We start from the raw sequence: 57,297 nt of genomic DNA on the forward strand, positions 1-57,297 counted from the left end.
ATGGTGCCGGCACACGGATTCGAACTGTGGACCTACTGATTACAAGTCAGTTGCTCTACCAACTGAGCTATGCCGGCAACGTGGTGAGAATAATAGCGGATTTTATTGAAAACGCAAGCCAAAAAGTGAGCGATTGAAATGCATGTGATTTTTTGTGCAAATTTCACCCACCAAAGGGTGGGTGAAAACTAAGAATAAAATTTGGGGGCTGTGATGAAACTGTCTTTAAATAGGGTGAAGTGAAAACATGGAACTTATTTGCTCCTTAAAATTTGATCGAGGTCTTGGGCACATTCTTCCAACGTAAAAGCCATGTCGAGTTGCATTTGAGGTTTGAGTTCATTGGCCAGCGTTCTCCATTGTTCAATCAGACGAATTGCTTTTTGAATTTTATGTTTGTTGACATCCTTTGCAAGGGTTGGGGTATAACCGCCTCGTTTAGCGTTTTTAATTTGTTTGACATAATTGGTGCTGTTATTCATTCTGACTCCCGAATAGCAGTTTTATTGGTCAATTTAGTGTTTCGCTAGTTATATACCGCAAATGAATTATGCTTCATAAACATTGCATCTAGATGATCATTGATGATTTATTTTAACCTCCCTTAGAAATTGTTTTAGCTCAAGTTTGAGTCAGGTTCAAGCGTTTATTTTTGAATAAATATTTCACTTTGTGGTGCGAATTATCCTATTGGGTGAAGAGTCGTTTTTATGAAGCAGACTTTGTGCCAAGTCTAAATAAGAATGTTCAGCATAAAAAAAGACCTTAATCTTTCGATTAAGGTCTTTAAAATTTTGGCGGTGAAAGAGGGATTCATATTTTTAAATTAAGTATTTAATATATATTATTTTATTTTTATTTATCTACTCTTTATCCCCCAATTGTCCCCCAGTCTGTCTTAGGGTAGGTAATTGTTACATAGCAAATCTACAACAGGTAGATCTGCTTCAGCCCAATCTAAGCTTTTTAATTCATTAGTTGAGAGCCAGAGAATTTTTCTATGGTCAGATAAAGTAATTTGCTTATTATCGATTAAACCTTCAAAAAAGGTGATATGAACACTAAAATCGGGATAGTGATGATAAACATCCAATAAAAAACTCAAAGAATGTATGGAGGTGTTAAGTTCTTCTTTTATTTCTCGGATCAAACATTCTTCTAAAGATTCATTAGGCTCGACTTTGCCTCCAGGAAATTCAAACTTGAATGCTAAGTAATCAAATTTATTGTCTTTACGTTGGGCGCATAAAAATTTATTATCGTCTTTTACAACGGCAGCTACAACTTCAATATATTTCAACTTAAACCTCAGTTCACGAGTGTTTTTCGACCGATATGATAATTTCATTTAGATCAAAAGAATTACGAGATAATGCAATCAATGAGTTTCTGGGAATGCAACACTACACTCCGAAATCATTAGCAATCTTAAAAACAATTTTAACATCATTCAGCGTTGCTACAAGTTTGAAGGATCTGCCATTTTTTTTAGTGAGTAAGGTAATTTACACTAAAGAAAACCATATCTTACTTAATATTGATAATTTTGTTTTACATTTTAGTATTGCCCATGAGAAGCCTCCAAAGACTCAAAGTGGTACAATCAATTGGGATGTGATTTCTCGTTTGCAATTAATAAATATAGGGGAAAAAAATGCTGATTAATGGTTTTCAGCCGAATTGGATTCAATCCCCTGGCAAAGTAATTAATCAATTTATTCTTTTATCCAATATTGACCTTAAATCAATTAGCAAGGATGACTTAGATTTATTGGAAAAAATTAAAACAGAAAAAGAAAAAATTAATATAAAAAATATTGATACTTTATCTAAAATTTTTGGTGGATCAGATGAGTTTTGGTTGAATTTACAATATCAATATGATGAACATGTTGAGCGGTTTTCACATAAAAAAATTGACCCAAATTTTAATGAATTTAAAAATATTATAAGTGAGTTAAAGTCTGAGAAGTGGCTACCATTGACTGATTTAAATTATTTGGATCAGATCAATTTAAAAGCTTTTTATGGAATTAGTGAGTTTCAGGCTTTAGAAAGCAAGACTATAGTATCCAATGTTTTGGGTTCTAAACTTAAAACTATTGGAAAATATTCAGTTTCTGATTTGAATTTAGCAACTTACATTAGGAAAGTTGAGCTTGAGGCGAGAAAACAGTTCGGTCTTAGTAATTTAAGTTGGAACAAAGATAAACTTTTATTAAAACTAGGTGAAATAAAAGAACTCACTAAAAGTCGTAATATATTGGATATTCTTCCCGAGCTAATTAATTTATTAAATCAATGCGGTGTGGCTTTGGTTTTTGCCCCAACACTTTCGAAAACACCTATTTGTGGATTGGCCAAATTTTTAGAAAATGGAAAGGCTATTATAGCATTAACACCTAAATACAATAGGGACTATGTATTTTGGCAAACACTATTTCATGAAATTGGTCATTTAATATTGCATGAAAATGAAATGATATTTTGTGATGAAGATGATACACAAGAAGGGAAAGCATCTATTGAGATAGAAGCAGATCATTTCATGTTTAATACGTTACTTTATCCAATTAATCATGAAGACTTAGAAAACTATGTTGATTTAAGACTAATAAGAAGAAGTAAATTAGAAGGCTGGAAGGAAATATGTAAAAAAGCTAGAGAGCTTAATATCTCTGCTAGCCTCTTAACAGGTATATTAAAAAAAATGGCACTGATCCCTTACTCTTACTATTCGGATAGGCATCAGAATATTTTATGATTAACCTGTATATGAAACATATTTATCAGGCGATTTTTGCCAATTACAGATAGCATCTTCGAATTCTTGATAGCCGACACCTAAGTGATCTGCCAATTGAATTGAAAGTTGATCTAGATCATGGTTGGAAAGTTGTCCAAAAAGCCTTTTAGCTCCAGCTTTGGGTCCTGTTGATCCTGCTATATGACAAGAATTAGCTTGTATAGGAGCTAGCTGAGTCTTGTAAATTAATGATAGATAATCAAACATACCTAATCTTGCGAATCTGTAAAATTTTAATTCTTTAGATAAGCGTTTGAATTGTTCCTTAGGTTGTTCATTTTGATTTGGCTGAAATAGCTGTTGGTGTCCACCGCTATTATTTACAATATCGATGTAGGTATCTATAACATCTCTTAATTGAGAGAATGACTCATATTTTCTGTGATTACCAAATTTTAGTTTAATGCCTGACGAGTTATAGCGAGACACCCAGTCGTCTACTAACGTTGGGTTATTACTGACATTAGCCCAGGTTAGACGAGGTGACTGACCTAAATTGTTATAAAAACTTTTAGTTAGACTCCAATTGGAATGGTAATTTTCTCCAAAATGAGTTGTTAAAAATGCCAACCAAAATGCTTCATCTAAGTTATTATTCTTGTAGTATAAAATCGCGCGAAGGGGATCGAATAGTGAGCAATTCGGATCTGTACGTTTTATATCTATTTGTCTAGATTGAATTAATTGAAAATAGTAAACACGATTGATACTATCCACTAATTGTCGACTTAAAACATCTATTTCGATCGGGAATGCAGCAGCTGGTATAGAGGTTATATTTTGACTAAAGTCATTAATTTGTATAGCAATTGCATTAGCCATTACATCTTTTTGATTAAAATTCATTTAAATAGCCTTACTTAACAAGTTTTGGATTCGCTTATTGATAAATGCTTTAATAGGGAGACTCGAGCATTTAGTCTCTAGAGCCTGTAAGCCTGAGATATTGGTTTCTTCAAATTTAATAAAAAAATAGGCAAATAGAATAATAGCCATTTCTTTAAATATTGGATCTGTTAAAAGATCTAACTGGCTAACATCACAATTTTTATTAACCCTAAGATCATATTCAATTTCTAATAATTTTTTTAAACTATCTTCTAACACTATAGGATTGATTGGTGTCATTGAAGCGTGATATTGCCAACCTTCTTTAGTCAAATAGTGATGTATTTGAGGTAAAGAATCATCGTAAATATGGAGACTACCAACTATATGAGTGTACTCTCCTAATTCTAGGTTAGGATACGTTGATATTAATCTAGCAAGCATCAGCTCTTGAAAAAGGGTAAAGCTAAAAATATCGTGTACTAATCCCAAAGCAGCATCATTTGAACGCATGTAGCAAGTTAAATGTAATTTATTATCTCTTATAAAAAATTGTAGGGTGCAGGTACATGGGATATCTCTAGTGTCGTTTCCCGTTAGATCAGTCTTAGAATAGAGAGCTATAACCGCACGGCGACTTGAATATGAGTTTTCTAGTAATTTTACAATATGTTCAAATTGGCTTGGTTGACCAAATATTCTTGGACCATAAGCACCAGGAACAGGATCTGTGGTTTCTTCATTGAAATTAATACGATCTCTGTAGTCTTTGATGTAATACTCAATAAAATCGATTGAGTCTGAGTTTGATAAATACCAAAGAAACTCTCCTACACAGCTAATTACTCTGCTTCTTACCTCAGATAAACTAACCCGAGATCTTGGATTCAATAGAGTCAGTACGCAATTGCGGACTTCCTGATTAGCTCCCCTCGTAGGAGTGACTTTTTCTCCGTGTTCTAAAATATATTGATAAGTGTTATGTAGTAAATCATCTATAGATTCTTCTTTAATATGCATATTTCATCATTAAAATAGTTCAATTTGCGACCTATTATAAGTTTTGTTTTTATACATATCTAACTGTATTTTTAGTTTTTTTCCACAAGCTATAATTGTTTTTCTATCTGCTAAGGATGCACCAAGTATTAATGCTAATTGTCTTTTTTCGATTGTAATATCATAGTGCGGATAGGATGCAGAACGATGAAACCAGCATTTTTTAACGCCGATATCAGCTGCAAAACTATGTAATTCTTCTAGATTATCAGCCATAAGATGGCACCAATATTTTCCTTTATAAGGGACATTGGAGTTGTCGACATAAATAGGCATGGGTGTCTCCGAAAAATTTTGTCGATTTTATATATATTTAGTTTGAGTTCCAACTCTACTTATAATATTTTATTGAGAATAATAAGTGTTTATCATATTTATCAAAGCTATGCCTTAAAAATTTTAAGATATAAAAAAGGGTTCATGCAGAACCCTTAGATGGGAATAAAAAAGACTATAGGTTAAACATTGCCTGTGTATTCTTTCCACGAATAAGTAATTCCATTGCCCTTATAACGATAAAAACCAAGTGGTTCATGTACTCGTTCAATGAGTTGTAACCATGCCTTTTGAACAATGCCTTGCCCATCATAGCAATGAATATATTTTGGCTCTGGAAAAATGCCTTGCAGCTGGTAATCCAAGCAGACTAACTCCCATTGTTCTTTGAGCAACGGTAAATAATTGATTTCATCGCCAAGTATGTATATAAAAGCCTGTGCTGTTAGCTTATGATCCAGCCCTTTGACGACTCGCCATTGAATATCAGAAAGAATACCACTGAGCTGTTTAGCTCCATGTAGCCACTGGAAGTATTTCTTCAGTACCTTTGTCGATTCTTTCTCTGCTTCTTCCTGTGTCTGGTAATGAGGTGGGTCAGTCTGCGTAATCAATGGTAATTCTAAAAAAATGCAGTTGGCTTGGTCTTGTGTTTGCATCACGCGTCTGAAGGCGGTTTTCTGTTCATTACGAAGTTTTTGAACTTGTGCTTCAAATTTATTGGCTTGAAGTTTAGCTTTAGCTGTATAAAGTTCCGCGCGTAAACGACGGAATAAATTTTCCCAAATATGATTAGGAACTGGCTGTAGAGGTCTCATGAGTTGTGAGTTTTCAACAGCAAATTTATGGAAAACATCGAGATAAGGATTTGTTTCAAATCCATTAAAAAGATCTACAAAGTGGGAAAACAGTGGCATTTGCTGGAGAGCAAAATAGCACAATGGATTCATTAAGGGATTCGGGTAAGCCGAGGTTGGTTTTGGGAAGACTTTGATCGTGTCTTGCTCTAACTTTTTTTGGAAATCAATTAACCCAAATACCGTTTGCTCAAAGTATGGATTGGCGTAGGGTGGACGCATTATTGTCATATTAGATGACAAGTTAACATGGTTATTGGGATAAACATTTGGTGGTGTTTGAGCTAGGTTAAACGATTGTGGATGATGTTGTGCTTGTAAATAGTTCATTTTGAAAATCTCTGTAATAGGGTTAAAAAAGATCAATAATGTTGAGTAAGGTTCGGACGACCCATTTGCTCACGTAGATGAGGCAAAATACCTGTATTAAGTGTTTTGACGCGTTCTAAGTTGCTATGTAAGACGTATTGTTCAAACTTGGAAAAATAACGAATAACTTTTGCGATGTTGTCGTACTTGGTTTGATCATCACGGTTGATGACACCTAGAGCATCGTATTTGTATTTCTTACGATTCTTGCTGGTATTGCAGTTAAAATAATTGTGTTTGCCATCAATTTCTTTATCCCACATTTCACCAATCATTCGACCTAAGCTAATGTCTTCACGGTGTTTACTACCGCAAAAAAAGAAAAAGCAATGAATATGTAACGCCTGATCTACGCCATGCTCAAGCTTCCAAACGTAGCCTTTTAAACGCAGAGACTTGCTACGACGTAATTTTTGTAAAATCGTATGAAAATGTTTTACGATTTCTTTAGGTGTGAAGTGTTTTTTGTCTGCTGGTAGATATAAGTCAACACGAACACCGATTAAACGTGAGTTTTGTTTACGAACCTGATCGATATACCGAAGTGTGTTTTTCTCACGTCTGCGACTCCTCTTACGGCGATCATTTACACGCTGTACATATTCAGGTGCTTGTAAACCTTTAAATATTTCCTTTATTAAGGTATTACATATTTCAGCTACAGAATCCTTATGGTCTGTAAGCATTCCATTAACATTAAAGGCTTTTAGTTGATCATTTGGATGTTTAATAAGATCAAACAGACAACTTTGATCGTATGGTAAGACTTGGTTTAACGTTAGTGTTACCAAAGAGTATTCTTCACACTTTAAAGGCATGGATGCTTTTAGTTTTTGATTAGCAACTAAAAATTCCCGAATCAATCTCATCAACTCAGGATAAATCAGCTCCCAATATGATGGGATTAAATCGCATGGCTTAGACTTTATCCATCTATAGAGGTAAGTCGCACGCTGTTTTTTCACCTCATTGCATATGAGAATCGCGTAAATGCAAGCAATAATGTTTGGATCAAATTGCTGTTTAAAGCATTTGCTAATATGAATAAAATTTTGAAGCTCATTGCTTTTATTTACATGAGGCGATATAGCTTGGTCTTGTTCAATATATATATTGACTTCATCAGGGTAATCAGATGAATGTTCTTCAATTTCATTTACTTCATTTTGTACGTCAATTGTGTCATCAGAGCGCGGTATTAACGGTCTAATTCTAGTGGCTAGATCTAAAGTCTTTCCGCTAAGGAATGTCATTTTTTCACTACTGTTCATAGATATAGATCCAATCGGTAATAAAATACGGATGGTTGCTCTCTAACTTATAGTGTGAGTAGTATCTAGATATAAAAAGCTCTTAAGATTTTGATATAAATACACTAATTTGATATTTAGATAATTTAATCAAAGTATTCTTATGTTATGTCTATTATTTATATTATGTATAAATATATAGATATATTAATCATATAGACTACAGATACCCAAATTAGAGGCAACAACGGTGTATCAGGGAACCTGAGATCAAGCCCCATCGGTAATGTCGATAAATTTCTGTTCTGCATGAATGAAAAGATAAGCACTTTAGGCTTATGCTTTTTTTGAGAATAACCATGCTTCAATTTCGTGTTGAAGCCATCCAATAGCGGATGTCCCAAGCCTGAGGGGCTTTGGGAAGGTGGGATCATGCCTTCTGCTACGAGGATTGAGTTTTTCATAGACCGTACTACGGGATAATCCGCATATTTCCACGACCTTCGGTAATCGGATGATTTGTATCGATTGACTTTGACTATTATCCATAATCGAACTCCATAGAATGAGTTGTTGTTGGTTCGATTGAATTTTGGTTTATGGCGGGTATATTTTTTAGTGAAAAGATAATATATTTTAATACATTGAAAAATATATAAAAATTTGGTGTGATGTGGATAGAGACTATTGCTCAGTACGCTTTATGCGGATGTTGAAAACGATAAATATTATTCATCAAATCCAAACATCACGGGAGTTTTCTGACTTTTATCATTGGCTGAATGATTTCTACCAAGTTGAGATTAGAGAGCTTATCGGAGATGTCTGTGGCGAATTTGTGCTTAAAGCAGAAAATTTCCAGAATGCTTTGGATTTTGAAAAGAAGGTAAGCAGTTATATTTTTGATTGTATTCAATATGGGCGCAATAAGATCAATCGAGGTAGTGAAGCTCTATTGATCAAACATCTAGGTAAAGACTTATTTGTCAAGGAAACCGATCAGCTTTGCTTGAAGTTTAAGAATCTTTTAGTTGTCAATGAGCATCTAAAAGAGGCGTATATCAAATTGACAGAACATATCGATATTCGATACTTAGTGACGTATCGCTTTGACCCTGAGCATTTGTTTCTAACATGGTGTAGCATCGAAAATCATTTTTCCAGACTGAAGCAGAGCAAAACACCGTTAACTCACGATCAATATTCAACAGTTAAAAAGTTCGAAGCTGAAATTTATCGATATTTACATGACTTTGAAATTTTGGCTAAAAATAAAGGATATGAGATAGGCCATGTAACACTTACTGATTCCGCTATGTTTAAAGATGACGCACATAGTGAGGATTACTTAACATTACGGTTAGCTGAAAATTTCAGAGTTCCAGTGGTAGATGCTTTGTTAGATTACTTGGAATTTGCAACATACAAATTGAATTATACATCCTCTTCAACAGGTGTTGATCGTCCAAAGACTTCACGTTTAAAGCAGTTAGAGCGAATTATCCAGATACTTAATGCTGAGAAATTGACAAAAACATCGAAAAAGGGCACTGGAGTTATCAACTTACTTTGTTATACGGTTTATAAATTAAAGGAACAACAGCTTGCCTCAAAAAGACCTGTGAAATACAAAAATGAGAATACTAAGCACCTATTTGATTATATTGCTAATTTACTTCAGTCAGTAGGCATAAAATATTCATATAATGCCGCTGCAAAAGATAAAGCTGACCTGAGACTGGTTGTACATTTTACAGAAACTGCGATTCGGAATGACCTATTTGCCCTGTATTTCGAATTTTTGGACAAAACTAGACCAGTCACTAAATCGCCCAATTATATGATCAGTAATGAAACTAATTTGTCTGCGCCCCATGTTTTAGATTCAACTCATAGTTTTGACCTTTACAGGAACGTTACTCAGAACGTATCGGTTAACCGCGAAAAAGAGTTATTTGATATAACAGCTAATAACCTAGGTACAAAGATGTATACCGAAAAAGTTAAACCTTTCAGTTTTTCAAGTTTGTATACGGATGAGTAAAAAAACTTTATTTTTCTAAGACAAGGACTCATCTTTACACTCGTCCAAACTGCCAAAATTACGATTTTTAACGCTAAATTGGCTACACTGCTGACTCGAATCGGTCAGCAGTTTCGTCCAGCATAACATCAAATTTTGAGTTAGCAAATGCATCAGAATTTGATATTTTGAATGTCTAAAAATTATAGGTATAGGTCAAACCGCTGTTGGTGGTGAGGGTCACCTCACGCACATTTTCAGCAGCGCAACCGAGATACACCTGCGCTACTGAGCCATAGCGCATATTTTGATAATCATAAAAGCCTTTGGTTCTACAATTGCCACGGTTGATTGATACGTTGGTCAGTGTAGTGGGATCGTTATTCAGGGACATGATATTGAGCTTATCAACATAGCCTGTCATGGAATATTGTGATTCATCACGGCGAACACGAACTTCGAACTCTTCCTGTAAAGGTGGTTCTTGTGACAGTTCTGTCATTTGCTCAGCATCAGTACCATTTTCTAAAAAGGATTTATCGGTAAAGGGCACATGCTCAGTACTATCCGTATTGCTTGTTTCAGGTGTTTGCGTATTTTGATCTGCTGTTGCTTTGGGTTCTACTGTGGCTTGAGATTCTGTGGCTGGACTACATGCGGTTAAGCACAGTATTAATACACTGGATAAAAGAATCGGGTGAATCAGGTTCATGGCTGAATTCCTAAAAAATTGCTTATTTCATCTATGAATAAAGTCGTTGTTCGTTCTTAGGTGTTATTTGCACTTACCTTTGTGAACCGATTGCACTAAACGCGGTTCAGTTTTGTCTGCATCCAGACGTAGGCAAATGGCTTTCTTACTTTTAATTGAACTGGAAATCAGTTCTTCACCCTGAATTGGGTTGGCTCCACCTGCGTTATAAACTTGATAGCGTTTACCAGTAGTGGTCTTAAAACTAAAGGCATCGCCTGATTCACTAAAGCCTACGATCTTTTTAACAATCACAGTTGCTGAATTGGATTGTGCAAACAGTGAAGCACAGATCAGACTTAGGCCACAGGCCAAGATGAGTTTTTTCATTTTGTTATTCCTCTGGATTAGTTCTTAAAAATCGTGACAGGCCAAACCACGGCTTTACCAAGGTTATAGGCATAACTGTAATGTGCGGTACTGCTGCAATTCTTGAAATATACTGAGCAAATCAGTGCGATCAGCACGTAGCCGATAATTAAATAGTTTTTCATATGTTTCCCCAGATTTTTGAATTTATGACTGACATTGCTGAACAGCGTTTGCCATCACCACATTAAAATCTTCAGGTGGCTGCATCGTTTCTCGAACCGTGACATCCGCCATTTTTTCCATAAATTCAGGTGAGTAATGCGCTTCGACTTTGTCGTAAATACAGCTACAAGTAGAGCGGTCTAAACCACCTGCCTGACAGCCTGCTTTAAAGTCACGTTTGACTTTGCTGTCACATGCAGTCAAAAGGATGCTACTGAGGACAATAGTTGTTACCCCAAACCAAGTTTGATGTTTCATTTCTGTTCCAAATCATTGTTATCTATTGTTCTAAAGTCATACGGATGGATTTATTTATGCCAGCCTGCCAGATAAATCAGCAGCCATAGTCCGCCTAGCACAAAAACAAAGGGGCCTAGCATCGCCACCACGACCACAATTAAAATGAGCTGTGCGATCAATTTCATCATGTTGTTCCAGCACAAAGCAGCCCCTAAATTAAAAACTCAGTGGTTGATCAGTGCGGTGAAATGAATCAGTGCACAGGGGAAGACAATACAGTTGGAATCGGAATGCAATACCGAAATCGAAAAGTGGGTATAAATGAAGCGAGTGCAGGGGAAGCACACAAATTGAATAGCGTCATAATAGATGACTCCTAGATGTATAGAGGTTCTACCAGATCACTGTCAAATGATGGTGGCAGAACGAAGAAGGGTTGACAGACCAGTCATCTAGGAACTGGCACGCACGAGGCGTCCCTCCCTCGCCCTACCGCAACGAAGGGGGACGAACGGGTTCGCCACCAAAAAAATTACTCTTTTTGATGTGCTAGATGAAACGGTCTGTCAAAACCGACTGGCAATGTAGGCCAGCCCTTGCATCATAATCGCTGATAAAAATCAGGTCAATTGATCGCTATACCGAGTTGTTAAAATTGATCTAAAAAAGCATCGATTAAAATCACATTCTAAAAAAATACAGATACATATCATCTGAATGAGAAGCATGTGGCTGCTTCAAAACAGCCCTATGCAATAACCCGATTCACGTTTTGCCTGCTTTCCCCCAAAGCAGGCTTTTTTTATTTCACTCATTTTTTATTACAGGAATTAGGTAGATGAGTTTGCCATGTCCTTATTGCCAGTCCCGAGACACGGTACTGCTGGAATCTCCACAACATTTCGTCAGCAACAGCAATTCACCTTCAGCGCAAAACAATGTGATGTCACCTCTGGCACTGGCGACCTTGGGCATCAGTGTTTCGAAAAGTTTAAATATTCCCCCGATTGCAGGCGCCTTAGTGGGTGTCCTGCTCGGTGGCATTTGGATACTGGTGACGGAGGATGAAGTCCAAAGCAGCTCCCATCCTGTTTATACCCGACATTATTACTGCAATGACTGTGACCGTGATTTTAGTCCAAGCATCCGTAACTAATTTTTAAATGAATTTATCCAATTACCTTTTACAGCAATTCAACTTTTTATAGGAATTAAAATCATGGCACATCAACTTGAACAAATGGCCTATGTCGGAGAGACCCCTTGGCATGGCTTAGGTAACCAACTCACGCAAAACCAACCGATTGAAGTCTGGGCACAGCAGGCAGGCATGGATTGGCGCATTGAATCTTCAGATGTCAGCTATATGGCTAAAAATGATCGTGGGCAAAGCATCATCATGCCGTATGAGGAACAACGTGTTTTATATCGTTCTGATACCCATGCACCATTATCCGTGGTGAGCCAGCGTTATCAGGAAGTTCAACCGAAACAGATCTTGGAGTTTTATCGTGATCTGACCGAACAATCAGGCTTTGAACTGGAAACGGCTGGTGTATTGAAAGGTGGTAAGAAATTCTGGGCTTTGGCACGTACAGGTCAAAGCTCAGCTTTAAAAGGTAAGGATGTCAGTAATGGCTACATTCTTTTGGCTACAGCTTGTGACGGGACACTCGCCACTACAGCACAATTCACCTCAATCCGTGTGGTGTGTAACAATACACTGGCGATTGCCTTAAAAAGACAAAACTCAAGTGCAGGCGTGGTCAAAGTGCCACACAGTACCAAGTTCGATGCGCAGAAAATTAAACAGCAATTGGGTATTTCAGTGCGTGCATGGGAGGATCACATGTATGAAATGAAACAACTCAGTCAGCGTAAAGTGACGCAGACCGAAGCCGCAGCGTATTTTGATGCAGTGTTTAACAATACCAGCCTGAGTCCAATGGAACAGGATGAAGGCATTATTCAGTTCTATCGTAATGTCGCCACCCAAGCCAACTTAACCACTAAAGCTGAAAACAAGACTGAACCGAATGGCCGTGCCATGTCAAAAGTCATGAGCATGTTTAATGGGCAAGGACGTGGGGCTGAACTCAGCTCAGCCAAAGATACAGCTTATGGATTACTGTGCTCAATCACAGAGTTTGCTGATCACGAACGTCGTGCCATGAGTCAGGATCATCGGCTTGATTCTGCTTGGTTCGGGGCAGGGGCAGGTCTCAAACAACGTGGACTGGAACAAGCTTTACGCATGTTGGCTTAATTTCAAATCATTAATTGATTAGCCTAAGCAGACTTATCGCAATACTTAAACGCGCAACCTTACAACTAACTTAACTCACTCATTCAAAAGCTGTGTCTACGGACACGGCTTTTTTTATGCCCAAAATTTAATAATCACAGGAAATCGCTATGAACTCAGCTCTAATTCATCCAAACAACGCAACACTAAATATACATGCTAACCGTCCGAAACTCTTCACGGCAAAACGCTTCGTAGAGACTAAAAATATGACTCAAGCCGAATGGCTCGAAGTACGTCGAAAAGGTATCGGTAGCAGTGATTGTGCCGCAGCCTGTGGACTCAATCCGTATATGTCGATGCTGGAACTGTGGATGATTAAAACAGGACGCATTCAACAAAGCATTGAAGAAGATAGTGAAGGCCATGCACCTTTGTACTGGGGTAAACGGCTTGAGCCTTTAGTGGCTGAATACTACAGCATGCATACCAAGTACAAAGTGCGTAGAGTCAATGCTGTATTACAACACCCTGATCCAGACAAGCATTTTATGTTAGCCAACTTGGATTACTCAGTTGTTGGAGATGCCGATGTACAAATACTGGAGTGTAAAACCGCAGGGGAGTATGGTGCCAAGCTATGGCGAGATGGTGTGCCGTTATATGTCTTATGTCAGGTACAACATCAATTGGCGGTGACAGGTAAAAAGGCAGCCCATATTTGCGTATTGATCTGTGGACATGAAACCCGAATCTTTAAAGTCACTCGTTCTGAATCGGTGATACAACACATCATTAATGCGGAACGTTACTTTTGGGATTGTGTGGAAAAGGATACTCCACCTGAAGCGGATGCCAGTGAATCGGCAGCCAAAGCCTTACAGCTTCTGTATCCAGAACATGTACCACTCAGTACCATAGATTTATCTGAGGATGAGCAAGCCAATCAACAGTTTGAACAACTGATTCGAGTACGCAATCAAGTTGAAAAGCAACAAGAGCAATTTGAGCTACTTAAACATCAGCTACAAGCAAAGATGCAACAGGCTGAACGCGCTACCTTTAAAACAGGTTCAGTGACGTGGAAAAAGGCTAAAGACTCGATCAGCTTAGACAGTAAGGCCTTACTCAAGCAGTACCCTGAATATTTAAATCAGTTTTCGCAACCTAAACAGGGAACACGGCGTTTTAACATTTATAGTTATGACGATTGAAGATGAATTAGTATAAACAGATACGTAACTAGATGCTAAAAATCCTATTACTTCAGATAAAGCATTTTTCTTGCAAGAATCGGTATATTGTAGATTCCTGTGCAATATTTAGTTAAAACAAGAAAATTCAATATATTTCAATTATATTGAATTTAATTACGATCAAATTAAAAGGTGATTTAATGAAAATAGAAGTGGCTAAAAAAATTTTAGAAAGTTTGAATCCATCTGAAATTGAGAGATTAGAGATGGCTCATTGGCGATATATGCATTTAATTGATATTATTGACGATCCTAATCCTGAAGATGTTGATCAAGCTAAAGAAGATCGAAAAGCTTATGGCCAGTTGTTTACACCTTCAGTATTTGACGTTGAAAACTCAATTCAATTTATGATGAATATTACTGGTTTGCCAAGAGATTATTGCGAAGCTTGGGGTGAGCATGATTTCTTTGAAACATATGGTGTAAGTTCTGAGGATGTCGAAAAACAAGATCATATTTGATAACTGGAAATTTTATTCTAAATTTCAATAGTATAAGAAGCTAATCAAAATTCTTTAGGCTTAGATGCAATTCTATTGATCTATTGTAATGCTGATTGAAAAACAGCATTCGCCTATAAATGCTTAACTAAATGATTCAATCCAAAGTCCCATGCGTATTTGCATGGGATTTTTTTATGTTTATTTAATACACAGAAAAGAGGAAATCAACATGATCAAAGGTTTAGCGATTACTCCGCCAATACTCGGCAGAATTAGTATTGGTAAGATGGTTGAGAAAAATGGTAAACGTGTCCCTGAAAAGGATGACCAATTTACCTTGACCTCCCAAATTCAGAATAAAGAGGGTTGGGTAAAACATCCACTGGATGAACAACTTCGTGCCAAAGCACCCAATCAAAAACTCCGTTCAATCCCAGTTCGTATGATCTTCAATGATCCTGAACTGAATTTACGTGCTAAGTACACCTTGTTTGACCGCCAAACGGGTAGGCCTGTCTGTGTGGGTAATGGTGAAACTTGCCAGCGGTTGACAAATCAAGGAGTTGAGCATCATCCTTGTCCATCTCCAGATTTATGTCCTTTGGCACAAGGCGGGTTATGTAAGCCTTATGGTCGTCTGTATGTCAATTTAGATGAATCGGATGAACTTGGCACATTCATCTTTAGAACCACAGGTTTTAACAGTATCAGAACTTTAGCAGCTCGGTTGAGTTGCTACCATGCTGCATCGAATGGGTTGCTTTCATGTCTACCTTTACAACTCACGCTGAGAGGCAAATCCACCACACAAAGCTATCGAACGCCTGTGTATTACGTAGATTTAACTTTACGGGATGGCGTTCATTTACAGGAGGCGATTCAAACAGCGAAGGAGATTGATCAGAAAAGTAAGTTATGTGGATTCAATCAGATAGCTTTAGATCTGACTGCTTCACAGGGCTATGCAAATGCACAGGTTGAAATGGATGGGGGGGAAGGACTTGAAATTGTGGAGGAGTTTTATTCGGATGAAAATTCTGAAGCTGAACAGGTGCAATCTGAATCGAAAGCTAAGTCTAAGCCCAAATTTAATCAGGGTGAAGGTTTTGTACGGGATATTCAGCAGTGTTTACAGGGCAGTGTCAGGGCGGTGAATTAGATGGATTTGGATAGCATGAGATTCCGTAAAATTTTATTGGATTGCCCTATGATCTGAGCGAATACGCGCTCGCATCAATGATCAGGAGTAAACATCATGAATGCGTTCACGGGTCAGACTTTTCAGATGAATCAAGTTATTAATATTAAAGAAGTAATTCAATTCACAAGTATTAGTCGTGCGAAAATTTATGAAATGATAAATGTGAACTCAAAGTACTATGATCCAACTTTTCCAAGGCCAGTGCGTCTTAGTGAATCACGTATTGGGTGGGTGGCATGGGAAGTACATTTGTGGATTGAGGCTAAGTTGCAAAATCGATAGATAAGGGAGTGCAAGCTCCCTTATTTTTTTAGAAAATTATAGTCAGTTTTATTAATTGAATCATACAAAATTAAAAGAATAAATTATCATAATACTTAGGTATTTAGAGTTTTTATTAACATTAGAACAAGTTAAAGTAAACAGACGATTTTTTACGACAAGTGTTATGGCTATTAACCAGACTAAAATATTCGATGATTTAGAAAAACTGACTCAGAAGAAATCAACTTCCGATTTTATTTTTTATTTTCTAAAAATATTTGATTTCCCAAAAGCTACAATTACTCGTCTTAAAAAGGGGAGAGATAACCCTTTAAATGTGGCGCTTCAGCCAGATGCTGGAGAAGTTGGGATCAAACAAATCCTATATTTTAAACCAGTTCAGGAGGGTACAGATGTTTACGAAGCCCTGTCTGAATTAAGAGCCTCACAGCCTATTAAAACGCATAAGATCCGTTTCTGTCTGGTGACAGATTTTAAAGATTTTGCTGCTTATGATGCGCGTTATGATGATGTATTGGAATGTGCATTTGAGGATTTATTTAAAAATTATACCTTTTTCTTCCCATTATTAAAGATCGAACGTAGCCGGGAGTTTTTAGAAAACCCGGCAGATGTTAAAGCATCTGAAAAAATGGGACGCTTATTCGATGTAATTAAGCAAACCAATAATATTGAAACTCCTGAAGCGATTCATGCATTAAATGTATTTATGACGCGTTTGTTATTCTGTTTCTTTGCAGAAGACACCGATATTTTTGAGAAAAATTTATTTACCTCGACCTTAGAAAGTAATACCGATAAAAATGGCAATAACTTTGCCCAAGAGTTAAAGCAGATTTTTACGATGATGAATGCAGCTCCAGCTTCTGCATATCGCAACAAAGCACCGCAGCATATCAGCAAGTTCCCTTATGTAAACGGTGGCTTGTTTGAGAAGGATTTACCATTACCTGAATTTACTGGTCGTACCAGACGTATTTTGCTTGAGTGTGGCAAGCTGGACTGGTCGGAGATTAATCCGGATATTTTTGGTTCCATGTTTCAGGCGGTCATTGATCCGGATCAACGCAGAAACCATGGTCAACACTATACCTCTGTGCCGAATATAATGAAGGCGATTCAGCCTTTATTTGTAGAAAAACTAGAAGCAGAGCTGGCTAAAATTCTATCGAAAAAAGATGCTGCAAGAAAGAAAAAGGCCTTGCATGAGTTTTCAATGCGTTTGGGACTATTAAAAATTTTTGATCCGGCCTGTGGCAGCGGCAACTTCTTGATTATCTCTTACAAGGAGTTACGCCGTATTGAGATTGAGGTATTCAAGGCTTTGAAGATGCTTGACTCCAATAGCATGTTCTATAGTGCGATTCATCTCAATCAGTTCTATGGCATTGAACTAGATGATTTTGCTCATGAAATTGCCATTCTTTCTCTTTGGCTGGCTGAGCACCAGATGAATGTCCAGTTCAAATTACTATTCAGAGATTGTTCTCCAACCTTGCCATTAAAACAAAGTGGCAATGTGATTCATGGAAATAGCTTGCTTTTAGACTGGAACGAGGTTGTTCCAAGAAAGAGTAAAGAAGATGAAGTTTATATTGTTGGTAATCCTCCATTTGGTGGTTCGGGTAAGCGTGCAGCTTCTCAAACAGCCGACATGAAATCTGTGCTTGGTAAACTTAAATCCTATAAGTTTCTGGATTATGTATCTTGCTGGTTCTGGAAGGGTGCTCAATATATCCGGAACAGTAAGGCGAAGCTTGCCTTGGTATCGACTAATTCGATTAGCCAAGGGGATCAGGTGGCAATGCTTTGGCCGCACATCTTTGAAAAAGGTGTTGAGATTAATTTTGCCTATCAAAGTTTTCCATGGAAAAACAATGCTAAACAAAATGCTGGTGTGCATGTGGTGATTATTGGTTTGACCGGGCAGCCTGTGCAAAACAAGACTCTTTACAAGATTGTGAATGATGTGACTCACCATCAGAGCGTGTTTAATATCAGCCCTTATCTACTTGAAGGGTCGAATCTAACGATTTCAGGTCGAGTTTTACCTATTTGTGATGTACCTCGAATGGTCTATGGTAATAAACCTGTGGATGGCGGTAATCTACTTTTATCGCCAGCAGAAAAAGAAGAATTGCTTGCTCGTGAGCCAAAAGCAAAGAAATGGCTTAATCGCTTAATCGGAGCTGAAGAATTTATTAACGGTAAAGAGCGCTGGTGTCTGTGGTTGACTGATATTACTCCAGAAGAACTTGAAGAAATGCCTTTGGTAGCGGCACGAGTTGAGGCGGTTAAGCAGATGCGCCTTGCCAGTACCGATAAGGGGGCGAATAAACTGGCAGAAACACCGCATTTATTTAGAGAAAGCTATAATCCAAAAACTTTTATTGTTGTTCCATGTCATTCTTCAGAACGTAGGGAATATTTGCCATTGGGTTTAATGGATGACACTTTCATTACGACTAATGCTAATCTTTTTATTCCTAACGGTGGTGTGTATGAGTTAGGCATAATGATGTCAGCAATGCATAATGACTGGATGCGTGTTGTGTGTGGTCGATTAGAAAGTCGTTATCGTTATTCAGCGTCTGTGGTTTATAACTGTTTCCCATGGCCGGAAGTGTCTGTGGAACAGAAAAACAATATTGAGGCACTGGCCGAAGAAGTACTGCTCACACGAGAGGACTATCCAACAAAAACCTTGGGCGAGCTTTATGACCCAGACCACATGCCGGAACCACTAAAAGCTGCACATAAGGCATTGGATGCCGCTGTAGATCGACTCTATCGAAGCAAACCATTTGCAGATGCTTCAGAGCGAGTTAGCCATCTGTTTGATCTGTATAGTGTCCTACGTGAACGAAAGCCAGAAGATGCGACAGATAGTAACAAGTTAGAGGATTTAGAGGTGGGTGCATAAGCGCCCATTTCGCTTTTTTATATAACTTTAAAATAAGATCGGAGGGGTAATGGCGAATTCAGTCCAGTTACTAGAAGTGAGTTATGCTCAGACCGGGCAGAGTATCATCGAAAACAAAATGGGTATGCGTGAAATGCAAGCACGAGCGTTTGAGAAGCGCGATGCCCAGTATTTGCTTATCAAGTCCCCTCCAGCATCAGGTAAGTCTAGAGCCCTGATGTATCTGGCCTTGGATAAACTAAAGAACCAGGGAATCAGAAAGGTCATTGTTGCCGTGCCGGAAATGTCCATCGGCGGCTCTTTTGAGAGTACTGAACTATCAAAAGGTGAGTTCCATTACGACTGGAAGGTAGAACCTCAAAATGATCTATGTTCTGGTGATAACGAGGCTGGTAAGGTTGATGCATTTGTGGCATTTATGGAGAACCAAGAGCATAAAACTCTGGTTTGTACCCATGCCACCCTGCGTTTTGCCTACGACCGACTGGGTGCATCTGCTTTTCAGGACTGTCTGATTGGCGTGGATGAATTTCACCATGTATCCGCCGATGAAGATAGTAAGCTCGGAGCTTTGATTGATGGGCTGATGCGTTATTCCAATGCGCATATTGTAGCGATGACCGGATCATATTTCCGTGGGGATACAATTCCGATCCTGACACCGGAAGATGAAGAAAAATTCGAGAAGGTGACATATACCTATTACGAACAGCTGAATGGTTACAAGCACCTCAAGTCTCTGGGTATTGGCTATCATTTCTATGAAGACAATTACGTCAAGGCGTTGCCGGATGTACTAGATGAGCATAAGAAGACCATTATCCATATCCCGAATGTGAACTCAGGTGAGGCGCATATCGATAAGGGTATGGCAGTCGATGCGATTATCAGTTGCCTGGGGGAGGAAATTGGCCGAGATGAAAAGACAGGCATTATTACCATCAAGACCAAGGCTGGTCGCATTATTAAGATGGCTGACTTGGTAGATGATAACAAGATCATGCGGCCAAAAACTCAAGCTTATCTCCGGGCTATTAAGAAGCCTGAAGAAATGGACATTATTGTCGCACTGGGAATGGCGAAGGAAGGTTTCGATTGGATTTACTGCGAACACGTCCTGACAATTGGCTTCCGCAACTCCATGACAGAAGTGGTACAGATCATTGGTCGTGCGACTCGTGACTGCGAGGGTAAAACCCATGCCCAGTTTACCAATCTGATTGCTATGCCGGATGCCAAGAGCGAAGACGTGCGTAACTCGGTCAATAATCTACTCAAGGCTATTACCCTGTCACTCCTGATGGAACAGGTCATGGCTCCGAATGTGCAATTCAAGCGCCGTTCTGACCTTAAACAGGATGAGATGATCTTGCCAGGTACGGTGATTATTGATGACCGGACTGTGCCAGTGAATAAAAAGCTGGTGGATATTCTGAACCAAGATGCAGATTCGATAATTGCGCAGCTCGCTGAAAAGCCGGAAGTTAAGCAGGTGATTACTGCATCTGCCAATCCAGAAATTCTGGGGCAATTGGCCTTGCCGGAAATTTTGGTGAGTCGCTATCCTGATTTGTCTGTCGAAGAACGTGATCAACTGCAGCAAGGTATTTTGACTCGCTTTACCATTACTCAGCACGGCGGCCTGATTCAGGGTAAAGATATTCCGGCAGATGCGGTCATTGAGGGAGAGCGCACGTTTACCCAGATCGAGGGTAAATGGGTGGCAATTGATACCCTGAGTGCGGAACAATTTCAGGCACTCTCTGCTGAGGTACTTGTGCGTGAGCGTGATTTGCCTGCTGATGCAGCAGTAGTTGGAGCATCAACTGGTACTCCAGCTGGAGGGGCTGGCAATGATCCTGACCAGTTTGGCAACAAACAGTTTATCAAGATGGGTAACAAGTTTATTGATGTGGTGAATCTACCCATCGATCTGATCAAGTCAGTCAATCCTTTTGAACGTGCTTATGAAATTTTGTCCAAAAACGTGACTACGGATGTACTGAAGACCATCCAGAATGTAGTAGCAGCTTCTCGTGTACAGATTACTGAAGAAGAAGTATTGATGATCTGGGAGCAGGTCTTAACTTTCCGTAAAACGCATGGCCGAGATCCGAACATTAATGCAGATGATCCGATTGAGAAACGTTTTGCTGAGGCCATGGTGTTTATGAAAAATTATGCATCACGTAAAAAAGCAGAACAGATGAAAGCTAATGCAGCTCAGGCAAGTGGGGGGTAGGTATGCAGCTGACTGGGATTGGATCACATAAGTTTGGCTCTCTGGATGATATTTTTTTTGATGAGGACTCTGCCGCCGTATTTGTCGGAGTAAAGGCTAAACAGGAAAAACTCAGTGTTGATGATAAGTTGCTGGGCAAGCTCAAAGCGATAGAAGCCTTTTATGAAGAACACCAACGGCTACCTTCGGTGATGGGTGCTGATCTCAAGGAGAAATCGCTTTATCGCAGCTTACAGGCACTAAAATCAGATACAGCCCATTTAGAGGCCTTAAAAACTCATGATCAGTATGGATTGCTGCCGGATGAGGTGCCTGCTTTCATGCAACCGCTACGTGAGCTTGATTCGGAACTGGAACCTGATCCTGATTTTGGTTTGATCGGTCAAGAAGCGAATACGCATGAAGAGCTACCTCCTGCTTTTACCAGTCTGGATGATATTCTCTCCTTTGCTGATGGGGATGACATCTTTGCTGACCTTGGTGATTTGTCTGTGGTGCAAGATGTGCCTATAGATGAATCAAAAGGCAAGGGTGTTCGATATCCGGATGAATTCATGGGCTCTCGCTTTACATGTGAAGATTTCTGGCGTTTTGAGCCGCATTTTGACCGGATCAAGAAAGCACTCAAAGGTGGCACGGCTACTTTTAATTTTCTGCAAACAGAACAAAATCTGTTTGTCGGCGATATTTTTTTGCTAAACGGTATTATCTGCTTTATTGCAGAAAAGATAGTGGAAGAACGTAAGAGTAACCGTAAAAACTACCGCCTTCGGTTGATCTTTGAGAATGGTCTGGAATCGAACATGTTAATGCGCTCATTGGCACGAGCCATTTATAAAGATCAGAATGGTCGTCAGATCCTGTTGAATGATGACAATGCATTAGGTCAGATGTTTAGCCAGAATCTGGATGTGCTGCCATCGGGTTATATCTATATCGCGCAGATGGAACAACTGAAACCGGAACTTACTCAGTTCAAAAATTTGTACAAGATAGGCTTTACCCGAAATAGCGTAATTACCCGATTAGATGGTTGCGAAGATGATATTGCCTTCCTAGAAACTAAGGTTCGGGTAGTTGCCAGTATCGAATGCAAGAATATGGATCCACATGTGTTTGAACGCATGATTCATACATTTTTTGCTGTCCAGCGTCTGAACATGATGCTGAAGGGAAAAGATGGCAAAATGTACAAGCCGCAGGAATGGTTTAATGTTGAGCTGGAAACGATTCTGGAGGTTGCTCAGCGTATTATCGACAAGTCTATTATTCATTTCCGGATGGATAATACGACAGGACAAGTTGTTTTAAAATGATAATGTGAATAATAGTCATAGGTAATTATGATCAAATTTTATCCTTTTTTAATGATTGGGCTGCTTGGTGGAATAGGTCTATACTTTGATAGTGGTAAAGGTATTGTCTGGCGGGCTTATGGTTCTAGCAGACAACTAAGTTTCTCGTTTTAATCGAGAATTTTGCCCGCCCTACTTGATGTTTATTTTTCTGGTTATGATTTAATCTTATGTTTGGGAAATGGTACGATTTTATTACGTAAACTATCAATAAAATCTGACCATTCCTGCATCATCTTTGTTCGATATTCTAAGTACTGCGCATGGTTGTAGGCTTGAGATACAGCGTTCCCAACAGTATGTGCTAGCTGTATTTCAATCGCATCATGCATATAGCCTTGCTCATGGAGAGTTGTAGATGCGAGTCCACGAAAGCCATGCCCCGTCATTTTACCTGTATAACCCATAGTTCGAATTGCGCTTAAAAGAGCATTGTTGCTTAGAGGCTTAGCGGTGCTGTGATTATAAAAAACAAATTGTTTATTACCTGTAAGAGGTTTTAGGTCTTCGATGAGTGCAATAGCTTGTCGAGATAAAGGAACAATATGGGGTAGAGCCATTTTCATTTTATAAGCTGGGATGCGCCACAACTTACTTTCAAAATCAATTTCATCCCATTCCATGTTTATGAGTTCAGCTGTCCTCACAAAAGTTAAGGTCATGAGCTGTAATGCTGTTTTGACTAATATGTTGCCGTGATAATGATCCATGCGTTCTAAGAAAGGAGGAAATTCAGAAATATCTAAGCGAGCCATATGCTTCACTTTACGAGGCTTGAGAACTTTCTGAAGGTGAGGAGTAGGGTCGTTCTCGATCAGACCTTTACCAATTGCAAAACGGAAAATACGTCCAGCTAAAGGTATGGATCTTTTAGCCATCTCTTGAGCACCACGCGCTTCAATTTGTTTAGCACAAGCAAGGACATCTTTACCTTTAATCTGATCAATAGGCATATGTCCTAATGCTGGAAAAAGATCTTTTTCAAATACTGACAAGTCGCGTAAATATGTACCTTCTTTAATAACGGGCTTTCGATCCTCCATCCATTCCATAGCTAGGGATTTGAAGAGAGTACTTTCATCTAATTGTTGTAATCGTTCATTTTTTTTAGCATTCGGGTCAATATTATTGTAAAGCTGAATACGTGCTTCATCTCGTGCACGGCGAGCTTGGGCAAGTGTGATTTCTGGATAGCTACCAATGGTTAGGGTGCTTTCACGGCTATTAAATCTATATTTTAAACGCCAGAACCTTCCACCTGAAGGTGTAACCTCCAGATATAGTCCTTTTTCGTCAGAATAGCGCTTTTTTTTATCAAGTGGCTTTATTTTTCTAACTTGAGCATCAGTAAGCATTTTTATTGGTATCCGTGCAAATTGGGGGACGAAAAATAACTTAAAAAGTCTGTCCCCCAATTATCCCCCAAGATATGGGGGATAGCAATGGATGTGCTAGGATTTAATAAAACAATAAAAAAGGCTTAAACCTATGTGGTTTAAGCCTTTCAGTACCCCGTTGGATGCTACGGGAAGCTAATTTGGCGGTGAAAGAGGGATTCGAACCCTCGAAACGCTATAAACGTTTACACACTTTCCAGGCGTGCTCCTTCAGCCACTCGGACACTTCACCATGGCGGAGGATAATATCGAAAAATATAGCCATCGACAAGGTGAAACAATTGAATTCGAGCAAAAGTTTTAGCTCAATGATATGATTCGCAAAAATAGTGTCGATAATTGAAGACAAGCTTATGCAAAGTACTGCAAAAAAAGCCGCCTTGCCTGCGATGACCTTGGCAGCATTAGGGGTCGTGTTTGGGGATATTGGAACCAGTCCACTCTATGCATTGAAAGAATCCTTCCACGCTGCACATGGCTTGGGCATCACCCCTGCAAACGTATTGGGTATTTTGTCCATTATCTTCTGGACCATGACCATGGTCATTACCATTAAATATTCTGCAATTGTAATGCGTGCAGATAACAATGGCGAAGGCGGGATCATGGCTTTGCTTGCGCTCAATTTGCGCAATACCAATTTTAGCCATCGGAAAAAATTACTGTTAATTTCGATTGGCTTTATTGGGGCTTCACTATTTTTTGGGGATGGGATCATCACCCCAGCCATTTCAGTCTTATCTGCTGTAGAAGGCTTATCCATCGCAACCGATGCACTGGATCCTTATATTGTGCCGATTGCGATTAGCATCGTCACTGCTGTATTTGTCATGCAAAAGTATGGGACGGCCTTTGTTGGTAAGTTCTTTGGCCCACTGACCTTGTTGTGGTTCTTCTCTCTCGGTGTTCTTGGGATTTCGAGCATTATTCAAACGCCTTTGGTTTTGGGCATGCTGAGCCCACATTGGGCATTTCAGTTTATCGTGACCAATCCTTTAATGGCCTTTTTCATTATGGGTGCGGTAGTGTTGACCGTCACAGGTGGCGAAGCCCTGTACGCAGATATGGGCCATTTTGGTCCTGTGCCGATTCGTTTGGCTTGGTTTATTGTGGTTTTGCCATGTTTACTGCTTAATTATGCAGGACAAGGTGCATTGCTACTGCGTGATCCGACTGCAATCGAAAACCCATTTTACCTGTTGGTGCCAGAGTGGGGCTTGTACCCAATGATCTTCTTGGCGACTATGGCGGCCGTTATTGCTTCACAGGCTGTAATTTCAGGGGTCTTCTCTTTAGCGCGTCAGGCCATTCAATTGGGCTATTTACCACGTTTAAATGTGAAGCATACTTCAGACTCGGAACAGGGGCAGATTTATGTACCTTTACTGAACTGGATATTGTTGGCATCGATTATTGTCTTAATTTTAATCTTCCAAACCAGCTCACAGCTTTCGCATGCCTATGGTCTGGCGGTCACCATGACCATGCTGTGTGACACCTTATTGATTGCGGTATTTATTCGTTATACATGGAAATGGAGCATGCCAAAATTGGTGCTGCTGATTATTCCATTCCTTGTTTTAGATTTGGTTTTGGTGAGTGCAACCTCACTTAAAGTATTATCGGGCGGTTGGGTTCCATTGCTGATTGGTGGTATTGCGTTCATGTTATTAATGACGTGGAAACAAGGTCGCGAGTTAACTTTTGCCAAGCTTCAGCAAGATACGCTGCCACTCGATTTATTTGTACAAAGTATTGGTGAACAAGCCAATTGGGTTGAAGGCGAGGCGGTCTTTTTAACAGGGACACCAACCGTTGTGCCACATGCCATGTTGCACAATATGAAGCACAATAAAGTACTGCATCAAAAGAACATCATTCTCACCGTTAAAATTCAAGATGTCCCTTATGTGGAAGAGTCCAATCGCTTCCATGTCGAAACCATGAATCAGCATTTCTATCGTCTTGAATTGTACTATGGCTTTAAAGATGAAATGAATATTCCACAAGCGCTTGAAGCGGTGTATCAAGCGATAGATTTGGAATATAACTTAATGCAGATCAGCTTCTTTGTATCGCGTGAACGGATTATCAGTACCGTGGGCGATGGTATGGCCCCATGGCGTGAGAAGCTCTTTATTTCAATGCAAAGGAATACCAGTCCTGTGAGTGACTTCTATCAGATTCCACCAAACCGTGTGGTTGAACTCGGGAGTCAGATCGAGATTTAAAACATCAATAAAAAACCAGCACATATGCTGGTTTTTTTTGGAGGATAAATCAGCTGAAGTCTTAGTTCATTGGGTCATTTACAGGTGCTTCAGGCATTGCTTGAACAGGCTGTTCTGCTGAAGCGTCAGGAAGTGCCTGAGCAGGAGCATCTGGTGATGGCAGTGAATCAGGCTCAACCGCATTGACAGGTGCCTCTGCTGATGAATCTAATTGCGGTGCAGCAGCTGGGGCAGCATTCATGTCTGTATTTGCCGTGGGTGCGACAGCATCATTTAACGCCGCTTCAGCTTGTTGTGCTGAGAGTTCTGCATTTGGTGCCAGCGGATGTTGCTCTGTTGGAGTCGCAGCGACTTGTTGTTGCGCTGTGGTATCAGGTGCGGCTTGTTGAACAGGTGCTTCACTCTGTGGTGCGGTTGGCATCACTACTTGGTCATTGGGTGCACCTTGGCCCGCTGGGCTGATAGGTGCTGCATTTGGATCAAGCAATTTAATTTGCCCTGAGCTTACGAGTTCTTGAATAGAACCCGGTTGACCATTAACAGTAGTAGTGACTTTGGCTTGAGAGAGACTTTCTAAGGTGTCACCCGGTTGGATAGGTGGCTCGGCGAAGGCTGAAGCACTTATCACTGTGCCGATTAAACCAAGAGAAGCTAAAATCTTAGAATGCATAAGAACTCCGTAAATTGCATGTATTATTTCGTTCGATTCATTTTTACCTTGGCATATTTTTTGAAGCGACAGCAATCAAAGATACGCAATCGCATCACGTTGCCGTAGAAAAACTCTACAAAAAAGACATTTTGTTACATGCAAAATCATCTAAATATGGCGTTTTGTTTAATTGTTATGCGAATAGAGCTCGAGCGATATACTTCGTATACGCTGATTGTTAAGCTCGTGAAAAACCGATGTTTATTGTAGTTGTGATGGCGAAGAAGAAAAGTAGTTCAGGTAAGTCAGTCTTTAACATGTTTAATCAAAATGGCCTGAAAGTGATTTTAGGATTGGTGGCAACGGGAAGTTTTGCGATTGCCTTTGGTCAAGAAAAAATTCAGCAATACGTGTCTTTAAGCCCAAGCTCAAATTCAGCCTGTTTAGAACAATTTTATCGGGAAATTCCGCCTTATTTACTCAAAGAAAGTTTAAGTAAACACAGCTACGCACTGTGCTTTAACGGTTTTAATGTGATGTATTCGGGCGTTTCGAAAACCCCCCTCTGGGTTGCAGAGGCTCTGACGCCGCAGCGCCTGAGCCAAAAAATTCCACGTGAAGATAGTTTTCATGAAGAAAATAATGTTGCAACTGAACATCGAGCGACATTGTCGGACTACCGTGGTTCAGGCTATGACCGTGGACATATGGCACCGAATGCTGATATGCCCAACAAAGCCGCACAATTCGACAGTTTTTCTTTGGCCAACATGGTGCCACAGGCCCCTAAAAATAATCAGCAAGTGTGGCGTGAATTGGAAGAAGCCACACGAGCGCTTGTGACCAAGCAAAAACTCGATGTTTTTGTGGTGACTGGGCCAGTATTTCAGGGCAAAAAGCTCAAGACCATTGGTCAGGGAGTGATTGTACCGAGTGCGGTTTACAAAGCGGTCTATATGCCAAAAACGGGTGCAATCGGTGCTTATTACGCACCGAATGATAATTCACAGCAGGTAAGAATTGTCAGTGTCTGCTATTTGGAAGAGCAGTTGGGTGTGAATTTATTTCCACAACTGACAGAAGAGCAAAAACGTAATACCTATAAGCTCCCGTTGACAGCAACGGCGGTTAAAGCCAATAGTGCAATTCAATACTCACATTGGGATGCGGAAAGTCAGTGTGCTGAAGAGGTTTCATCCGAGCAGCTCAAAGCCTTACAAAAAAACTTTAAATCGGGCTCTACTCAGTCGAGTAGTGGTAGCACCGTAACAAAGGGCACGGGTATTGATGCGGCGGATCAAGATGCGATTGTGAAACAATTAGTCGACGCCTTATTGCAATATATTTTGCAGCTGTTACGTTAAAGTTCTAGGCAGTTGGATGTATAGACATTCGACTGCATCACCTGATGCCTGAAAAACAAACAAGAGTAAAAATAAAATGTTTAAACCTTTTGTACAAGGTAACGAGTCCCATGCCATTCATGATCTGACCCTTGAAAATGACACGGACTGCGTCAGTATTTATGGCAATTTACAACTCACCAAAGACCAAGCTGGCCTAGCTGCGGCCAAAGCATTGCAAGCGTATCTGAATGCCATTGTGCAACAGCTTGAAAGTGAAGCACAGCTTCCTGAGAAAATTGAACGTCCGCAGTCGGATGAAATTGACAATCCGTTTTTATAACATAAGCCTATCTATGTTCCATGTGGAACAATAAGAAAAGCCCACAGATTGTGGGCTTTTCTTATTAATGGATAGAGAAAAAATTAATCCTCTTTTTCTAAAATTTTATAAATAATAGCGCCGATAATGGCACCGACAATCGGAGCAACCCAGAACAACCAGAGTTGGCTTAACGCGGCTGTTTCAGCAAATATTGCAACACCTGTACTTCGTGCAGGGTTAACCGAGGTGTTGGTCACAGGAATACTGATCAGGTGAATCAAGGTTAGGGCTAAACCAATCGCAATTGGCGCGAAACCAGCAGGCGCACGTTTGTCTGTGGCGCCCATAATTACGATCAAGAACATTGCAGTCAGTACAATTTCAATCATTAAAGCGGAGATTAAAGAGTATTTTCCTGGTGACAATTCGGCATAACCATTGGTCGCAAAGCCTCCTGTACCGGCAAAACCCGCTTGGCCTTGGACAATCAGGTATAGCACCCAAGCGGCTAAAACTGCACCGACCACTTGGGAGACCACATAGGGGATCAGATCTTTGGTATCAAAGCGTCCACCGACCCATAAGCCGACACTGACCGCAGGGTTAAAGTGACCGCCAGAGATATGTCCAAGTGCAAAGGCACCGGTTAAAACGGTTAAACCAAAGGCAAGAGCAACGCCAAGAAAGCCGATGCCTAACTCGGGAAAAGCTGCTGCAAAAATGGCACTGCCACAGCCTCCGAAGACCAACCAAAACGTTCCGATGAATTCAGCAAGATATTTATTCATAATGCGCCTTTTGTAGTTATTGATGTTTTATTCGCGTAGAACTTTATATTTAACGAGAAAATGCTCGTTTTTCAATCAATTTAACAAAAAAAGCATGACATCCTGATGACGTGGATCAAACACATCAGATTTTAGTGAAAATGCTCGATACGCCACTGCTGAGGTGTGACTTGAGTCCAGTGTTTAAAGGCACGTTGAAAAGCACTTTGTTCAGAGTAACTCAGCAACAGTGCAATTTCCTGTAAGCTGAGGTGAGGATCTTTTAAGTATTGCTCCGCCAAAATACGTCGGACTTCTTGCATCCGCTGTTGGTAGGTCGTGCCTTGTTGTTGTAAGTAACGTTGCAGCTGTCGGACTGAAAAATTCAGTTGCCGTGCAATATGTTCAATTTGATATTGGTTTTTTTGTAGGCCCGTTAAAATCGCATGCTGTAAGCGCTGATCGATGTGAGTAGAGTTGGGAAGTTTTTCCAGTAAGGCTTCTGCTTGTTGTAAGAGCAGTTTTTGCAGGGTTTGATCACCTTGCTGAAAGGGCAGGGATAATTCGCTGAGGGGAATCATCATCATCGGCCGGCTTTGAGAGAAGCGAACTTTACAATTAAAGTACTGCTCATACAGTGCCGTATTTTTCGGGGCTGGGTGAGTAAAATGAACCTCGCTGAGCTGGATGTCGTCATGGGCGACAAAGTGCTTCATAAACTGAATGATCAGCGCCATCGCCACTTCATTGCTGAGTTGTGTGGTGAGTTCAATCGGCATCTCCACCCAACCAAAGCATAGATTTTCCCCTTCAACTGCCACATACAGTGAACTGCCATCATAAATGAGGCGGTGAAAGTCATGATAACGGGTGAGCGCTTCGCCTAAATTTTCGCAGGACAGCGCAATATAGCCCAAAATGCCTAAATGCTTGGGCTGTACATACTTTGCAATCTCAAGTCCGAGCGCAGGGATGTGAAGATGGCTGTCAAGATCATTCAGTAACTCTAACCACAGGGCATAATCAAAACGTTCTAAGTTCTGTGCTTTTTCAAGTTGTTCAGAAATTGGGTAGCCCACGGCTTGGCAATAGGCATAGAGTAAATGCCCCAGTCCACCGTAGACAGAACCTGTGTAGTCTTTGAAATGTTGCATTGATTGGCTCTATTGTTCTTGTCGTAATTTGTCAATGAATTTGAATGCTAGGGTCAATATTTAGCATAGTTTCCACATTATATTCAATCTGAATATAGGAGGAATTTGCCATGTGGAAGGGTTTTGTCGCAGGACTGGTGGTTGCCAATGCGTTTGAGTGGGTTGCACATAAATATATTTTGCATGGAACACACCGTGCTGGAAAGCCACGCTATAGCCCCGTGCCTGACAGCATGAAATCGCATTGGGAGCATCATCGAGAAGTGCGGAAAACCACATTTCATGATCATGGTTATGTTGAAGGTTGGAGCAACTGGCGTACCAAAAATGAAATCGTGTCACTCGCTGTCGTGGCGGGTGTGTTTGGGACATTATTTTATCCTGTCTCCAAAGGCATGACTTTGTCTGTGTTGTACAGTGCAGGAAATTATTACTACATCCACCGCCGTGCGCACTTAGAGCCAGACTGGGCAATGCGTAAGATTCCTTGGCATTATGACCATCATATGAACTCCAATCAGGATGCCAACTGGTGTGTGACCAAGCCATGGTTTGATTATATTTTAGGAACGCGGGTCATTTCCTCATTGGATTTGCAAGAGCAAAATCCGTTGGGTATTGCTTTACCCCAAGTGGTGTCGAATAAGCTCACCCAGTGGGTCAATCAGGTCTTCCCTGCAAAATGGGTTAAGGCACCAGAAGCGATTACACTGAACTCAGTGCAGACGACTGAAACGGCTGCAGGATAACTGAATAGGTATTTTGTCGTGATTTGTCAATAATATTGGTATGTATTGTCAATATTTCGTCATTTGAACATTCTATAGTAAAGCTGTTGATGAGGTGAAATCATCTCATGAGCACTAGTACGTCATTTTTCATTTTCCAGTTTAACAAGACAATGTTGTAGTTATTCTAGGTTTATAGGGAGTCGCAAGACTCCCTTTTTTTATCTCAAAAATTGAGAGCGTAATTGTGGTCAAGAGCCAGCGAACATTCTAAGCTTTAACATCTGCTGCATAATCGATAGTACTGTTCGACTTAGCATTAGCTCAGCTGTGCCGAAGTACAGCGTAACTGAGCCTTTTAATTCGTCTGCTTTTTAAAGCCCGTTAAAATATAGCGATCCATTTCATCGGTATAGTCAGGAGAAAACTGAAAGCAAACATGCTCGTTGATGTTTAAGGTTTTGAGATCAGGAAAGCTTTGTCTGGCACGCGGACTATTGCTAAATAAAAAACCTTGTCGATCACTCTGAAAGTAAAACACTTTTTCAGTACTGATGTTGTGCCGTCGATAATGGGTGACCTCTGACCATTGTGTAAAAATACCACAAGCCCGAATTTGATCAGGTGCAATCATCGCTTTTTCATAATACTGTTTAAACTGGTATTTGCAGAAGCTGATATAGCTAAACAGGCATAAACCGAGGAGTAACAGTACGGCCAGCATACCGAAAGGGCGGTCAGCATATTTCTTCATCAACAGGATGAAAACAAAACAGATCAATAGACCACAAATAAATAAGATTAGTTCTAAGTGATACATTTTTTCTCATCTTTAAAATGATAAAAAGAGTACTCGAAAGCACTCTTTTCATAGGCTTTACGGTTATGGTCTGTTTATAGACGCATTTCGATGCCTTGCTCTGCAAGGTATTTCTTCGCTTCAGGAATGGTGTGTTGTCCAAAGTGGAAAATCGAAGCAGCCAGTACAGCGTCTGCGCCACCTTTTAAAATACCATCGGCCAAGTGTTGTAAGTTACCGACACCGCCCGAAGCAATGGTTGGAATAGTCACGCGGTCATTGATTTGACGCATCAACTGGAGGTCATAACCTGCTTTGGTACCATCGGCATCCATCGAGGTAATGAGCAGTTCACCTGCACCAAAGTTGGCCATTTTCACGGACCATTCAATCGCATCAATGCCCGTTGGTTTACGGCCGCCATGGGTAAAAATTTCCCATTTGTTCTCGCCCGTTTTTTTCGCGTCAATCGCAACCACAATACACTGAGCGCCAAAGCGTTGCGATGCTTCTTGTACAAATTCTGGGTTAAACACCGCTGCTGAGTTAATGCTGACTTTGTCCGCGCCAGCATTGAGTAAGAGGCGAATGTCTTCAACTTTGCGAACGCCACCACCGACCGTTAAGGGAACAAAAACCGTTTCAGCCATACGTTCAACCGTACGATAAGTCGTGTCGCGACCATTCGAAGTTGCGGTAATGTCTAAGAAGGTAATTTCATCAGCACCTTGTTCGTTATATCGACGTGCTACTTCTACTGGGTCACCTGCATCACGAATATCAAGGAATTGAACACCTTTCACTACACGACCGTTGTCTACGTCGAGGCAAGGAATAATACGTTTAGCTAGCATAATTTTTTCCAAAAATAACAGCCGATTATGAAACTTCGCGACTTAGATGCTACACCTTAATAGTCGGAGCGGGTATTCTATCAAACTTATGTAAGTTTTTTTGCAGGTTTTATATGTCGGTTTATACCACTTTGACTTTACAGGAAGTTCAGGCGTTTGCAGCACCTTATGGACTTGAGGTAATCGATCTGATCCCAATTCAAGGCGGTATTCAAAATACGAACTATTTTATTGTGTGTGAAAATGCTGTGCAGTATGTATTGACTGTATTTGAAGAAATGGATGAACAGGGCGCAGGCGAGTTGGTTCCTGTACTTGAGCATTTAGGTCAGGCTGGTTTAGCGGTTCCTGTACCTTTAAGTCACTCAGGCAAAGCCATTCATAGTTTAAAAGATAAACCTGCGCAAATTGCCCCACGGATGATGGGTAAACACCCCATGCCTGCGACCCTTGAGCAAGCCGAGGCGATTGCGGTTGCACAAGCACAAATGCACGTCGCACTGCAAAATTTTCCACTGGAGCGTGCAGAATACCGTGACCATGACTACTGGCTCGCTGTAGCATTACAGATGAAACCGACATTAAGTGAGGCGGATCAAGCACTACTCAATAAGTTGTTGGGGTTATATGAGGCATTATCGGCGGTTTATCCGAATCGTCCAAAGGGCTTTATCCATTCGGATTTATTCCGTGACAACACTTTATTTGAGGGCAATCAGCTTAAAGGCATTTTAGACTTTTATGAACTGAATAAAGATGAGTTCTTGTTTGATATTGCAATTACCCTGAATGACTTCTGTACGGAATATCCAAGTGTGCACTTAAATGAAGATAAGGCTATCGCATTTTTAAACGCCTATGAAAGCATTCGCCCTTTGACGACTGATGAAAAATCTTGCCTAGAGTTGTATCTGGCAATGGCCGCTGCGCGTTTTTGGATGATGCGTTTACAAGTGGCACAAAAAAATGCAGCACAAGGTCGTACGGGGGGTGACATTTTGCAGAAAAATCCTGCCGAAATGCGTAATATGGTGATTGACCGCTTAAAATTTGTAACTGCTTAAATAGGAAAGAAAAATGCGTGACCAAGGACGACTCGTTGAATGGTTTGATGAAAAAGGCTATGGCTTTATTCAGCCCAACGATGACAGCAAAGATCGCGTGTTTTTACATATCAAGGACTTTGCACGGCAAGGTCCTCGTCCTATTTTAGGCTGTGCGTTGGAATACAACGTGATTGTGGATGCGCAAGGGCGTTATCGTGCACAGCAAGTCAGTTATTTAAAAGCATCCCAAACCCAAAAGAGTCGTGCCCAAAAAGTCTCACCGGAAAAGACCGAACCGGGTCAACGCTGGAGTCCAATGCAAATCGTGTCGGTGGCATACATCGTGTTTTTGGCACTATTGGTACTCCTGGGGCGTTTGAGTGGATTGGTGCTGCTGTTGATTAGTGTGATGAATGCGGCCAGTTATTGGTTCTATGCGCAAGATAAAGAAGCTGCGCAAAATGGGCAGCGCCGTGTACCTGAAAATACGTTGCATCTCCTTTCATTTTTAGGCGGTTGGCCTGTAGCATGGTTAGCACAGCAAAAGCTACGACATAAAACACAAAAACAACCGTTTAGAAAGATTTACTTTTGTACAATTCTATTCAATATTCTTTTAATTTTATGGCTTATTTCTCCTTTTAATAGTTTGCCTATTTAAAGTTCAAGCCCACTTCATGAGGGACAATATGAATTATTCAGTCGATCAAGATCCGAATCGTAGTCTGACTTTTATTCTTTATATTTTGTATATCGTTGCGATTTTTTCCGCAGGGATTTTAGCCATTATTGCTTTAGTGATTAATTATGTGAAGCGTGGTTCTGTGCGTGGTTCCATTTTTGAGAGCCATTTTACTTGGCAGATTCGCACCTTTTGGTGGTATTTGATTTGGAACGTGATTGCCTTTGTGCCATTTATTTTCTTATTCTTTACGGGTGAAAATGCCACAGCTTTCGCAGGTGTCGCACTCGGTGCTTCAACTTTCTGTGTGGCTGTGATTGGGTTGTCGTGGGTGTGGATTGTGTATCGTGCCATTAAAGGCATTATACGTTTAAAAGACAATCAACCGATGTATCAATAAAAAACAGGTTGACCCGTATTCACCATCAGAACATTCCTTTTGGTTGTGCACTGGCGCTATTGGTCATTCCAATAGCGAAAAGCATGTATGGACTGGGAGCAATGATGAACCCGGGCAAGAGGGTGTCACTCTAAACACCTGACCGTACTGCTGAATCAATGACCATTGATCACTCGATTCAGTAGTTTTGCTTTTCAGAGATCGGCTAAAGTTGTTCGACGTTCTTTTTCGATTTTAACAGTTTCGGTTTCCATTCACTGATCATAATACCAAACACCACCAAAAGTCCGCCCAACAAAGCCAGTGGTGCTAAGCGTTCTCCTGCAAGGCGCCCAAATAGTGCCGCCCACACAGGCTCTCCTGCATAAATAATTGCCGCTTGAGATGGATTGACTGAGCGCTGTGCCCAATTCATGACATATTGAATCACGGCACTGGCAAGCCCCAAGCCGAGTGCGATACTCAGTAAAGGCCATGAAAAGTCTGGAATGCGGTGTTCACCTGCCAATGGCATGGCTGCAAAGGCGAGCACAGAGGCAACTGCCAGTTGAATCACCGTCACTCGACCAATATCGACTTTTGGGGCAAAATAACCAATCAGGATAATTTCCATCGCTATAGCGATTGCACCGAGTAGGGTTAAGGTCTGGCCAAAATTCAGTGAAATTGAATTTAGGCTATTGCCTGTAAGTAAGACTAAGCCCATAAACGCACAGAGCGCACCAATCCAAATCATAAAATGGGGCACTTTACGAAAGATTAGCCACAACAATACAGGTACCAAAGGCACATACAGTGCAGTTAAAAAGGCAGATTCACTGCTACTGACTGTTTGTAGTCCGACCGTTTGTGTGCCATAGCCAATAGTGACCATACAGCCAATGAGTGCACCCGCCCACAAGTCCTGTTGGGTGATGTGCTTTAAATGTTGATAGGAAAATAAGCCAATAATCGTAGCGGCGCAGGCGAAACGACAACCCACAAAGAACATGGGGGAACTGAAATTTAAGGCGTATTTCACGGCCAAGAAAGTACCGCCCCAAATAAAGGTAATTAGAATCAGCGCAATGACAGGCGCTTTAGAACCGAGCTGAGTATTCAACATAAAAGAACTAATGTGCAATATATTGCACATAGCTTGTCATGCTTTGTTTTTATGTGCAATATATTGCTCAATGTTTTTTTGATTTATCTCTATGAAGTCTCCTGCGGTACTACAACACGTCAGTCAAAATGTACGTCATTATCGAAGTTTAAAAGGCTTGAGCCAGCAACAACTGGCGGATTTGGCTGGTTTAAGCCGTCGTATGGTGGCTGGAGTTGAATCAGGGCAGGACAATATTAGTTTGGCGAAACTGAGCTTGATTGCCGATGTGCTTGAGGTCGATTTTGTACAGATTATTGCTGCGCCTGAACAGCAAGGGCAAGCGGTGGTCAATGTTTTGGCTTGGCAAGGCACACAAGCACACAGTGAAGCAAAATTAATGGCTTCGGCGGCAGCAACACAAAAAGTTGAATTGTGGACATGGGTGCTTGCCCCAAATGAGCACTATAGTGCAGAACCTGACCCAGAAGGTTGGCGTGAGATGCTCTATGTGATGGAGGGTGAGCTAACTTTGGATCTGGCAGGCGACATGAAAGTCTTAGGTGTAGGTGAGTCGATTGTTTTTTCGAGTGCCATCGAATACCAATATATCAACCGTGGAACTGTACCGTTAAAGTTTATTCGTAATGCGATTTATTAAATAAGATGCAGATCTTACACACTGATATTTAGCGCATAAAAAAGAGGTCCATAGACCTCTTTTTTAAATTCTCTAATTAGAGCGATTGTTCATCTAACAGCAATTGTGCTTCACGGAGGTTTAAACTGCCTTCGTAAATCGCACGACCGGTAATTGCACCCAAAATACCCGGTTGACCTTTGAGGTTACGTACGTCATCAAGGTTGGTCACACCACCTGATGCAATCACAGGTAGGCCAGAGTATTGTGCCAGTTGAACAGTTTGCTCAACGTTCACACCTTGCATCATCCCGTCACGTGCAATGTCGGTATAGACAATGCTTGATACGCCCGCATCGGCAAAACGTTTGGCTAAATCTGTGGCTTTCACATCCGTCACATTGGCCCAACCATCGGTGGCCACCATGCCATTCATGGCATCGATGCCGACAATGATATGACCTGCAAATTTCTTACATGCTTCTTCAACAAACTCAGGGTCTTGAACAGCTTTTGTGCCAATGATGACAAAAGACACACCCGCTTCTAAGTAGTGTTCAATGGTTTCTAGTGAACGAATACCGCCGCCAATTTGAATTGGCAGTTCAGGTTGCGCGCGAGCAATGGCTTCAACCACAGGTTTATGAATTGGCGTACCAGCGAAAGCACCATTTAAATCGACCAAATGTAAGCGACGCGCGCCTTCATTTACCCAGTGCTGTGCAGTTGCAACAGGATCATCAGAAAAAACCGTATCGTCTTCCATACGACCTTGTTTTAAACGAACACATTTGCCATCTTTCAGGTCAATTGCAGGGATGATCAGCATGCTTTCGCTCCTAGCCAAATCTTAAATAAAATCAATGTCCGTCATCTTAGCAAAGTATTGGCAATTTTCTAAGCATCTGTTACAGCTTTTCATGACGACAAGGTTTTGTTGTTTTCTCTAATTCTTTGGAAATATCTTTTGGGAGTCGCTCTAAACGCCGCAATTCTTCAAAAACAAACAGCGCGGCATAGGCATCGGCAGCAGCATAGTCAACTTGTTCAGGCGTGAGTACTTTCCTCGCCCAATTTGAAGTGCTGACTTTTTTGCTTTTGGGGAAGTTGAGTTGAAACAGCAGGGCGATGGCATTTTTAATGCCGACAGAGTTGGTCAAGCCAAAGCTTGCAAAGCATTTTGACAGCTCAACCACACCCTTGAGCTCAAAACCTTTTTTACGGAATAGATGGGCATCATTTTTTAAACCAAAGCCCACTTTGAGTTGGGCGGGATTCGCCAAAAATGGCGCAAGGAAGCTCCAAATGGGTGGGCTCATTTGAAACAAATAAGCACGCTCGACGCTGGCCAGTTGAATTAAATGCGGACCCGTGGAGACTTCTCCCACTTGAAAGGTTGGTTTGGACTCGCTGTCAAAACCGAAGATGGAAACCTGTTCTAGTTCAGCGCGGATTGCTTCACACTGTTCTAAGTTTTGAATGACATGAATCGCTTGCATTGGCAAATTTTGAAAACGAGGCAAAATTCGAATTTGTTCTTTGTTAGGGATGGGGAAGCTAGGGAGAGAGTTATTCATGTTATATCTGAGGCATGCTTTTATTTCAGACTAGTGGTTTTTGATTTTAAAGGCAAAATAAAACCTGCAAGAAGCAGGCTTTAAGTGCAATCAAAGATGGCAGAATGCATTTTTATTGCTGTTGCATTTCGATCTGTGATTGATTGGCACGCAGTATATAGCTTTGATAAGAAGGTAGAGCAATTGCTGCTAAAATACCAATAACAAAAAGTAGGATATAAATCCACGCTAAAACAGCTTCCCAACCTGCGGTTGGGCGTGGTGAGCCATAGCTGTTGCTGCGATCATCACCCGGTGCGAAAATCAGGTAAAGCATTAAGATCACGTTGGCAAGAGGCACCAGCATCAAGAGTGATAACCAGCCCGTATGGTTGCGGTCATGTAGGCGACGAATGGTAAATACGAAGGTGAAATAGAAGATTGCAATATAAATCACAGCAAGAAAAATCATGCCGCCACCAAAGTTGCCTGTTTCCATATTGATGAAAGTTGTTGGAAAAATCACGGCAAAAATACCAATGATAATCGCAGCTACAATAGCAAGCAGACAGTTCCATGCAAGATATGAAAAACGTCCGAAACGACCTGCGGCATTCAGCGCAGATTCTTGTGCATATTGAGTCATAGTGACTTACCTTATCGTTGTAAATTAAGTTTTTATAAATAAAAATGTCTAAAAAGCAGGCAAATCATAATCAAATTTGGTGACAATGAAAAGGCATCGTAGTCATCTTGAGTAGACTAGTCTGCTGTAAAGCAACGATTTTATATATTGAAAGGTACAGGAGTGAGGTCACACGCCTCATGTACTTAAGCTGTTTCTGATTTATTTTGAGTCTAGGTGCATCAATTTGGGATAAACAAAAGCCCAACCGAAGTTGAGCTTTTCCAATCAAACAGAAGCTGGAATGAATTAAATTTTCCATTCCACAAAGTTTTTCAGCAGTTGCAAACCTGCGGTATGACTTTTTTCAGGGTGGAACTGGGTCGCAAACAAATTTTCTTGATGAATTGCCGTGCAGAACTCTAAACCGTAGTCACAGGTCGCCGCCACAATGCCAGAGTTCTTCGGTTCAACATAAAAGCTGTGCACGAAGTAAAAACGTGCATCTTGATCAATGTCTTTCCACATTGGATGACTCGGATCGGCCTGATGAACTTGGTTCCAACCCATATGTGGGACTTTCAAGCCGTCTACATCAGGAAAGCGTTTCACGCTGCCTTCAAAAATACCGAGAGCCTCGACTCCGCCATTTTCTTCAGAGCGCTGCATCAGCGCTTGCATACCCACACAAATCGCTAATACAGGCTTATTAAATGCTGCATGACGAACAACTTCATCAATCCCTGCTTCATGCATGCCTTGCATACAGTCACGCATAGCACCTACGCCAGGGAAAACAATTTTATCAGCTTGAGCCACTAGCTTGGGATCATTGGTCACATCGACCGTTGCACCAACATACTCAAGCGCTTTTGCTGCTGAGTGTAGGTTACCCATACCATAGTCAAGAAGGGCAATACGGGTCATTACAAACTACCTTTGGTTGAAGCAATGGTGTTGGTTGCACGTGGGTCAATCTCACAGGCCATACGAAGTGCACGCGCAAACGCTTTGAACACACTTTCAATTTGGTGGTGGCTATTTTTACCTTTGAGGTTATCAATGTGTACCGTCATGAGCGCATGGTTCACAAAGCCTTGGAAAAACTCAGAGAATAGATCCACATCAAAACGACCAATCATGGCGCGGGTAAATGGAATATCCATAAACAAACCCGGACGGCCTGATAAGTCCACCACAGCACGGCTTAAAGATTCATCTAACGGTGCATAAAAATGACCATAACGACGTAAACCTTTTTTGTCACCTAAAGCTTTGGCAAAAGCCTGTCCAAGCGTGATACCACAGTCTTCAACCGTGTGGTGATCATCAATTTCCAAGTCACCATCACATTCAATATCAATATCAAATAAGCCATGTCGCTTGATTTGATCAATCATATGATCTAAAAAGGGAATACCTGTGTTGAGCGTGCCTTGACCCGTACCATCGAGGTTTACACGAACTCGAATTTTGGTTTCGTTGGTATTTCTTACCACTTCACTGATACGTTCTGTCATAGACACGTTCCTCAAAGACGTCAAATAATTGATGTAAAATGCTTCGTCGTAACGAAGTCACCGCATATTAGATTGCTCAGGAGGGTTTATCAATGCCTATTACCGTACACGCTTATACTTCACTGGAAAAAGAAGAGTTGCGCAGCCAGCTAGAGCGACTGTACGACACCAGTCCTGAATTTGGCGATGGGCATGATGCCGTAGAACAACTTGAGCAAAATCTAGCTCAGTATACCTTACTTTACACCGCAGAATTTAATACTAAAGTCATTGGCGCCATTTGGTGTAGTGGGCAGGGTGAAAATAAAACCTTAGAATACATCGTAGTACATCCTGCTAACCGTGGACGAGGAGTTGCGGAGCGGCTGGTTGAAGAAGTCTGTCGTATGGAAGAGGCCAAAGGTGTGAAAGTGTTCGAGCCAGGCTGTGGTGCGATTCACCGTTGCTTAGAGCACATTGGTAAAATTTAAGCTTTTTTAAAGCAGTCTTTGGGCTGCTTTTTTTCATGAATAGTGATGGTGACACGCTTTAAGTGCAAAGAATGACTCAAAAAATGTACGAAGGGCGCTGGGTTTGCTGTAAAAGTAAACACTCAAATGGTTTTTTTGAAAACGGACTTGACGCTGCTTCGCTTAAATTGTTTAATACGCGACATCGGCGTGATAGCTCAGTAGGTAGAGCAACGGATTGAAAATCCGTGTGTCCCCAGTTCGATCCTGGGTCTCGCCACCATATTCAAAATCTTATTTAAAGATTTCAATCCCTGATCCCATCAGGGATTTTTTTTGCCTGAAATTTATCCGATCAAATAAAAAAAGTGATGATTTTTATTGACTATTCATCCGAGATACGGCTTAATACACGGCATCGGCGTGATAGCTCAGTAGGTAGAGCAACGGATTGAAAATCCGTGTGTCCCCAGTTCGATCCTGGGTCTCGCCACCATATTCAAAAAAACCTCAAACAATGTTTGGGGTTTTTTTATGTCTCATGAAAAGCGCGATTGTAAAAGATGTTGGACAAAATCATGCTTTTGCTATTGGAGAATGTGCTAATTTTGAGTTAAAAATAAGACTGAGAATGGCTTATGAAAGACCTCTTTTCATCGGGAAGTCAGCTTTATCAACTCGCACGGCCGAGTTATCCAGCGAGTTTGATTCAAGAAATACTCAAGCATGTAGTAACTCCTCAATTTGCGTGGGATTGTGGTGCAGGATCGGGGCAATTGACTCAATTGTTGGCGCCGCATTTTGATGCCGTGGTGGCGACAGATATCAGTGCTCATCAGTTACAACATGCACCTTATTTTGAAAATGTCAGTTATCAAGTTCAGTCTGCAGAGCACACCAGTTTTGCCGCGCAGAGTTTTGATTTAATCACGGTGGCTCAAGCCATTCATTGGTTTAACTTTGATGGCTTTTATGCAGAAGTGCGACGGACTTTACGACCTGAAGGTATTTTGGCGGTCATTGGCTATGGTTTAATTCAGCTACAGCAACCTGAGTTACAGGGGGGTATTGAGCGACTTTATTTTAAGACTTTGAAAGACTATTGGGATGCCGAACGACGTTATATCGACGAGGCCTATCAGACGATTCCTTTTTCCTTTGAAGAAATAACGGCGCCTGAATTGTCGATGTCGTTTCAATGGTCTGCTGCTCAATTGTTGGATTATTTAAATACATGGTCTGCACTGAAACATTATCGAGCAAAAAATTCAGATGATCCCTTATATGAGTTCAAAGGATTCTTTGCGTTGGATGATCACGCGAACCAACTCTTTGAGCTTAAATTTCCAATTTTTTTAAGATTGGGTCGTCTGCCTGTATCGGCGCATTGAGTGTCTGAGCTTAATCAGCAATCAGACGTTTACCAAAGCACACGACTTCGATTTCCTCATAGCCCAGCTGCTCATAGAAGCTTTGCACTTCGATGTTTTCTTTACGTACAAGCAGTTGTAGTTTGGGGCAACCTAACGCAATCAGGCGCTTCTCGAGCTGCTGTATGAGTGCAGTTGCGACTCCATTGCGTTGAAAGTGTGGATGTACTGCCAAATAATTAATCCAGCCGCGATGGCCATCATAACCACCCATCAATGTGGCGATGAGTTGTTCATCTTTAACAGCCAGTAAAAATAAACCATCTTTTTGCGCAGTTTTTCTAAAAATATCAATTTCAGGGTTGTTCCAAGGGCGAGTGAGGTCGCACACCTCCCAAAGTGCAATGACGTCTTCTAAATCTGTTTCGAGATAGGGGCGAATAATGAACATGAGCTTGGCATTTTTATTTTTTGGATGCCTTTAGATTAATTGAGTTTTTTTATTTTGATAAGTGTTTTATTGCACTTTTCAACAGACATAAAAAAACGCCCAATGGGGCGTTTTTTTTAAACTTTAAATTAAGCTGATTTCGCTTCTGCTTGAACAGGAAGCATGTGGCCTGTTTCTTCAAAGTTAGAATGCCAAGACAACGCTTCACGAAGGAGGTGAGGTGTATGACCGCCTTTTGCACATGAACGATCAAAGTAGTCGTTTAATGCATCACGGTAAAGTGGGTGTGCACAGTTGTCGATAATCGCACGAGCACGTTCACGCGGTGCTAAACCACGCAGGTCAGCCAAACCTTGTTCAGTGACAAGGATGTCAACGTCGTGTTCAGCATGGTCGATGTGAGACGCAAACGGTACGATTGAAGAAATGTCGCCACCTTTTGCAATTGATTTGGTTACGAAGATTGCCAAGTGTGCATTACGTGCGAAGTCACCTGAACCACCAATACCGTTCATCATTTTCGTACCGCAAACGTGAGTTGAGTTCACGTTACCGTAAATATCAAATTCAAGTGCAGTGTTGATGCCGATAATACCTAAACGACGAACCAATTCAGGGTGGTTTGAGATCTCTTGTGGACGTAAAACCAATTTATCTTTGTACGCTTCAAGGTTATTAAATACTTTCTCGCCGTATTTAGCTGAAAGGGTAATTGATGAACCTGAAGCAAATTTCATTTTACCTGCATCAATCAATTCAAAGGTACAGTCTTGGAGTACTTCTGAGTACATGACAAGGTCTTCGAAGTTCGAATCTTTAAGGCCTGTGAGTACAGCATTGGCAATTGAGCCAATCCCTGCTTGTAATGGGCCTAAGTTTTTCGGTAGACGCTCTTCAGCCACTTCTTTTTCAAAGAAAGCGATTAAGTGATCTGCAATGCCTTGAGTTTCATCATCTGGCGCAGTTACCGTTGATGGAGAGTCGTGTAAGTCGTTGTTGATGACGATACCCACGATTTTTGCAGGATCGATATTGATCGCGTGCGTACCAATACGCTCATCCACTTGAGTCAATGGAATTGGTTGACGTGTTGGACGGTAAGTTGGGATGTAAATATCGTGTAAGCCTTCAAATGCAGGGCTTAAGTTGGTGTTGATTTCAACAATCACTTTTTCTGCGAAAATTGCGAAGCTTGCAGAGTTACCTACCGATGTTGTTGGAATGATGCCGCCATCTTCAGTGATCGCAACTGCTTCAATGATCGCTACATCTGGCTTTTTCAACTGAAGGTTACGCATTTGCTCAACAGTTTCAGACAAGTGCTGGTCAATGAACATCACTTCGCCATTGTTGATGGCTTTACGTAAAGTGTTGTCCACTTGGAATGGTAAACGACGAGCCAGTACACCCGCTTCAGTCAATTGCTTGTCTAGGTCATTACCTAAAGAAGCACCGGTAATTAATGTGATTTTTAAAGGATTTGTGTGTGCACGTTTAACCAATGCCAAAGGTACAGCTTTCGCTTCGCCAGCACGAGTGAAGCCACTCATACCTACAGTCATGCCATCTTCAATAAAAGCAGACGCCTCTTCCGCACTGATGACTTTATCGTGAAGTGAAGCTAAACGGATACGATCTAAAGACATGGTTTACTCTCGTTAATATTCTGGATCTGGCACCGATTGTACCGATCAAGAACGACATTGTGCATACCTGTTAGGCTAAGGTCTAATTTTTTGAAAAAATGTGGGTATAAGGGATTCTGATGATTTGTAAGTAATTGAAATATATTTGGTAAAATTAAATTGTTGAATAGTTGAACAAAATCGATTGATCAACTATTGTACAAGGTTTAAAAATGCTCAACCAAGGTTTGCTTTAATTTTTCGAGTGGGTTGTTGCTGGAAATTTCAACATCTTGATTGTGATGAAGAGGCAGCGAAATAATCGCTTCAAGTCCGCCTTGTTCCCGATTATGAATGCTGAGCTGACCTTGGTGAATGTCAACAATGCGTTTCACAATGGCGAGACCTAAACCACTGCCTTGGACTGTTCTTGCCTCATTCCCACGTACAAAAGGTTGCATAAGCTCTTCAATTTGATCGTCAGGAATACCTTCACCATGGTCTGCTACGCTAATTAAAATATGTTCATTTTCCACTGTTGCGGAAAGTTCAATCGGCTCAGCACCGTAGCGTTTTGAATTATTAATCAAATTACCAATCAGGCGTTTAAGAGACAGACTACGTGCCTGAATAATCGGTAATTCGGCAGGTTCAAAACGAATATCCAACGGTTTGAATTGCACCACCAATTCTTGTAACAGCATATTTAAATCGGTGTCTTGGATTTCCTCATCCGAACCATCACGCATATAGGAAATGAACTGATTTAAGATCGCGTCCATATCTTCAACGTCATAAATCAGCCCTTCTTTTAAAAAATCATCATCGGGCATCATTTCCGCACTGAGTCGAATACGGGTCAGTGGGGTGCGTAAGTCATGTGAAATCCCTGCCAACATAATCCGGCGGTCACGTTCAGTCTGATCTAGGGTGTAAATCATGTGATTAAACGCTTGGTTGACCTCACGAATTTCTTGGGGGCCGTGATTGGTCTCTAAATACGGCGCTGTGCCTGTTTTACTATAACTGTTGGCAGCATTTTGCAGACGACGCAGCGGGCGATTGAGCTGACGAACCAAGGTTAAAATAATGGCTGCTGCAATAAGTGGTACGCCGAGTAACCAGCCGAAAATTAACTCAGGGCTGTAGTTGGCATAGGTTTTCAGGGGTTCGCGGACCCAGTTGCCGTTCATTTCAGGGGTTTGAATCCAAATGCGCGGGCTAGGTTTAAACTGAAAATACACCGTGGCATGTTCGACTTTTAATTCTTTGGCCAGCTTAGCTTCAATTTGGTTGGTAAAGAATTCGGCGATGACCTTATCTTTGACATTGGGATATTCTTTGGGATCGGTGACGTATTCAATCCCGACGCGGCTTCTTAGCCAGTCATCGACATCGACTTCAGTATTTTGATGATAAATCCGTAAATCGGGGTTGTTGAGAATTTCTATTTCAACAGCAAGATAACGAGCATGTTGTTGGATTTCTGGAAGATATAAGGTGCGCCAAAAGAACCACAAGGACATAAATAAACTGAAAAATACAATGAAGAGTACCAGTACGGTGGTACGCATGGCAGCAGAGCGCGGCTTGATTTTATCTAAAAAGCGTTCCCAACGTGTGCGTTTCCGTTCTGAATACGCTTCGTAATCTGTAAACTTTTGAGGGTCGATGGGTTCGAGTTTCACGCCAGCTTCCTGTGGACTATTTTTTATCAATATTACTGAAAGATACAGCAGAGTCTTACCGTTTTTATCAGTAATAGAAGGAGCTCATTCTGTTAGTTTTAAAAAGTAACCAAAACTTTTGCCATTCGCTGAACTCGCAATAAAGTTGACGAGCCTTGAAAATAAAATTGGCTCAAACAGCAGCGAATGGCTTTTTAGGGACAATAAGTTCGGTGAACGTTTACATTATTGGAGCTTATTATTCCGCGCCGTCTGGTACGAACACATAACCTACACCCCAAACCGTTTGAATATAACGTGCACGAGCAGGGTTTTCTTCCACAAGGCGACGTAGGCGCGATACTTGAACATCAATCGAACGTTCCATTGCTCCCCATTCACGGCCACGCGCAAGGTTCATCAATTTGTCGCGAGTCAAAGGCTCACGTGGATGTTGTACCAAGGCTTTCAGGACCGCAAACTCACCTGTAGTTAGGGTTACAACTTGACCTTCACGCGTTAAGGTACGTGTTGATAAATCAAGTGACCATGGCCCAAAGCTGACGACTTCCATTTGTTGGCTTGGTGCGCCTGGAACTTCACGCACTTGGCGGCGAAGTACAGCGCGAATACGTGCTAACAACTCATTTGGATTAAATGGTTTCGGTAAGTAATCATCTGCACCCGCTTCTAGACCTGCAATACGGTCTGAATCACTGCCACGAGCGGTAAGCATAATAATAGGCGTATCAATATTGGATTGGCGTAGACGACGGCAGATACTTAAGCCATCTTCAACAGGAAGCATGAAGTCGAGCACAATCAGTGAAAACAGTTCGCGCTGTAAGAGACGATCCATTTGGGTTGCATCATGCGCTGTTTTCACCACAAAGCCTTTATCTTCTAAAAAGCGTTGGAGTAGCGTACGTAAACGCACATCGTCATCTACCACTAAAATGCGTTCAACGCGATCTGCATCGCTATGTACAGCATCTGTTTTTTCAGCAGGTACAACTAAACTCATTGAAGTGCTCCTTTATTCTTTATTGTCATCGTAAACAAAAGTCGGGATAGTCTTGAGTATACGACTCATTTGTATGTCTTTACTATGCTCTAAAGCAACAAATATTGCAGGTAAAATCAAGACATAGATACCAAATGTATACATCTTAGCCCATAGAAAAAAATGGCAAAGAATACCTAAAAATAAGATTTAACACTGAAAATGAGATGGATTTATGAAATTTGCCTGAAATATGTCACATTTAAGCCATTAAATTAATAAAAACAGTTGTGGATTTTATAGTCTTGGTCTTTATAATCATGGCTTTTAGTACATATCCTTGTGGGATCACATACGATGACTGACTTAGTTCAGCAGTTGGCAAAAGAAATTGCCGTACGTCCAAATCAAATCGAGGCTGCCATCAAGTTGATTGATGAAGGTGCTAGCGTTCCATTTATTGCGCGTTACCGTAAAGAAGTCACGCAAGGCTTAGATGATGCGCAGTTACGTCAGCTCGATACACGTTTGGCTTATTTACGTGACTTATTTGAACGTCGCGACAAGGTAATTGAATCATTAAAAGAACAAGACAAATTGTCTGATGATTTATTGGCACGTGTAAATGCTGCTGAAACTAAAAATGCCTTAGAAGAAATTTACGCACCGTACCGTCCAAAACGGACCAGTAAATCATTTAAAGCCAAAGAAGCAGGCTTAGGCCCGATTGCAGAGAAAATCTTTGCAGAAGCGGTTGATCCAGCTGAAGCATTGGCAGGCTTTAGCCATGAAGATTACCCAGATCTAGAAAGTCAGTTGGATGCGATTCAACATATTCTAATTGATGACTGGGCGCAGAATATTGCACTGACAACTGAACTTAAGGCCACGTTTGCAAAAACGGCCACTTTAAAAAGTTTAGTGGCAAGTGATGAGAAAAAAGAAGTTGGCAAAAAATTCCGCGATTACTTCGACTTTTCTGAAAATTTAAATAAAGTCCCGTCACACCGTTTATTGGCTATGTTACGTGGCCGTCAAGAAAACGTTTTAGGTTTAAAAGTTGATGGCGAAGATGATGCACCATTGGCGCGTATTAAAACAGAATACAACCTTGAAACTGCACAGCCGCAAGCACGTCAAGACTATTTAAAACAAACGGCTAAATTGTTCTGGTTAGGCAAGGTTCGTCCAAGTATCGAACATTCGTTGCTCACTGAAAAACGTCTTGCAGCTGAATCTGAAGCAATGAATGTTTTTGCTGAAAACTTACGTCATTTGTTGTTGTCTGCACCTGCGGGCGCACGTATAACCTTAGGTGTGGACCCTGGCATCCGCACAGGGGTGAAATTGGCTGTGGTGAATGCATCAGGTGATGTACTTGCATATAGCACGATTTATCCATTTGCACCCAAAGATGATAAAGCGGGTTCAATTGCAGAACTTGCCCGTTTATGCCGCGAGTTCAATGTTGATCTGATTGCTATTGGCAATGGTACAGCAAGCCGTGAAACAGAAAACGTTGTGGCTGAAATGATGGCTGCAAACAGCGATTTAAAACTAACACGTGTTTCTGTATCAGAAGCGGGGGCATCGGTTTATTCAGCGTCTGAATTGGCATCTGCGGAGTTACCAGAGTTAGATGTGTCGATTCGTGGTGCAGTGTCGATTGCACGTCGTTTACAAGACCCATTGGCTGAACTGGTGAAAATCGATCCAAAATCGATTGGTGTAGGTCAGTACCAACATGATGTGAACCAAACTGGTTTAGCGAAAACCCTTGAAGCAGTCGTTGAAGACTGTGTGAACTCAGTGGGTGTGGATGTTAATACTGCATCATCTGCTATCTTGGGTTATATCGCAGGTTTGAATAAGTCGATTGCGCAGCAAATTGTTGATTTCCGTAAAGAAAATGGACGTTTTGACAACCGCCAAGATTTGAAAAAAGTGCCACGTTTAGGCGAGCGTACTTTTGAACAAGCGGCAGGTTTCTTACGTATTCAAGAGGGTTCAGAGCCACTGGATGCTTCTGCTGTTCACCCAGAGTCTTATGCGCTGGTGGGTAAAATTGTTGAAGCGAAAGCGACGACTCTAAAAGACATCATTGGTAATTCGGAAATCATTCGCCAAGTGAATGCTGAAGAATTTGCAGATGAGAAATTTGGTTTACCAACCATTCAAGATGTACTGTCTGAACTGGAAAAACCAGGTCGTGATCCGCGTCCAGAGTTCCGTACAGCAAAATTCCGTGAAGACATTACCGAAGTTGCGCAACTGACTGAAGGCATGCAGCTTGAAGGTGTCGTGACCAATGTGACGAACTTCGGTGCTTTTGTGGATGTGGGTGTACACCAAGACGGTTTAGTCCATATTTCAGAATTGGCCAATGAATTCGTGGCAGATCCGCATAAAGTGGTGAAGCCGGGGCAAATTGTACAAGTTCGTGTACTCACTGTAGATGCTGAGCGTAATCGTGTGAATTTGTCGATGCGCCCTGAAGGTGCTGAAGCGCCTAAAGCTCCACGTCAACCACGTCGTGAAAATACAGAGCGTAGTGAACGTAAACCACAAGGTAAACGTCCACAACAAGCACGTCCGCAAGGCGAGCGTGCTCAAACAAACAAGAAGCCGCAAACGGCTAAACCTCAAGAAAATAAAATTGGTGGTTTAGGTGCATTGTTACTTCAAGCAGGCATTAAAGGTTCGAAATAATCTTTAAAATTTGAATAAAAAAACCTCCCAAGTGGGAGGTTTTTTTTATGGTTACTTTTATCCGTTGATGATGGGCACGATCCAACTGGTGATAATCAGCATAATGCCAAAGTGCCCAAGCTTTCGGCAAACTTTGACAAAAGTTGGAGCGGGTTGTTCCAGTCGAGTGGCATAATCTTTGAAGCTTATGGATTGTGTACTACGGCTATGCCACAGGAAAACAGCAAGATCGATACAGATTAGAATCGTCCCGACATTGGCCACGATATCCATCATCACATAATCTTGTAAATACAGGCTACTGCCTACTCGGTAGCAGAGATAAATCGCAAAAGCGATACACACATATTGCAGTACGAAAGTAAAAGCGCGCATAAATTCACAAAATAAAAAAAGACGGCTGTTTATAACACAAAAAGTAGAAGGGTCACGTCGTCTTTATCTTTTGTCCACAAAAAAAGGTATGAGTCTTAACTGATTAGGCTTTGTCCAATCAGGCTGGAAAAAATTGAGATTAAACCTATTTTTGAAAAAATATTGCTATACATGCTTGGGGGTTGTGAAGTTGGCCCAGTTTCTGTTTCTAGCGAGCGTATTTCACTCGTCAGGGGAGTAGTCTGTTGTGGTGCGCGTTGGCTCTTAAAGCCAAATTCGAGCAAGATCATCAGCAAACCGCCATGAGTCAGCACTTGCCAGATTGAAATATGAGAGAGGGTGAGTTCTGTATATAGATTAAAAGCGGTAATTGCAGCAAAGATGAAGCAAAAAAGCTTGAATAAATAAAGTGCCTGCATTTCTCTTTTCCCTTTTATTGTTGCTCTTATGGTGAACTTTTTTTCTTAAGCTAATATTAAGGACTATAAAAGAGTGGTGAAAAATTTAGCTACCCAACCTTTGATCAAAAGTTGGGTAAATTGTAAGAAAACTTACCAGTGTTCACCTGGGAATAAGCGTGCATACGCTTTTTGTACCCAGTTGAGTTTTTGCTGTTCGCCTACAGATGCGGTAGAACTTGGGAATAAGTTATAACCAATCGACATGAGTTTATTGTTGATGTCTGGTGCGATTGAATAAGTGATTGATGCCAAACGACCTAAGTTGGTTGCGACCTTCTTCGGACGCTTCACAATCGCATAAGCAACTAGATCTGCTGCTTGTTCAGGCGAAAGAGTCGGGACGTATTTATAAATTTTTGTCGGCGCAATCATCGGGGTACGTACCAAAGGCATATAAACTGAAGTAATCGCAATTTTATGTGAATGCACTTCGGCAGAAAGACAGCGACTGAATGCATCTAATGCGGCTTTAGACGCCACATAGGCTGAGAAACGAGTGGCATTTGCCAATACGCCAATCGAGCTAATGTTAATAATATGCCCATCACGACGAATCATCATTTGTGGCAGGATGTTCATGACTAAACGTACCGCACCAAAGTAGTTAAGCTGCATGGTGCGTTCAAAGTCGTGGAAGCGTTCCGCTGACTCATGTACAGCACGGCGGATCGAACGACCTGCGTTATTAATTAAAATATCAATATGATCGACTGAAGCTAAAATCTGCTTAGAGACTTCATCAATCGAGTCTAAATCATTTAGGTCACATGGAAAAACAGAAGCTGAACCACCTTTGGCCTCGATTTCTGCTTTAACTTCATCTAGTGTTTCTTTGGTGCGCGAAACTAAAAGGACGTGCGCTCCTGCGTCAGCCAGTTTGTGTGCAACGGTTAAACCAATACCACTTGAAGCGCCTGTAATTAAGACGGTTTTTCCATTTACGCGTTCTTTAAAAAGTCTATCTATTCTTGAATTCACGTTATCATTCCTGATCTAAGTCAAATATTTGAGGGTTATGGCTGTTTTTGTATTCGATTATTTGGGCTGCATTTTCGAAGAAATGTAGCTGCTTTCCTTCACGGTATAATACCTAAACTGCTTAAAAATATCACGGCATAAGTTATTGAAATAATAAATAATTTTAGAGTAAAAGCTCTATTTTATTGGTTCTAATTACTTGTTTTTACCACGAATCCAAGCGAAGTGAAAGGGCTATCAATATAAAAGACAAACGTATAAAAAACCTCAATCATGTGATTGAGGTTTTAAGTTTAGTGGTCTGTATTTTAGACTTAAGCCAAGGCCTGTTCTAAATCTGCAATCAAATCATCAATATGTTCAATACCTACAGATAAACGCACCATATCAAGACTTACTCCAGCAGACTTTAATTCTGCTTCATTCAGTTGGCGATGTGTGGTGGTGGCAGGATGGCAGGCCAGACTTTTGGCATCACCAATATTGACCAAGCGAGTGAAGAGTTGCAGAGCATCAATAAAGCGAGTCCCACCTTCACGGCCATCTTGTACCCCAAAAGATAAAATCGCCGAAGGTTTTCCTTTGACATATTTTTGCGCTAAGCCATGCTGAGGGTGATCTTTCAGTCCCGCATAGTTGACCCATTTTACTTTGGGATGGGCTTGTAAATATTCTGCGACTTTCTGCGCATTTTCAGTATGACGTTCCATACGCAGGTTTAGGGTTTCTAAGCCTTGTAGAATCAAAAACACGCTTAAAGGGCTAATCGCAGCACCAGTATTGCGTAATGGCACCACGCGGGCACGTGCGATATAAGCTGCTTCGCCTAGAGCTTCGACATAGTTCACGCCGTGATAGCTTGGGTCTGGCGTATTCAGCACTTTAAAACGTTCAGGATATTTGCCCCAAGGGAATTTACCGCTGTCGACAATCGCACCGCCAATCGAGTTACCATGCCCACCAATATATTTGGTCAAGGAATGCACCACAATATCTGCTCCATATTCAAAGGGTTTCAGCAGTGCAGGCGTTGCGACAGTATTATCGACCACCACAGGCACACCATATTCATGTGCGATTTTGGCAATCGCTTCTAGGTCAATGATGTTGCCGAGTGGATTGCCAATCGATTCAACAAAGACCAACTTGGTTTTTGCATCAATTAAACCATGCAGGGCCTCTGGATCTTGATAATCAAAGAAACGTACCTCAATGCCTTGTTTCGGTAGAGTGTGGGCAAACAGGTTATAGGTGCCGCCGTACAAGGTCGAAACAGAAGCAATGTTGTCCCCTGCTTCGGTAATGGTTTGAATGGCGTAAGTAATGGCTGCCATGCCAGAGGCTAAGGCCAATGCACCAATGCCCCCTTCGAGTGCGGCTAAACGTTGTTCTAGTACCGCAGTGGTCGGGTTCATAATTCGGGTATAAATATTGCCTTGGACTTTAAGGTCAAATAAATCCGCACCATGCTGCGTATTATCAAAGGCATAAGACGTGGTTTGATAAATAGGTACGGCCACTGCTTTGGTGGTGGCTTCTGGGCTATAACCAGCATGGATAGCCAAAGTTTCATCTTTATAGGTCATGGGACTTCATCTGCGTGAGTTAAATATTGCACAGTCTATCATCAATGAATATGAGTGAAAGTGTGAAAATAATGAATATTTATCTAAAAAATTCATAAAGATGAGCTGAGAGCAGCTTCTTGTCTGCGGAAAAGTGAAATAAAATGGTGTTTAAAAAATAACCGTGCTGAAAGTTGTAACATTGCATTGAAGATCGGTTTCATGCCTTATTTTTTCAACGTATTCATCGTATAATGCCCGCAAATATTTTTTCGCTTCTTGCGATTTTTTGGTTTTTCTATTGAGGAGTCCTACGTGGCCCAATATATTTATACGATGAACCGAGTGTCTAAAATGGTTCCGCCTAAGCGCGAAATCTTAAAAGACATCTCTTTGTCATTTTTCCCGGGTGCAAAAATTGGTGTACTTGGTTTAAACGGTGCAGGTAAATCGACCTTGCTTCGTATTATGGCGGGCGTAGACAAAGATTTCTCTGGCGAAGCTCGTGCGCAACCGGGTATTAAAATCGGTTACCTAGAACAAGAGCCGCCACTTGATCCAAATAAAGATGTGCGTGGAAACGTAGAAGATGGTTTACGTGAACCATTGGATGCTTTGGCACGTTTGGACGAAGTATTTGCTGAATATGCAGCAGAAGATGCAGACTTTGATGCACTGGCAAAAGAGCAAGAAAAACTTGAAGCGATTATCCATTCATGGGATGCGCACAACCTCAGCAACCAAATGGATCAAGCTGCAGCTGCCTTGAACCTTCCAGCTTGGGATGCAGATGTAAGCTTGCTTTCTGGTGGTGAGCGTCGTCGTGTTGCATTGTGTCGTTTGCTTTTATCTAAGCCAGACATGTTGCTGCTTGACGAACCGACGAACCATTTGGATGCAGAATCTGTGTCTTGGTTAGAGCGTTTCTTGAAAGACTTTGCCGGCACGATTGTGGCGATTACGCACGACCGTTATTTCTTAGATAACGTGGCGGAATGGATTCTTGAGCTTGACCGCGGTATGGGTATTCCATATCAAGGTAACTATTCTTCTTGGTTAGAGCAGAAGAACGCGCGTCTAGAACAAGAGAACAAGCAAGAAGAGTCTTTTGCTAAAGCATTGAAGAAAGAACTTGAATGGGTTCGTTCAAATGCCAAAGGTCAGCAAAAGAAAAACAAAGCGCGCATGGAGCGTTTTGAAGAGCTTAACTCACGCGAATTCCAACAGCGTAACGAAACTTCTGAAATCTATATTCCACCTGGCCCACGTCTAGGTAATAAAGTAGTAGAAGTGGAAGGCATCAGCAAATCATTTGATGGTCGCGTACTGTACGAAAACCTAAGCTTTACCGTACCGCCTACAGCAATTGTGGGTATCGTGGGTCCAAACGGTGCGGGTAAAACCACACTATTCCGTATGATGACTGGTGAACAACAGCCAGATACGGGTACGGTGACTTTGGGTGAGTCGGTTAAAGTGGCGTATGTCGGTCAGATTCGTGACACTTTGGATAACAACAAAACCGTTTGGGAAGAAGTTTCTGGCGGTTTGGATATCTTAAGAATTGGCGATTATGAAATTGCATCACGTGCTTATATCGGTCGCTTTAACTTTAAAGGTCAAGACCAGCAGAAGCGTGTAGGTGAGTTGTCAGGTGGTGAGCGTAACCGTTTACAACTGGCGAAAATCCTGCAAATGGGCGCAAACGTCATCTTACTGGATGAGCCATCGAACGACTTGGATATCGAAACCTTACGTGCGCTTGAGGATGCAATTCTTGTATTCCCTGGTACTGTAATGGTGGTGTCGCACGACCGTTGGTTCCTTGACCGTATTGCAACGCACATCTTGTCGTTTGAGAACGAACAGCCTGAATTCTACGAAGGTAACTATGCTGAATATGAAGCCTATCGTTTAGCGCGTTTGGGTGATGCTGCGGTTCAAAAACGCACCAAATACAAGAAAATTGGCGGTTAACGCTTCCGTTAATTCAATTAAAAAAACCAGCCTTCGGGCTGGTTTTTTTATGCTTAGCAATTGCCGCTTAAGGAGTTTTAGGGGCATTCACTTGTAAGCTAATAATGGTGTAATACTGATTTTTAGGTTTTGCTTTGGCATCGACTTTTTCGCTCACTTCAATCAGGTATTGCCCAGCTTGTGCAAACGTGAGTGTGGCATGGCCTTGTGTGTCGACAGGTGTGCTTTTCGCTTGTTGCTCAAGCTCACCTTGAGCACGAACCATGAGTTCTGCATGCGCTAGGGCTTTGCCTGCTTGAGTAATTTGCAGTTGTACAGGTTGTTGCACCGTGATTTGGTTTGGATGGGTTTTGAAGTTGACTTGAATTGGGGCTGGCGTTACAGCGACAGGTGAGGTGCTGTCTTTGCTTACATAGCTTTGAATGCTCCATTCTCGAACCGTAGAGACCTTGCTAGGTACTTTGCCTTTAAAGTCACTCGGAATGACATAGTCACGCTCGCTTAAAGCAGGGACTTTGTCTGCAGCAACATCGGCAAAGATTTTCCATTGACGATTATGTTGTACATATTCAATTGGATATGATGTTTTAGCGGAAATGGTATAAGTACCTTTTTCTGGTAGCTTAAGATCAAATGCAGTTGCAGATTCTAAGTGCTTCTGTGCTTGAATCGTAGTCTGTGTTTGGTTTGGTTGGAAAACGCTGAATGAAATATCTTTTAGGGCATATTCAGGATGAAAGGCTTGTTCCGCATAGGCGCTCAATACAGGGACTTGGGTATTTTCAGTGTGATACGCCAGTGGAGCGACGTAGGGTTCATGTGCTTGAGACACTGAACAGAACAAGAGTGTGCAGAGTAGAGCGTTTTTCATAGAGGCTAGGCCTAAAAATATTTCGTAAGATGAGGTTTTTGATTATATCGAGAAAAACTAACAAGTGATAATAATTATTATTTATTCTTTGAGCAGATAAAAGGGAGTACATAGACTCCCTTTTTGGATGCGGGTTCTAAGTTAAAACTTAGATTTCCCACTCATGGTCGCACTCGCGGCATTTCCATTTTTTCTGAGACTGCATGAAGCCTTGCATTGAAATCTTAAAATCAGGAAGGTCGCGGTAAAATAGGAAGCCTGCAATTACACATACGATGAAAACCACAACCGTTGCAATTTGTAGTGTTGAGCCAGCGCCATCCCCGAACAGCCACATTGCGATGCTAATGAGCACCAAAAGTAATAATACAAAAATGGCTGGAACCAAAAAAACTAGACTTTTAGGCACAACAGGGCGCGTTGCTGGAGCCCCTGCTTGAGCAACCGGCATAATTTTTGGGCTTTGACATTGAGGACAACGATATTGCATTACAACTCCAAAATTCGAATTATGCCGTATTCTAATCGGATTGGAGCAAAAAGCCAAAAAGCGTAGTAATGAAGTGCTGATAATTTTGAGGCAATAAAAAACCCAAGTCATAATGCTTGGGTTTTTTACCAGATGTTGCCATCTTAAATATGGCGTCCCTACGGGGATTCGAACCCCGGTTACCGCCGTGAAAGGGCGATGTCCTAGGCCTCTAGACGATAGGGACTTATTGAGGCATCACGTTGAGTGGTTATTACCGTCTCTCTGTGTGAGCGCTATATTAGGGATATAACGCCCATGCGTCAACTAAAAAATCAATTAAGCTTCATCAACTGCGTCATTTTTCGGCAATTTTAGACTTTCATTGAGTTTTTCCCAAACTTTTGCTTCTTTTTTGCTTGGACCACCCACAATTTCAAGGGCATGGCGTAAGCGCGCGAAGGTTAAGTCAGGGCCAATGGTGACCATGGTTTGCATCACAGGGGTCGAAGCGGTTGAACCGGCAATCGCAATAAAGAACGCTGGCATAAAGTCACGGAGCTTAATTTCCATTTGGC

At 41.2% G+C, this 57,297-nt stretch carries 59 protein-coding genes, 5 tRNA genes and 1 pseudogene (1 of these 65 only partly in view); 27 read left to right on the forward strand and 38 right to left on the reverse strand.

The genetic code is table 11. The annotated features are described in order from the left end of the window. Window position 1: 1 nt before the first annotated feature. The 3 genes from RR876_RS06890 to RR876_RS06900 all read right to left on the reverse strand — a co-directional run bounded on the left by RR876_RS06890 (window position 2) and on the right by RR876_RS06900 (window position 1,300). Window positions 2–77 (reverse strand) — tRNA-Thr (locus RR876_RS06890). A 177-nt stretch (window positions 78–254) separates the two neighbouring features. Next, window positions 255–482 (reverse strand): hypothetical protein, encoded by a 228-nt coding sequence (locus RR876_RS06895; RefSeq protein WP_004691623.1) that lies wholly within the window; start codon window positions 480–482, stop codon window positions 255–257. A gap of 416 nt (window positions 483–898) precedes the next feature. Beyond that, window positions 899–1,300 (reverse strand): (deoxy)nucleoside triphosphate pyrophosphohydrolase, encoded by a 402-nt coding sequence (locus tag RR876_RS06900; RefSeq protein WP_178905170.1) that lies wholly within the window; start codon window positions 1,298–1,300, stop codon window positions 899–901. Between the two features lie 95 nt (window positions 1,301–1,395). On the opposite strand from RR876_RS06900, the gene RR876_RS06905 reads away from it, so the two are divergent. Continuing rightward, entirely contained in the window at window positions 1,396–1,665 is a 270-nt protein-coding gene (locus RR876_RS06905) for a hypothetical protein (RefSeq protein WP_332476343.1), read from the forward strand. Next, window positions 1,655–2,764: an ImmA/IrrE family metallo-endopeptidase gene (locus RR876_RS06910; protein ID WP_178905174.1), complete on the forward strand. Its 1,110-nt coding sequence runs from the start codon at window positions 1,655–1,657 to the stop codon at window positions 2,762–2,764. The genes RR876_RS06905 and RR876_RS06910 overlap by 11 nt, the downstream gene beginning before the upstream one ends. On the opposite strand, the gene RR876_RS06915 is transcribed toward RR876_RS06910, so the two are convergent. From RR876_RS06915 to RR876_RS06940, 6 genes are all read right to left on the reverse strand, one after another. Then, entirely contained in the window at window positions 2,765–3,652 is an 888-nt protein-coding gene (locus RR876_RS06915) for a hypothetical protein (RefSeq protein WP_178905176.1), read from the reverse strand. Then, complete coding sequence (locus tag RR876_RS06920) at window positions 3,653–4,654, reverse strand: thymidylate synthase (RefSeq protein ID WP_332476344.1); 1,002 nt, start codon at window positions 4,652–4,654, stop codon at window positions 3,653–3,655. It lies immediately after the preceding gene. Window positions 4,655–4,663: 9 nt separating this feature from the next. Next, the gene (locus RR876_RS06925) at window positions 4,664–4,969 is read right to left on the reverse strand and encodes a DUF4031 domain-containing protein (RefSeq protein WP_178905180.1); all 306 of its coding nucleotides are present in this window, start codon (window positions 4,967–4,969) and stop codon (window positions 4,664–4,666) included. A 182-nt stretch (window positions 4,970–5,151) separates the two neighbouring features. Further along, window positions 5,152–6,156 (reverse strand): hypothetical protein, encoded by a 1,005-nt coding sequence (locus RR876_RS06930; RefSeq protein ID WP_332476345.1) that lies wholly within the window; start codon window positions 6,154–6,156, stop codon window positions 5,152–5,154. Between the two features lie 32 nt (window positions 6,157–6,188). Beyond that, complete coding sequence (locus tag RR876_RS06935) at window positions 6,189–7,466, reverse strand: inovirus-type Gp2 protein (protein WP_332476346.1); 1,278 nt, start codon at window positions 7,464–7,466, stop codon at window positions 6,189–6,191. Between the two features lie 315 nt (window positions 7,467–7,781). Next, the gene (locus tag RR876_RS06940) at window positions 7,782–7,994 is read right to left on the reverse strand and encodes an AlpA family phage regulatory protein (RefSeq protein WP_178905186.1); all 213 of its coding nucleotides are present in this window, start codon (window positions 7,992–7,994) and stop codon (window positions 7,782–7,784) included. A 160-nt stretch (window positions 7,995–8,154) separates the two neighbouring features. On the opposite strand from RR876_RS06940, the gene RR876_RS06945 reads away from it, so the two are divergent. Beyond that, window positions 8,155–9,489, forward strand: coding sequence for a hypothetical protein (locus tag RR876_RS06945; protein WP_234304692.1), 1,335 nt, complete (start codon window positions 8,155–8,157; stop codon window positions 9,487–9,489). Window positions 9,490–9,664: 175 nt separating this feature from the next. On the opposite strand, the gene RR876_RS06950 is transcribed toward RR876_RS06945, so the two are convergent. From RR876_RS06950 to RR876_RS06965, 4 genes are all read right to left on the reverse strand, one after another. After that, window positions 9,665–10,180, reverse strand: a complete 516-nt coding sequence (locus tag RR876_RS06950) for a hypothetical protein (protein ID WP_332476348.1) — start codon at window positions 10,178–10,180, stop codon at window positions 9,665–9,667. Between the two features lie 63 nt (window positions 10,181–10,243). Then, window positions 10,244–10,549, reverse strand: a complete 306-nt coding sequence (locus RR876_RS06955) for a hypothetical protein (protein WP_332476349.1) — start codon at window positions 10,547–10,549, stop codon at window positions 10,244–10,246. Between the two features lie 17 nt (window positions 10,550–10,566). After that, complete coding sequence (locus RR876_RS06960; RefSeq protein WP_004984451.1) at window positions 10,567–10,713, reverse strand: hypothetical protein; 147 nt, start codon at window positions 10,711–10,713, stop codon at window positions 10,567–10,569. A gap of 22 nt (window positions 10,714–10,735) precedes the next feature. Next, the gene (locus RR876_RS06965) at window positions 10,736–11,011 is read right to left on the reverse strand and encodes a hypothetical protein (protein ID WP_332476350.1); all 276 of its coding nucleotides are present in this window, start codon (window positions 11,009–11,011) and stop codon (window positions 10,736–10,738) included. An 820-nt stretch (window positions 11,012–11,831) separates the two neighbouring features. Between RR876_RS06965 and RR876_RS06970 the strand changes: the two genes are divergently transcribed. The 9 genes from RR876_RS06970 (at window position 11,832) to RR876_RS07010 (ending at window position 22,907) form a co-directional block, all read left to right on the forward strand. Then, window positions 11,832–12,149, forward strand: a complete 318-nt coding sequence (locus RR876_RS06970) for a hypothetical protein (RefSeq protein ID WP_332476351.1) — start codon at window positions 11,832–11,834, stop codon at window positions 12,147–12,149. A 63-nt stretch (window positions 12,150–12,212) separates the two neighbouring features. Next, window positions 12,213–13,259 (forward strand): DUF932 domain-containing protein, encoded by a 1,047-nt coding sequence (locus RR876_RS06975; RefSeq protein WP_332476352.1) that lies wholly within the window; start codon window positions 12,213–12,215, stop codon window positions 13,257–13,259. 149 nt (window positions 13,260–13,408) lie between these two features. Further along, a complete protein-coding gene (locus tag RR876_RS06980; protein ID WP_332476353.1) occupies window positions 13,409–14,452 on the forward strand; it encodes a YqaJ viral recombinase family protein in 1,044 nt (347 codons plus the stop codon). 182 nt (window positions 14,453–14,634) lie between these two features. Continuing rightward, the gene (locus tag RR876_RS06985; RefSeq protein ID WP_193890015.1) at window positions 14,635–14,958 is read left to right on the forward strand and encodes a hypothetical protein; all 324 of its coding nucleotides are present in this window, start codon (window positions 14,635–14,637) and stop codon (window positions 14,956–14,958) included. A gap of 211 nt (window positions 14,959–15,169) precedes the next feature. After that, window positions 15,170–16,099, forward strand: coding sequence for a hydrolase or metal-binding protein (locus RR876_RS06990; RefSeq protein WP_332476354.1), 930 nt, complete (start codon window positions 15,170–15,172; stop codon window positions 16,097–16,099). A gap of 96 nt (window positions 16,100–16,195) precedes the next feature. Then, window positions 16,196–16,423: an AlpA family phage regulatory protein gene (locus RR876_RS06995; RefSeq protein WP_332476355.1), complete on the forward strand. Its 228-nt coding sequence runs from the start codon at window positions 16,196–16,198 to the stop codon at window positions 16,421–16,423. 166 nt (window positions 16,424–16,589) lie between these two features. After that, a complete protein-coding gene (locus RR876_RS07000) occupies window positions 16,590–19,349 on the forward strand; it encodes a DNA methyltransferase (protein ID WP_332476356.1) in 2,760 nt (919 codons plus the stop codon). A 49-nt stretch (window positions 19,350–19,398) separates the two neighbouring features. After that, entirely contained in the window at window positions 19,399–21,591 is a 2,193-nt protein-coding gene (locus tag RR876_RS07005; protein ID WP_332476357.1) for a DEAD/DEAH box helicase family protein, read from the forward strand. 2 nt (window positions 21,592–21,593) lie between these two features. Beyond that, window positions 21,594–22,907, forward strand: coding sequence for a GIY-YIG nuclease family protein (locus tag RR876_RS07010; protein ID WP_332476358.1), 1,314 nt, complete (start codon window positions 21,594–21,596; stop codon window positions 22,905–22,907). A gap of 194 nt (window positions 22,908–23,101) precedes the next feature. Here RR876_RS07010 and RR876_RS07015 read toward each other — a convergent pair whose 3' ends face one another. Continuing rightward, window positions 23,102–24,301 (reverse strand): integrase arm-type DNA-binding domain-containing protein, encoded by a 1,200-nt coding sequence (locus RR876_RS07015; RefSeq protein WP_332476359.1) that lies wholly within the window; start codon window positions 24,299–24,301, stop codon window positions 23,102–23,104. A 183-nt stretch (window positions 24,302–24,484) separates the two neighbouring features. Next, a tRNA-Ser gene (locus tag RR876_RS07020) sits at window positions 24,485–24,575 on the reverse strand. Between the two features lie 121 nt (window positions 24,576–24,696). On the opposite strand from RR876_RS07020, the gene RR876_RS07025 reads away from it, so the two are divergent. Next, window positions 24,697–26,574: a potassium transporter Kup gene (locus tag RR876_RS07025; RefSeq protein WP_332476360.1), complete on the forward strand. Its 1,878-nt coding sequence runs from the start codon at window positions 24,697–24,699 to the stop codon at window positions 26,572–26,574. A gap of 61 nt (window positions 26,575–26,635) precedes the next feature. Here the strand turns inward: RR876_RS07025 and RR876_RS07030 are convergent, their stop codons facing one another. Next, window positions 26,636–27,244 carry a hypothetical protein gene (locus RR876_RS07030; RefSeq protein WP_332476361.1) on the reverse strand — a complete coding sequence of 203 codons (609 nt, stop codon included), beginning with the start codon at window positions 27,242–27,244 and terminating at the stop codon, window positions 26,636–26,638. A 257-nt stretch (window positions 27,245–27,501) separates the two neighbouring features. Here RR876_RS07030 and RR876_RS07035 point away from each other — a divergent pair, with 257 nt between their 5' ends. Continuing rightward, the gene (locus RR876_RS07035) at window positions 27,502–28,590 is read left to right on the forward strand and encodes a DNA/RNA non-specific endonuclease (RefSeq protein ID WP_026056401.1); all 1,089 of its coding nucleotides are present in this window, start codon (window positions 27,502–27,504) and stop codon (window positions 28,588–28,590) included. 76 nt (window positions 28,591–28,666) lie between these two features. Then, window positions 28,667–28,912, forward strand: coding sequence for a hypothetical protein (locus tag RR876_RS07040; RefSeq protein WP_078389518.1), 246 nt, complete (start codon window positions 28,667–28,669; stop codon window positions 28,910–28,912). An 83-nt stretch (window positions 28,913–28,995) separates the two neighbouring features. Here RR876_RS07040 and aqpZ read toward each other — a convergent pair whose 3' ends face one another. Then, on the reverse strand, window positions 28,996–29,682 hold the full coding sequence (aqpZ, locus tag RR876_RS07045) for an aquaporin Z (RefSeq protein WP_087011827.1): 687 nt from the start codon (window positions 29,680–29,682) through the stop codon (window positions 28,996–28,998). Between the two features lie 131 nt (window positions 29,683–29,813). Next, window positions 29,814–30,815 carry an AraC family transcriptional regulator gene (locus RR876_RS07050; RefSeq protein ID WP_332481848.1) on the reverse strand — a complete coding sequence of 334 codons (1,002 nt, stop codon included), beginning with the start codon at window positions 30,813–30,815 and terminating at the stop codon, window positions 29,814–29,816. 110 nt (window positions 30,816–30,925) lie between these two features. Between RR876_RS07050 and RR876_RS07055 the strand changes: the two genes are divergently transcribed. Next, window positions 30,926–31,564, forward strand: coding sequence for a hypothetical protein (locus RR876_RS07055; protein ID WP_332476363.1), 639 nt, complete (start codon window positions 30,926–30,928; stop codon window positions 31,562–31,564). Window positions 31,565–31,901: 337 nt separating this feature from the next. On the opposite strand, the gene RR876_RS07060 is transcribed toward RR876_RS07055, so the two are convergent. Both RR876_RS07060 and hisF read right to left on the reverse strand, forming a co-directional pair. Beyond that, window positions 31,902–32,363, reverse strand: coding sequence for a hypothetical protein (locus tag RR876_RS07060; protein WP_332476364.1), 462 nt, complete (start codon window positions 32,361–32,363; stop codon window positions 31,902–31,904). A 74-nt stretch (window positions 32,364–32,437) separates the two neighbouring features. Continuing rightward, window positions 32,438–33,199, reverse strand: a complete 762-nt coding sequence (gene hisF, locus RR876_RS07065; RefSeq protein ID WP_332481851.1) for an imidazole glycerol phosphate synthase subunit HisF — start codon at window positions 33,197–33,199, stop codon at window positions 32,438–32,440. A gap of 110 nt (window positions 33,200–33,309) precedes the next feature. On the opposite strand from hisF, the gene RR876_RS07070 reads away from it, so the two are divergent. From RR876_RS07070 to RR876_RS07085, 4 genes and pseudogenes are all read left to right on the forward strand, one after another. Next, a complete protein-coding gene (locus tag RR876_RS07070; protein WP_332476365.1) occupies window positions 33,310–34,260 on the forward strand; it encodes a homoserine kinase in 951 nt (316 codons plus the stop codon). 13 nt (window positions 34,261–34,273) lie between these two features. Continuing rightward, window positions 34,274–34,903 carry a DUF1294 domain-containing protein gene (locus tag RR876_RS07075; protein ID WP_332476366.1) on the forward strand — a complete coding sequence of 210 codons (630 nt, stop codon included), beginning with the start codon at window positions 34,274–34,276 and terminating at the stop codon, window positions 34,901–34,903. A gap of 28 nt (window positions 34,904–34,931) precedes the next feature. Continuing rightward, the gene (locus RR876_RS07080) at window positions 34,932–35,324 is read left to right on the forward strand and encodes a hypothetical protein (protein ID WP_332476367.1); all 393 of its coding nucleotides are present in this window, start codon (window positions 34,932–34,934) and stop codon (window positions 35,322–35,324) included. Between the two features lie 8 nt (window positions 35,325–35,332). Then, window positions 35,333–35,458: pseudogene (locus RR876_RS07085) on the forward strand (hypothetical protein); the annotation flags it as partial. A 71-nt stretch (window positions 35,459–35,529) separates the two neighbouring features. Here the strand turns inward: RR876_RS07085 and RR876_RS07090 are convergent. Next, entirely contained in the window at window positions 35,530–36,429 is a 900-nt protein-coding gene (locus RR876_RS07090; protein ID WP_332476368.1) for a DMT family transporter, read from the reverse strand. 91 nt (window positions 36,430–36,520) lie between these two features. On the opposite strand from RR876_RS07090, the gene RR876_RS07095 reads away from it, so the two are divergent. Beyond that, window positions 36,521–37,069 carry an XRE family transcriptional regulator gene (locus RR876_RS07095; RefSeq protein ID WP_094148590.1) on the forward strand — a complete coding sequence of 183 codons (549 nt, stop codon included), beginning with the start codon at window positions 36,521–36,523 and terminating at the stop codon, window positions 37,067–37,069. 76 nt (window positions 37,070–37,145) lie between these two features. On the opposite strand, the gene hisA is transcribed toward RR876_RS07095, so the two are convergent. The 5 genes from hisA to hisB all read right to left on the reverse strand — a co-directional run bounded on the left by hisA (window position 37,146) and on the right by hisB (window position 40,749). After that, window positions 37,146–37,877, reverse strand: coding sequence for a 1-(5-phosphoribosyl)-5-[(5-phosphoribosylamino)methylideneamino]imidazole-4-carboxamide isomerase (gene hisA, locus RR876_RS07100; protein WP_004691558.1), 732 nt, complete (start codon window positions 37,875–37,877; stop codon window positions 37,146–37,148). 79 nt (window positions 37,878–37,956) lie between these two features. Further along, on the reverse strand, window positions 37,957–38,625 hold the full coding sequence (locus tag RR876_RS07105) for a 3'-5' exonuclease (RefSeq protein WP_332476369.1): 669 nt from the start codon (window positions 38,623–38,625) through the stop codon (window positions 37,957–37,959). A 112-nt stretch (window positions 38,626–38,737) separates the two neighbouring features. Next, window positions 38,738–39,250 (reverse strand): DUF805 domain-containing protein, encoded by a 513-nt coding sequence (locus RR876_RS07110; RefSeq protein WP_332476370.1) that lies wholly within the window; start codon window positions 39,248–39,250, stop codon window positions 38,738–38,740. A 288-nt stretch (window positions 39,251–39,538) separates the two neighbouring features. After that, the gene (gene hisH / locus RR876_RS07115; protein WP_332476371.1) at window positions 39,539–40,156 is read right to left on the reverse strand and encodes an imidazole glycerol phosphate synthase subunit HisH; all 618 of its coding nucleotides are present in this window, start codon (window positions 40,154–40,156) and stop codon (window positions 39,539–39,541) included. Further along, on the reverse strand, window positions 40,156–40,749 hold the full coding sequence (gene hisB, locus RR876_RS07120) for an imidazoleglycerol-phosphate dehydratase HisB (protein WP_004691554.1): 594 nt from the start codon (window positions 40,747–40,749) through the stop codon (window positions 40,156–40,158). The genes hisH and hisB overlap by 1 nt, the downstream gene beginning before the upstream one ends. Before the next feature lie 92 nt (window positions 40,750–40,841). Between hisB and RR876_RS07125 the strand changes: the two genes are divergently transcribed. From RR876_RS07125 to RR876_RS07140, 4 genes are all read left to right on the forward strand, one after another. After that, window positions 40,842–41,219: a GNAT family N-acetyltransferase gene (locus RR876_RS07125; RefSeq protein ID WP_004691552.1), complete on the forward strand. Its 378-nt coding sequence runs from the start codon at window positions 40,842–40,844 to the stop codon at window positions 41,217–41,219. Between the two features lie 186 nt (window positions 41,220–41,405). Further along, window positions 41,406–41,481 (forward strand) — tRNA-Phe (locus RR876_RS07130). A gap of 137 nt (window positions 41,482–41,618) precedes the next feature. Then, window positions 41,619–41,694: transfer RNA gene (locus RR876_RS07135), tRNA-Phe, on the forward strand. Between the two features lie 142 nt (window positions 41,695–41,836). Further along, the gene (locus RR876_RS07140; protein WP_332476372.1) at window positions 41,837–42,589 is read left to right on the forward strand and encodes a class I SAM-dependent methyltransferase; all 753 of its coding nucleotides are present in this window, start codon (window positions 41,837–41,839) and stop codon (window positions 42,587–42,589) included. A gap of 10 nt (window positions 42,590–42,599) precedes the next feature. On the opposite strand, the gene RR876_RS07145 is transcribed toward RR876_RS07140, so the two are convergent. From RR876_RS07145 to ompR, 4 genes are all read right to left on the reverse strand, one after another. Continuing rightward, complete coding sequence (locus RR876_RS07145) at window positions 42,600–43,019, reverse strand: GNAT family acetyltransferase (protein WP_332476373.1); 420 nt, start codon at window positions 43,017–43,019, stop codon at window positions 42,600–42,602. 128 nt (window positions 43,020–43,147) lie between these two features. Continuing rightward, window positions 43,148–44,665 carry an acetyl-CoA hydrolase/transferase family protein gene (locus RR876_RS07150; RefSeq protein WP_004978127.1) on the reverse strand — a complete coding sequence of 506 codons (1,518 nt, stop codon included), beginning with the start codon at window positions 44,663–44,665 and terminating at the stop codon, window positions 43,148–43,150. A gap of 206 nt (window positions 44,666–44,871) precedes the next feature. Then, entirely contained in the window at window positions 44,872–46,332 is a 1,461-nt protein-coding gene (locus tag RR876_RS07155; protein ID WP_125273607.1) for an ATP-binding protein, read from the reverse strand. Window positions 46,333–46,570: 238 nt separating this feature from the next. After that, window positions 46,571–47,335, reverse strand: coding sequence for a two-component system response regulator OmpR (gene ompR, locus RR876_RS07160; protein WP_004691545.1), 765 nt, complete (start codon window positions 47,333–47,335; stop codon window positions 46,571–46,573). A 336-nt stretch (window positions 47,336–47,671) separates the two neighbouring features. Between ompR and RR876_RS07165 the strand changes: the two genes are divergently transcribed. Continuing rightward, window positions 47,672–50,023 carry a Tex family protein gene (locus RR876_RS07165; protein ID WP_332476374.1) on the forward strand — a complete coding sequence of 784 codons (2,352 nt, stop codon included), beginning with the start codon at window positions 47,672–47,674 and terminating at the stop codon, window positions 50,021–50,023. Window positions 50,024–50,080: 57 nt separating this feature from the next. On the opposite strand, the gene RR876_RS07170 is transcribed toward RR876_RS07165, so the two are convergent. The 4 genes from RR876_RS07170 to RR876_RS07185 form a co-directional block, all read right to left on the reverse strand. Then, complete coding sequence (locus tag RR876_RS07170) at window positions 50,081–50,398, reverse strand: hypothetical protein (protein ID WP_332476376.1); 318 nt, start codon at window positions 50,396–50,398, stop codon at window positions 50,081–50,083. A 95-nt stretch (window positions 50,399–50,493) separates the two neighbouring features. After that, on the reverse strand, window positions 50,494–50,817 hold the full coding sequence (locus RR876_RS07175) for a hypothetical protein (RefSeq protein ID WP_332476377.1): 324 nt from the start codon (window positions 50,815–50,817) through the stop codon (window positions 50,494–50,496). Between the two features lie 132 nt (window positions 50,818–50,949). Next, window positions 50,950–51,837, reverse strand: a complete 888-nt coding sequence (locus tag RR876_RS07180; protein WP_126035024.1) for an SDR family NAD(P)-dependent oxidoreductase — start codon at window positions 51,835–51,837, stop codon at window positions 50,950–50,952. Window positions 51,838–52,151: 314 nt separating this feature from the next. Further along, window positions 52,152–53,423 carry an aminotransferase class I/II-fold pyridoxal phosphate-dependent enzyme gene (locus RR876_RS07185; RefSeq protein WP_332476378.1) on the reverse strand — a complete coding sequence of 424 codons (1,272 nt, stop codon included), beginning with the start codon at window positions 53,421–53,423 and terminating at the stop codon, window positions 52,152–52,154. A gap of 294 nt (window positions 53,424–53,717) precedes the next feature. On the opposite strand from RR876_RS07185, the gene ettA reads away from it, so the two are divergent. Next, complete coding sequence (ettA, locus tag RR876_RS07190; protein ID WP_004978114.1) at window positions 53,718–55,379, forward strand: energy-dependent translational throttle protein EttA; 1,662 nt, start codon at window positions 53,718–53,720, stop codon at window positions 55,377–55,379. A gap of 67 nt (window positions 55,380–55,446) precedes the next feature. Here the strand turns inward: ettA and RR876_RS07195 are convergent, their stop codons facing one another. From RR876_RS07195 to gltX, 4 genes are all read right to left on the reverse strand, one after another. Continuing rightward, window positions 55,447–56,250, reverse strand: coding sequence for a DUF4198 domain-containing protein (locus RR876_RS07195; protein ID WP_332476379.1), 804 nt, complete (start codon window positions 56,248–56,250; stop codon window positions 55,447–55,449). A gap of 148 nt (window positions 56,251–56,398) precedes the next feature. Further along, entirely contained in the window at window positions 56,399–56,740 is a 342-nt protein-coding gene (locus tag RR876_RS07200; protein WP_010327661.1) for a membrane protein, read from the reverse strand. A gap of 150 nt (window positions 56,741–56,890) precedes the next feature. Further along, window positions 56,891–56,966 (reverse strand) — tRNA-Glu (locus RR876_RS07205). 92 nt (window positions 56,967–57,058) lie between these two features. Beyond that, a protein-coding gene (gene gltX / locus RR876_RS07210; protein ID WP_332476380.1) for a glutamate--tRNA ligase crosses the window boundary here: on the reverse strand, window positions 57,059–57,297 show its 3' end. Its footprint extends 1,270 nt past the window's final position; only the last 239 of its 1,509 coding nucleotides appear in the window; its start codon lies off the right edge, out of view; it ends in the stop codon at window positions 57,059–57,061.

Origin of the sequence: Acinetobacter sp., assembly GCF_036666595.1 — a bacterium.
Classification (GTDB): domain Bacteria; phylum Pseudomonadota; class Gammaproteobacteria; order Pseudomonadales; family Moraxellaceae; genus Acinetobacter.

Coding starts and splice junctions, on each gene's coding strand:
- RR876_RS06895 (WP_004691623.1), bottom strand. CDS start 482: ATGAATAACAGCACCAATTATGTCAAACAAATTAAAAACGCTAAACGA.
- RR876_RS06905 (WP_332476343.1), top strand. CDS start 1,396: ATGCAACACTACACTCCGAAATCATTAGCAATCTTAAAAACAATTTTA.
- RR876_RS06910 (WP_178905174.1), top strand. CDS start 1,655: ATGCTGATTAATGGTTTTCAGCCGAATTGGATTCAATCCCCTGGCAAA.
- RR876_RS06915 (WP_178905176.1), bottom strand. CDS start 3,652: ATGAATTTTAATCAAAAAGATGTAATGGCTAATGCAATTGCTATACAA.
- RR876_RS06920 (WP_332476344.1), bottom strand. CDS start 4,654: ATGCATATTAAAGAAGAATCTATAGATGATTTACTACATAACACTTAT.
- RR876_RS06925 (WP_178905180.1), bottom strand. CDS start 4,969: ATGCCTATTTATGTCGACAACTCCAATGTCCCTTATAAAGGAAAATAT.
- RR876_RS06930 (WP_332476345.1), bottom strand. CDS start 6,156: ATGAACTATTTACAAGCACAACATCATCCACAATCGTTTAACCTAGCT.
- RR876_RS06935 (WP_332476346.1), bottom strand. CDS start 7,466: ATGAACAGTAGTGAAAAAATGACATTCCTTAGCGGAAAGACTTTAGAT.
- RR876_RS06940 (WP_178905186.1), bottom strand. CDS start 7,994: ATGGATAATAGTCAAAGTCAATCGATACAAATCATCCGATTACCGAAG.
- RR876_RS06945 (WP_234304692.1), top strand. CDS start 8,155: ATGTTGAAAACGATAAATATTATTCATCAAATCCAAACATCACGGGAG.
- RR876_RS06950 (WP_332476348.1), bottom strand. CDS start 10,180: ATGAACCTGATTCACCCGATTCTTTTATCCAGTGTATTAATACTGTGC.
- RR876_RS06955 (WP_332476349.1), bottom strand. CDS start 10,549: ATGAAAAAACTCATCTTGGCCTGTGGCCTAAGTCTGATCTGTGCTTCA.
- RR876_RS06960 (WP_004984451.1), bottom strand. CDS start 10,713: ATGAAAAACTATTTAATTATCGGCTACGTGCTGATCGCACTGATTTGC.
- RR876_RS06965 (WP_332476350.1), bottom strand. CDS start 11,011: ATGAAACATCAAACTTGGTTTGGGGTAACAACTATTGTCCTCAGTAGC.
- RR876_RS06970 (WP_332476351.1), top strand. CDS start 11,832: ATGAGTTTGCCATGTCCTTATTGCCAGTCCCGAGACACGGTACTGCTG.
- RR876_RS06975 (WP_332476352.1), top strand. CDS start 12,213: ATGGCACATCAACTTGAACAAATGGCCTATGTCGGAGAGACCCCTTGG.
- RR876_RS06980 (WP_332476353.1), top strand. CDS start 13,409: ATGAACTCAGCTCTAATTCATCCAAACAACGCAACACTAAATATACAT.
- RR876_RS06985 (WP_193890015.1), top strand. CDS start 14,635: ATGAAAATAGAAGTGGCTAAAAAAATTTTAGAAAGTTTGAATCCATCT.
- RR876_RS06990 (WP_332476354.1), top strand. CDS start 15,170: ATGATCAAAGGTTTAGCGATTACTCCGCCAATACTCGGCAGAATTAGT.
- RR876_RS06995 (WP_332476355.1), top strand. CDS start 16,196: ATGAATGCGTTCACGGGTCAGACTTTTCAGATGAATCAAGTTATTAAT.
- RR876_RS07000 (WP_332476356.1), top strand. CDS start 16,590: ATGGCTATTAACCAGACTAAAATATTCGATGATTTAGAAAAACTGACT.
- RR876_RS07005 (WP_332476357.1), top strand. CDS start 19,399: ATGGCGAATTCAGTCCAGTTACTAGAAGTGAGTTATGCTCAGACCGGG.
- RR876_RS07010 (WP_332476358.1), top strand. CDS start 21,594: ATGCAGCTGACTGGGATTGGATCACATAAGTTTGGCTCTCTGGATGAT.
- RR876_RS07015 (WP_332476359.1), bottom strand. CDS start 24,301: ATGCTTACTGATGCTCAAGTTAGAAAAATAAAGCCACTTGATAAAAAA.
- RR876_RS07025 (WP_332476360.1), top strand. CDS start 24,697: ATGCAAAGTACTGCAAAAAAAGCCGCCTTGCCTGCGATGACCTTGGCA.
- RR876_RS07030 (WP_332476361.1), bottom strand. CDS start 27,244: ATGCATTCTAAGATTTTAGCTTCTCTTGGTTTAATCGGCACAGTGATA.
- RR876_RS07035 (WP_026056401.1), top strand. CDS start 27,502: ATGGCGAAGAAGAAAAGTAGTTCAGGTAAGTCAGTCTTTAACATGTTT.
- RR876_RS07040 (WP_078389518.1), top strand. CDS start 28,667: ATGTTTAAACCTTTTGTACAAGGTAACGAGTCCCATGCCATTCATGAT.
- aqpZ (WP_087011827.1), bottom strand. CDS start 29,682: ATGAATAAATATCTTGCTGAATTCATCGGAACGTTTTGGTTGGTCTTC.
- RR876_RS07050 (WP_332481848.1), bottom strand. CDS start 30,815: ATGCAACATTTCAAAGACTACACAGGTTCTGTCTACGGTGGACTGGGG.
- RR876_RS07055 (WP_332476363.1), top strand. CDS start 30,926: ATGTGGAAGGGTTTTGTCGCAGGACTGGTGGTTGCCAATGCGTTTGAG.
- RR876_RS07060 (WP_332476364.1), bottom strand. CDS start 32,363: ATGTATCACTTAGAACTAATCTTATTTATTTGTGGTCTATTGATCTGT.
- RR876_RS07070 (WP_332476365.1), top strand. CDS start 33,310: ATGTCGGTTTATACCACTTTGACTTTACAGGAAGTTCAGGCGTTTGCA.
- RR876_RS07075 (WP_332476366.1), top strand. CDS start 34,274: ATGCGTGACCAAGGACGACTCGTTGAATGGTTTGATGAAAAAGGCTAT.
- RR876_RS07080 (WP_332476367.1), top strand. CDS start 34,932: ATGAATTATTCAGTCGATCAAGATCCGAATCGTAGTCTGACTTTTATT.
- RR876_RS07090 (WP_332476368.1), bottom strand. CDS start 36,429: ATGTTGAATACTCAGCTCGGTTCTAAAGCGCCTGTCATTGCGCTGATT.
- RR876_RS07095 (WP_094148590.1), top strand. CDS start 36,521: ATGAAGTCTCCTGCGGTACTACAACACGTCAGTCAAAATGTACGTCAT.
- hisA (WP_004691558.1), bottom strand. CDS start 37,877: ATGCTGATCATCCCTGCAATTGACCTGAAAGATGGCAAATGTGTTCGT.
- RR876_RS07105 (WP_332476369.1), bottom strand. CDS start 38,625: ATGAATAACTCTCTCCCTAGCTTCCCCATCCCTAACAAAGAACAAATT.
- RR876_RS07110 (WP_332476370.1), bottom strand. CDS start 39,250: ATGACTCAATATGCACAAGAATCTGCGCTGAATGCCGCAGGTCGTTTC.
- hisH (WP_332476371.1), bottom strand. CDS start 40,156: ATGACCCGTATTGCCCTTCTTGACTATGGTATGGGTAACCTACACTCA.
- hisB (WP_004691554.1), bottom strand. CDS start 40,749: ATGACAGAACGTATCAGTGAAGTGGTAAGAAATACCAACGAAACCAAA.
- RR876_RS07125 (WP_004691552.1), top strand. CDS start 40,842: ATGCCTATTACCGTACACGCTTATACTTCACTGGAAAAAGAAGAGTTG.
- RR876_RS07140 (WP_332476372.1), top strand. CDS start 41,837: ATGAAAGACCTCTTTTCATCGGGAAGTCAGCTTTATCAACTCGCACGG.
- RR876_RS07145 (WP_332476373.1), bottom strand. CDS start 43,019: ATGTTCATTATTCGCCCCTATCTCGAAACAGATTTAGAAGACGTCATT.
- RR876_RS07150 (WP_004978127.1), bottom strand. CDS start 44,665: ATGTCTTTAGATCGTATCCGTTTAGCTTCACTTCACGATAAAGTCATC.
- ompR (WP_004691545.1), bottom strand. CDS start 47,335: ATGAGTTTAGTTGTACCTGCTGAAAAAACAGATGCTGTACATAGCGAT.
- RR876_RS07165 (WP_332476374.1), top strand. CDS start 47,672: ATGACTGACTTAGTTCAGCAGTTGGCAAAAGAAATTGCCGTACGTCCA.
- RR876_RS07170 (WP_332476376.1), bottom strand. CDS start 50,398: ATGCGCGCTTTTACTTTCGTACTGCAATATGTGTGTATCGCTTTTGCG.
- RR876_RS07175 (WP_332476377.1), bottom strand. CDS start 50,817: ATGCAGGCACTTTATTTATTCAAGCTTTTTTGCTTCATCTTTGCTGCA.
- RR876_RS07185 (WP_332476378.1), bottom strand. CDS start 53,423: ATGACCTATAAAGATGAAACTTTGGCTATCCATGCTGGTTATAGCCCA.
- RR876_RS07195 (WP_332476379.1), bottom strand. CDS start 56,250: ATGAAAAACGCTCTACTCTGCACACTCTTGTTCTGTTCAGTGTCTCAA.
- RR876_RS07200 (WP_010327661.1), bottom strand. CDS start 56,740: ATGCAATATCGTTGTCCTCAATGTCAAAGCCCAAAAATTATGCCGGTT.